Here is a 52,927-nt window from a genome sequence, read left to right on the forward strand (position 1 = left end):
TGTGCTCAGACATAAAAATGGTATATAAAAAGGAGTTTCGAGGCAAGATGCCTTTCAACTCCAAATATCGTAGCGCCCATAAAAGCAAACCAGCCGCTGCCTGCGGCTTTTTTGTTACGACGAATTGTCAACTCAAGTGCAACTTTTTACCCATGAAGACTTCTGATGGCGTCTTCCAGCCTAAGACCTTGCGTGGTCGATTATTCAGTTGTTCAATGTAAGTCTCAATTTCCTGGTCGCTCTGAAGGTCTAGGTCTGTGTTCTTGGGAAAGTATTCTCTAATCAGTCCGTTGGTGTTTTCGTTAGTTCCTCGTTGTTGAGGCGCGTGTGGGTCAGGAAAGAATACCTGTGTAGCCAGGCACTCTGCCAGCTCCCTGTACCGGGCAAACTCAGTCCCACGGTCAGGAGTCACTGTTCTTACTCGGTTAGCTGGTAAGGCACCAAGCAGCTCAATCATGACGTCTCTAACAGTGTCAGCTTTTGCGTTGGCCGTTCGCTTCGAAAGCAGATAGCGTGATTTACGGTCAACTAATGTTACTAATGCAGAGTGTCCTGTTTTACCGCGTACTGTATCGCCTTCCCAGTGACCAAACCAGCTGCGATTTTCTGCCGACCGGGGTCGGTCGTGAATTGATGGCACGTCATTGAAGCGCCCCCGGCGTTCATTTATGGTGCCTTTGATTTTGCGCGTCTTGCCTCGGTGTCGAAGCAGCCTTGGTAGCCCGCGAGCACCATGGCTCTTCAATGGGACACCGAGGTTGTCTAGGCAAATGCCTCTGTAGATAGTCGGATAGCTGATACGAATGCGGCTACCCTCTAGCGCTAGACGACCAGCGATTTGTTCAGGCGACCAGTGAAGCGCCGTGATGTATCGAATGACAGCCTCTCGTGTCTCTGGTCGTGCGAGAATCCGAGGACGTCTACTAGCCAGACGAGCCTGCTGGTAACGCTTCTGGGCGTCGGCTGCCGAATAGTCCTGCCAGCCACCGTTACGGGCAATCTCACGACTGATGGTGCTCTTTGAACGTTTTAACCGCCTGGCAATTGTCTCAAGAGTCTCGCCAGTATTGATTCCTAGCAGTATCGATTCGCGGTCCTTTAGGGTAAGATGTGTGTACGGACTCATAGCCGAGTTCTCCTTGTAGTTGGTCTTATGGTGATTCCATCTTACAAGGACTCAGGCTATGAGTCTTTCTATTTGACTAATTTGTTGCACTTGAATTGTAAATCCGTCACGTTCAGTTTTGGGTGATGATTCTGGAAGGAGTTCTTGGCGATGCTAAAATTTCATGCGGCCCACTCGGCTGCAGACCGCGCGGCGGCGCTGACCGTTTACCAAAGCAACCCGGCTTTTTTTACCCAGCTGAAGCAGCAGCAGCCCACAGCGCTCACCGTCCGCGAGGATGCCGAAGCCTATCCGGACGACGTCAGCGAAACCCAGAAGCACTACGGGCTGCTGCTGGTCAACGGTGACCCAATCGGGGTGCTGGACCGGCTGAATGGCTACCCGGAGCCAAGTACGGTGTACATTGGGCTGCTGATGATTCGCAAGGACCGCCAGCGGCAAGGCCTGGGCCGGCGGACGATCGACGGGCTGGCCAAGCAGTTTCGCCGCCAGGGCTACACCAAGCTGCGCGTTGCCGTGGCGGCAGACAATCCCGCAGGGTTGGCCTTTTGGCAGCAAATTGGGTTCACGCCGGTGGGCGAGGGACACGCCGAGGCCGCCGTACCAGTCGTGATTTTGGATCGCGACTTAGCGGACTAACATATGAATTCGGGCGGTAAACCGGTATAATTAGGCAAAACAAGTAGAGACTGGTGGTTGATCATGGAACTGATCCAGAAGGCCCCAGCCAAGATCAATCTCAGTTTAGACGCCCTATTTCAGCATCGTGACGGGGCCCACGAGTGGGAAATGGTGATGACGTCGGTTGATCTTGCTGATTATGTGCGGATAAAACCAAGCCGCACAATCACAGTCGCAACCGATAGCGGATTTCTCCCTGAAGACCCGCGTAATTTGGCGTACCAGGCGGCCTTGGCCCTGCAGCAAGCAGCTGGCGTGCGCCAAGGCGCCGCCATCGAGCTGGAAAAGCATATTCCAGTCGCGGCTGGGCTGGGTGGCGGCTCGTCTGACGCCGCGGCCGTCCTGCGCGGCTTAAACGAGTTGTGGGGGCTGAACTGGCCGTTAGCCCGGCTGGCCCAAGTGGGACTGGCGGTGGACTCTGACGTGCCGTACTGCGTGTACTCGCAAACCGCTTTGGTGCAGGGCCGCGGTGACCAAGTGACCCCGCTGGACCGGCGCCCCGACTGCTGGGTGATTCTGGCCAAGCCAAGCATTTCGGTGTCGACCGCCAGTATTTTACGCGCGATCGACTATGATCAGCCGATGCCGCGTCCGGACACCGCCAAAGTCGTGCGCGGCGTTCAAACCGGCAACTTTGAGCTGATGACGACCGGCATGGCCAACTCGCTGGAGTCGGTGACGGCCGCGCGGCATCCGGAGATTTTAGCCCTTCAGCAGCGCTTTTTGCGCTACGGCGCGGCAGTCGCCCAGATGTCCGGCAGCGGGCCAACCGTGTTTGGCCTGTGCCGCAAGCGCAGCCGGGCGCACCGCATTTATAACAGTATGAAGGGGTTTTGCCGGGAGGTTTACCTGGTAAGGCCGTTGCAGTAGACGTCAACAGGCGTCTTTTTTTATTCGTAACCAGTCCTGATAAACGCCGGTGTGCCGGGGTTTGGTTGACTTTGCTCAGGGGGTAGCCGACAATGAAGCTGACCGGTTGCACCATTTGGACCGCACGCACGGGAGGCATTAGGATGACACAACCGAAACCAAATCACGCGTTTCGCTGGGGAATTTTTCTCAATTCAATTTATATCATCGCCGAGGTCGGCTTTGGCTTGGCCATCGGGTCCATTGCCCTGGTGGCCGACGCCTTGCACAACCTGAGTGATGTGCTGGGTCTGTGCATCGCCTGGTTTGCCAGCTGGCTGACGCTTCTGAAGCCGACGACGCAGCGCACATACGGGTACAAGGGCTCCTCGATTCTGGCGGCTCTGATCAATGCGGTGTTTCTGCTGGTGGCGATGGGGGCCATTATTGTCGAGGCCGTGCAGCGCCTGGCCACACCGGAGCCGACAAAAGGCGCGGTCGTGATGCTGGTGGCCGGCGTCGGAATTGTCATCAACGGCGCGACGGCCATGCTGTTTCATGCCGGCCAGCAGCGCGACTTGAACATTCGCGGTGCCTTCATGCACATGGCGGCCGACGCCGGCGTGTCTTTGGGCGTCGTGGTCGCGGGTGGCCTATACGTGCTGACCGGCTGGGAGTGGCTTGATCCGGCCATGTCGATCCTGGTAGCAGCGTTTGTCCTGATTGGGACCTGGGGGCTGCTCAAGGACGCCTTGAACCTCGCGATGGCCGCCGTCCCCAAAGCAATCGACCCAGACAAAGTGCGGGCGCTGATCAATGCCTATCCCACGGTGGCGGGCTGTCATGACCTGCACATCTGGGCGCTGAGCACGACAGATGTGGCGCTGACGGTGCACATCACGCGCAAAACGGATGTCAACAACGATCAGTTCCTTGAAGAGCTTGGCCACAAGCTGCGGCACACGTTTGACATTGCCCACGTCACGATTCAGGTCGAGTACGGCGACTACCTGCCGCTTCAAGCCGGGGACAACCCGTACTGAGCCGCCAACTTGACGCAGATCAAGTTATACCTGCGCGGATCCTGGTATGCTGGGTTCAGGTAGCAAAGGGGGAATTCGTCATGCATCAGCATGAAGCAGAGGATTGTGTGCGGCTTGTGCCGATTTTTCAAACGCTCAGCGATGCCGACATCACGGCAATCGCCAGATTGGTTCGCGACCAGACGCTGAAGGCCGGCGACTTTCTGTTCACTGAAGGCACACTGGCCGATCGCCTTTACATTCTGGCGCACGGCCAGGCCAAGGTCACGCAAAGCACCGCTGCCGGCCGCGAGCAGCTGCTGCGGGTGCTGGGTCCCGGCGATTTCGACGGGGAAGGGGTGCTGTTCACCAAAGGCGAGCACACGACTACCGCCACAGCCCTGACCAAGTTATCAGTCTGCACCATCAGCCAGCACGACTTTCAGGCACTGCTCAAAAACACCCCGGCGCTGGCGCTGAACGTGCTTAATGCGCTGGGACGGCGGGTGGTTGCTTTGGAAGCTAAGACCACGGCGCAGGCGGTGGCCAGCGTCTCCGAGCGGCTCGCCAACTACCTGGTGGAAACTGCCGGCGCCATCGGCAGGGAGAGCTTTGACCTGCCCCTGAAGAAAAAGGACCTCGCACAGTACCTGGGCACCACGCCGGAAACCATCAGCCGCAAGCTGGCGAGTTTTGAAGCCGCCGGGCTGATCCGGCAAAGTGGACGCCAGCACATCGAGGTGCTGGACGAAGACGGACTGGCATTACAGGACTGACACATAAAAAACCGGCAGCAACACGTTTTGGCGTGTCGCTGCCGGTTTTGGTGTGGCCTAAAAGTCGCGGTAATAGTAAATGTCTGTGTCGCCTTCCTGGGTGGTGAAGCGGTAGTCGTTGGTGTTGAGCCCGCCGATGTGAAACCCGGCCGCCAGGTAGAAGCGGTTAGCCCCGAGGTTTGAGCCCTGCGCGATTGTGCACAGGCCGCGCTTGTGGTGCGCTTTAGCCAAAGGCTCAGCCGCGTTCAGCAGCTTTGCGGCAATGCGTTGGCGGCGAAAGGGCGGGTCTACCTTGAGATCGGCCAAGTACAGATAGCGATTGAAGTGAAAGTCATATTCAAAGGTCGCAAGTGCCACGCAGCGGCTGCCTTCAAATGCGCCCAAGGCAAAACCTGCCGCGTCGATGGCGCTCAGCTGGTAATTTTCTTCGGGAAAGATTTGCTCAAACGTCTGGTCGCTGAGCTGCTCCTGGTGGTGCCAGCCCGTTTCGGTGCGGGTGACGAGCAGCGTGCCGAACCGTTTGAACGGCTGGTTGGGCAGACGCAGAGCCGCCTCGTTTACTTGCGTGATGCGTTTAATTTCGATCGCCATGAGTTACCTTCTTCCGCTTAAAATGGGTACCTGCCTAGTTTACCGCAGTTGCAGGTCCTCGTTGAAAAATTGCGGGTAGGCGCGGTAGCAGGCGATGACGCTGGCCAGACTGGTGGCGGCCAGCAGCATGAACGTGACCATAATCTGGTACATGATGGCCTTACTGGGATCGATGCCGGCAAAAATCAGGCCGGACATCATGCCTGGCAGGCTGACCAGCCCGACCGTTTTGGCCGAGTCAATCGTCGGGGCCATGCCAGTCTTGATCGCGTTGCGCACGATGTCAAGCGTTGCCAGCTTGGCGTCGGCACCCAGGGCCAGCCGCTCCAGCACTGCCTGACGCTGGTCGTGAAAGGACGCGTTGAGGTTGCGGTAGCACAGGCCGATGGCCACCATGGCGTTAGAGGCGATCATCCCGGAAATTGGGACGATCTGGCTCGGGGTGAACTTTACCGCATGGGCCAGGACCAGCAGGGCAATCGTGGTGATGGTGGCCACGCTGATGGCGAGCAGTGAGATGGCGAACGCGTGGGGAATGCCGTTGGCGCGGCCACGGGCGTTCCAGGCGGCATTCAGGATGATGATGACCACCATCAGCAGGGTGAGCGCCGGCCGGTCAACCTTGATGATGTAGGTTAAAACGTACCCGACCACGGTAAGCTGGATGACGGCGCGAATGACGCCGATGATCATGTCTTTTTCCAGGCCGATGTGTTCTTTGAAGTTGAGCAGCAAGGCGATGATGACCAGGATCACCGCAAAGGCCAGGGCGGTGGGACTAACAATCAGATTATTCATGTTCGGCCTCCATTCTGCCGGCGGTGATTGTGATTAGACGGTGGGCGACAGCAATCTCGCTTTCGTCATGTGTGACGGCCAGTACGCTGACGCCTTGGTGCAGATTTTTATCCTCGATCAGCTGGTGAACAATGTCCTTGGTCGCCGTGTCCAGCCCGGTCGTCACCTCGTCGAGCAAGATCACATCCGGCGTGAACAGCAGGTTGCGGATCAGGGCCACGCGCTGCTTCTCGCCGCCGGACAGTTCCTTGATCGGCTTGTCTAACATGCTGGCAGACAGGTCGACCTGCTTTAGCGCGGCGGTCGCCTTTTCCGGATCAAACGGTTGGTCGCGCAGCGTGAAGGGAAAGGCCAGATTGTCGCGCACCGAATCGCCGAACAGGCTCGGCTGCTGGAAGCAGTACGAGACCTGGCGCCGGTAGTCCACCTTGGCGTAGTCGCTTTGCGGCTTGTCGTGATACAAAATGGTGCCAGTGGTCGGCGTCAGCAAGGTGGCAATCAGGCGCAGCAGCGTGCTTTTACCAGACCCCGAGGGGCCGGAGAAGGTGACGTATTCCCCCTCCGCCACGGTGAAGCTGACATCGCTCAAAATGGGGCGCCCCCCGGTTTCGAAGCCCACATGATCCAAAGAAAATAGCAAGACCTCACGTCCTTTCTATACAATAATCATTCTAATCTAACGGCGGGAAAATTGCATCAAATTACCTGAACTGAACGCAAAAATTTGAATTAGGCGAACGTTCGGAAGTTTTTTCTAATAATGCTAGGAATTTTGGCTGAAATCCCATATAATATTGAGGATTGGTACCAAATTCGGTGCGATAATCCAAATATTCGGAGTTTAAGGAGATTACTCATGACAAAAGTTCGGCGTAGTGACCGGTTGATCGACATGACCCGGTATCTGTTGGAGCGGCCCCACACCCTGGTGCCGCTGACTTACTTTTCCAAGCGTTACGATTCCGCGAAGTCTTCGATTTCCGAGGACCTGGCAATCGTGCGGCGCGTGTTTGCAAACCGCCAAACCGGGATACTCGAAACCGTGCCAGGGGCGGCCGGCGGGGTCCGGTTCATTCCGACTATCGGTGAGGCAGAAGCAGAGGCATTCATCACTGAGATGTCGCACCGGCTTTCCGAAACCGACCGCCTGCTGCCAGGCGGCTACGTTTACCTGTCCGACCTGCTGGGCACGCCGGACGTGCTGCGCCAGATTGGCCGGCTGATTGCGACGCAGTACCTGGACGCGAAGGTCGACGCGGTGATGACGGTGGCCACCAAGGGCATCCCGATCGCGCAAAGCGTCAGCCAGTACCTTGACGTGCCATTTGTGATCGTTCGCCGCGACAGCAAGATCACTGAAGGCTCGACCGTGTCGGTCAACTATGTCTCGGCCAGTTCGGCGCGCATTGAAAAAATGGAGTTGTCTAAACGCAGCCTGCCAGCCGGCTCGCGGGTGCTGATTGTCGACGACTTCATGAAGGGCGGCGGCACGGTTAACGGCATGCGCAGCCTGATCAAGGAATTTGACGCAGAGCTGGTTGGCATCTCCGTGTTCGCCGAGGGCAACTTCTCTGGCGACCGGATGGTGACGGACTACACCAGCCTGATCCGCGTAGATGAAGTCGACACGAAGGCCAACACGCTGCACGCCATCGCGGGCAACTACCTCGCGCAAAATCAAGACCGCCTGCACGCACTGAAAAAATGAGTGCTTACCTGATTCCCATTAAAAGTGCGGTGATTGCTTTTCCCTTCATCGCACTTTTTGTGTCGTTGCCATTCATGGTGGGCCAGTATCGGAAGTACGGCAGTTTCCTGTTCTGGCGGGCAGTGGTGCTGTACAGTTTCGTGTTCTACCTGCTTTCGGCCTACTTCATGATTATGCTGCCGCTCCCCAGCCGCGCTAGCGTGGCGGCGCTGACGACACCGAAATACAACCTTGTGCCACTAACGGCTTTGCGGACTTTTTTCGCGACGACAGTATTTTCACCGCTCCACCCGGGGACCTGGCTGGCGGCGCTCAGGCAGCCGGGCTTCATTCAACCGGCGTTCAACTTGGTTTTGACGCTGCCGTTTGGCGTGTACCTGCGTTACTATTTCAAGCGCAGCCTGAAGCAAGTACTGGTGATGACGTTTGGCCTCAGCCTGTTTTTCGAGCTGACGCAACTGTCCGGGCTGTATGGCATTTACCCGCGGCCCTACCGGCTGTTTGACGTGGACGATTTGATCATCAATACGACCGGCGGGGTGCTGGGCGCCCTGATCGCGCCGGCGCTCATGCGGGCGTTTCCGACGCGTGAGGAAATGGACCGCAAAAGTTATGCGCAAGGCGGCCGGGTCACCTGGCTGCGGCGGTTTGTCGCTTTCATCATCGATAACGTGGTCGGCGTGGGCCTGGTCAGCCTGGTGTTGACGCTGCTGACGCGACTGTTTAGCCTCAACAGCAGCTTGCTGACGGTTTTGATCAACGCGGTGTTTGCGCCGCTGGTCGTGTTTGTCCTCGGGCCTTTGCTGTCAGGCGGGGCAACGTTGGGCAAGCGGCTGGTGCGCATTCGTATTGTGCGAGAAGACGGCCGCCCTGTGGGCTTTTGGCGCCTGCTTTACCGCGAATTTCTGCTTTACGGCTTTGCTAAGTATGTGGCGATCGGCCTGAACACGGTGTTTGTGGACTTGTTTTCCAAGTTTCACCGCACCGACCTTAACTGGACGCTTTTTGTGCTTTTGGGCGCAGCATTCCTCTTCCTGCTTGCCAACTTCTTGTGGGAAGTGATCACCCGGGACAATCATTACTTCTACGATGTTTGGGCCAAGACTAAGCAGGTCAGCACCACCGTCCACCAGTGATGGTTGTCCCCCGGGCGAGTCGACACTGCGTCACACAAACGGGCCAATCGGCGGTGTAAACGCCGGTGTCAAGCGGTCTATTCCGCTGAGAAAATTTGCGGTAAAAGGCCGCCTGGGCTATGCTTGAGGCAACTTGAATTGAGATAGGAGCATGAACATGACGAAGAAATTCACTCTCATTTTGGCGGCCGGCAAGGGCACCCGAATGAAGTCGAAGCTCTACAAAGTGTTGCATGAGGTCTGCGGCAAGCCGATGGTCGACCACGTGCTGACCGAGGTGGAAAAGACGCACCCGGACCAGGTTGTGACCATTGTCGGCCACGGCGCCGATGCCGTCGAGCAGGCGCTGGGCCAGCGCACCAAGTACGTCGTCCAGGAGCAGCAGCTTGGCACGGGTCACGCGGTGCTGCAAGCGGAGCCGCTGATTGGTAAGGAAAGCGGCATGACGCTGATTGTCTCCGGCGACACGCCACTGTTTACGGCTGAGACGTTCGAGCAGCTGTTTGAATATCACCAGGACAAGGGTGCAACGGCGACCATTTTAACCGCGCAGGCTCCGGATCCGTTCGGCTACGGCCGGATCATTCGCAGCGACATCGGCACGGTACAGAAAATCGTCGAGCAAAAAGATGCGACGGCCGAAGAGGCCCGCGTGGATGAGATCAACACCGGCGTTTACGTCTTTGACAACCACGAGCTGTTTGAGGCGCTGCACCAGGTCAAAAACGACAACGCGCAGGGCGAGTATTACCTGCCCGACGTGATCCAGATCATGAAGGCCAAGGGTGACGTGATCGCGGCTTACCGGATGCCTGATTTTTCCGAGTCGATGGGGGTCAACGATCGTGTGGCGCTGGCGGCTGCGACCAAGGTGATGCAGGCCCGCATCAACAAGCAGCACATGCAAAACGGGGTGACGCTGATCGATCCTTCGACGACTTACATCGACGCCGACGTTGAGATCGGGCCGGACACCGTCATCGAACCCGGTGTTTCGCTCAAGGGCCACACCAAGATCGGCGCCGACTGTAAGATCGGTACGCACTCTGAGCTAATCGACGCGACCCTGGAAGACGGGGTCACCGTCACCAGCTCGACGATTGAGGATTCGATCATGCGCAAGGGCTCAAACATCGGGCCAAACTCGCACCTGCGCCCGCAGTCGGACATTGGCGAAGCCGTCCACATCGGCAATTTTGTTGAAGTGAAAAAGGCCACGATCGGGCCGCGGACCAAGGTCGGCCACCTGACTTACGTTGGCGATGCCACCCTGGGGTCAGACATCAATGTCGGCTGCGGGGTCGTGTTCGTGAACTACGACGGCGTGAAAAAGTGGCATACCAATGTTGGCAGTCACGCCTTCATCGGTTCAAACTCGAACATTGTGGCGCCGGTCAAGATCGCGGACCACAGTTTCATCGCCGCGGGGTCGACCATCACCGATGATGTGCCGTATCACGCGATGGGCATCGCGCGGGCCCGCCAGACCAACAAGGCGGACTTTTGGGACCGCTCGGCACTGGCCAAAGATGGCGAGTGGAACGCCGACGATTCGCATACTAAGTGAAAATAATGATGAAAACCAGCGGGCTTGAGCTGAAAGTCGGCTGGTTTTGTTTGGTTAAAATCTGATGACACTGACCCGCGACACCATCCTTAACCAGAATGTTCTGGTATAATCGGCTTGTAAAGTATGTGTCGGTGGCTGTTATGTCGTCATGTCAATCTGATGGAGGAAAACATGTCTTACTCTGATCCAAAGTTGAAGATTTTTGCCCTGAACTCGAACAAACCCCTGGCGGAGAAAATTGCCGCTGAAGTGGGCGTCGAACTCGGGAAGTCGTCGGTGACGCGGTTCTCCGACGGGGAGATCCAGATCAACATTGAGGAAAGTATTCGCGGGGATGATATTTACCTGATCCAGTCCACCTCCGCGCCGGTCAACGACAATCTGATGGAACTGCTCATCATGATCGACGCCCTGCGCCGCGCTTCCGCTCACACGATCAGCGTTGTCATTCCTTACTACGGCTACGCACGGCAGGATCGCAAGGCCCGCTCGCGTGAACCCATCACCGCCAAGCTGGTGGCGAACATGCTCGAACGCGCCGGGGCCACGCGCGTTTTGGCACTGGATATGCACGCCGCCCAAATTCAAGGGTTCTTCGACATTCCAGTCGATCACCTGATGGGGGCGCCGCTTTTGGCGGATTACTTCATCCGCAATGGTTACACCAACGCCGACACGGTTGTTGTGTCACCAGACCACGGCGGTGTGACTCGGGCCCGCAAGCTGGCAGAGTTTCTGAAGGCGCCAATCGCCATCATCGATAAGCGCCGCCCACGGCCAAACGTGGCCGAGGTCATGAACATCGTTGGCCATGTTAAGGGCAAGCGGTGCATCATCATTGACGACATGATCGATACTGCCGGCACCATCACGCTGGCCGCGCAGGCGCTCAAAGACGCCGGTGCCATCGAGGTCCAGGTGGCGGCGACCCACGCCGTCTTCTCCGGCCCGGCCATTGAGCGGCTGCAAAACAGCGCCATTGAGCGCGTGGTTGTCACCGACTCGATCAACCTGCCTGATGCCAAGAAGATCGACAAGTTGACGATTGTTTCCGTCGGCCCGCTCATCGGCCGCGCCATCACGCGCATCCAAGAAAACAAGCCGGTTTCGCCATTGTTTGAAAACCGGTTCACCAAGTAAAGCAAGTTTTAAGGCGCCACGCAAAAGAGGCTGAGACAAAATTGCCTAGTCGCGTTCCATAAAGCGACGCCCAAGCGCACAAACGCCCCTGCACCGCGATTCTAAAAACGAGTCGTGGTGCAGGGGCGTTTGTGCTTTGGGCTAAAACCGCTTTATGTCTCAGCCTCTTTTTTGACGTGCAGTAAGTGGCCCTGGGTTAGTTTTGCTGCTTGGCCAACAGGTCGCGGATCTGCGTCAGCAGTTCCTCTTGGGTTGGTCCAGCCGGTGCTGCCGCTTTTTTTGGCAACAGGCGGTTGGCCGTCCGCACAATCAGGAACACGATGAAGGCGACGATCAGAAAGTTCAGGACATCGTTGATGAACTGCCCGTAAGTGAAGGTCGCACCGGCTACGGTAACGCTGAGCTTGGCCAGGCTCGAGCTCTTTAGGAACAGGCCAATCAGCGGGTTGATCAGGTTCTTGGTCAAACTGGTGACGACCGCGGTGAACGCACCGCCGATAATGACACCGACCGCCATGTCCAGCACGTTGCCGCGCATGATGAAGGCCTTAAATTCTTTGAGCACTGAGATTCCCCCTTATTCTCATTTGATTTCATTGTAGCAAAATGCCCGTGTTTCGGCCGGTCAAATCTGCCGATGATGGAGGTCGGACTACTCAATGATTTGAGAGTTTCTGGTGATGTGGTGCATTTTATTGATCCAGGGGCGAATCGGCCCTTTGAGCAGGAGTCCAAGAAAGAAGAAGACGACCCCAAACGCCAGCAATTTCCATACGTCCGTCCAGAAGTTGGGCCAGTAAATGCCGCCAACAGTTTCGCGCAGCAGATTGACCGCGTAGGTGAACGGCAGCCAGGGGTTGATCATTTGGAAGAATTTGCCGGATAAGACCACTGGAAAATTGCCGCCAGCGCCGGAAATAGATAAGACCAGGATGATGATGCCGATCCCTTTGCCGATGTTTCCAAACAGGCTGATCAAGGCGTACATGATGGACACAAAGACGATGCTGAGAAACATGGCCCCGAGCAGGTACAGTGGTTTGTTGACCACGTAGGTGCCAATCAGGTAAATGTTGCCCAGCCCGGCGATGAGACCTTGAAGCATGGCCAAGCCGGCAAAAGTCAACCACCGGGCGGCGTACTGCTGTCTGATGGTGACGCTGGTCAGCGCTTTGGGCAGTTTGTATTCGGTGATCAAAATTGCGCCGAGTAGCAGGGCGCCGACCCAGATGCAAAGGGCCAGGTAAAAGGGCGCGCTTTGTGAGCCGTAGGTCGGAATCGGATAAATGCTAGTTTGCGCGATCGTGACCGGATCAGCCAAAAAGTTGGCTTCTTTGGCGGCGTCGCGCCGCAGCAGCTTGATCAAGGCGCTCAGGTCGATCGTTTTTTCACTTTGCTTAATGGCACTGCTGCCCCGCTGGATCGCGTCCTTCAAGGTCGGCCAGTCATTCTGCTTGAACGCAGCCGCAGTGGTCAAGCCTTGCTTGAGTGCTGGCATCTTGGCATTGGCCAGGGCCAGAGTCTGAGTCAGCTGGGTTTCGATGCCAGGCAGGTCAGTGGCGATAAATCGACTGGCGGTCTGCAATTTGGTGCGCAGCGCGGGGAAATCGCTCTGATAAAGGGCCGCGACGGTGGTGACCCCGCTTTGGATCAGGGCCATGTGGCTATTAAGCAGGGTGTTGGCATCAGTGAGTTCTTGACGCAAGGCGGGCAGCTGAGCCTGCGTCTGGGTCAGGAACCTGTTCGCCTGGGTCAGCAGTGATTTTGTGGTCGCCAGCAGACTTGGCAAGGCCGGGATAATTTGATTATTAATGGTTGAAAGGGTAGTTTGCGAGGCCCCCAAAATGGTCGCAAACTGACTCAACACCTGGTGGACACTGGCACCCAGGTGCAGCTGCTGAAGGCTCGCCGCAGCTTGAGCAAAGGCTTGGGCCTTAGTGTTGAGCTGAGCGAGCCCAGCTTGCAGCTGCGCAGTGGACATGGTTGGGACTTTTACGGCCATGGCGGTTGCTTCAGCTTGGACCGCTTGCGCAGTCGCCGCGAGTTGATTTAACTGCCGGATGGCTTCGGCAAATGGCGTCGCAGTGCTGTTGTGCAAGTGCTGAAAACTTGTTTGAACCTGGCTCAAAGCCTGTGCCGTTTGGGTGGCCGCACTGGCCGCCTTGCCTTGCTGCGCTGCCAGTGCCGTAAGGTGGTCAGCCATGGCGGCCTTGACCGCGGCGGTGTTGGGGCTGGTGTCAAGGCTTGCCAGCTGCTGCTGCAGCTGGGTGAGGCTTAAGCTTAAACTGGTGTTGGCGGTTTGAATCAAGCTGAGTCCTGAATCGACAGCACTTTGAACAATGGTCAGCGCCTGCTGGATCTTTGGTAGCACCTCATTTTTGGTGGTTGCCACTGCCCCTTGGGCGCTGCGGCCGAACGCGGTCAAGGCCGGCAGGGTCCCATCGACCTCGTCGATAATCGTGAGACTTTGCTGGGTGACCGTGATCCCGTTTGTGACTGCGGTGCTCAACTGATCAAAATTAGTTGCTACGGTGTTCAGTTGCGTGCCTGCCTGCCGGACTTCGGGCAGTTTGGTTTGCACCTGACCCGCCAGCTGGCCAGCTGAATCGATCATCGGCAGAAACTGCTGCGCCGAAACCAGTTTCTGCGCCATTTGATTCACTTCAGGCAGATAAGTGGCCATCTGATTGGCGGTGTGGAGTTTGGCTTCAATCTCTGGGACTTTGGTCTGCAGTGCCGCGACTTCATTCAAATATTTTTCGATTGTCGGCAGCTGGGCGTCGGTGGTCGTGACCAGACTGGCAAAGCGCCGGATCATCGGGAGATTGTCGTCCAGCTTAATGCCAGCCTGATTGAACACGGTGACCAGCGTTTTAGCCACGGTGTCGACGAACTGTTTGGAAATCGTGGTTTGCAGTGTTGAGGCTGCCGAACCAGTCAGCTTGGGCGCGACCGCGTTGATCTTTTCGTTGACGTAGTAATGCAGTTTCGGCTTTTGCAGCTTGCCGTCCACAATCGTCAGCAGATCTTTGGAAAAACGCTTGGGGACGACGATCCCAGCGTAGTACTTGCCGGACCGCACGCCGGACACCACCGCCTGCTTGGAATCGACAAAGCGCCAGCCGAGCTTCTTGTTGTGGTGAAGCTGATCGATCAGTTCGCGGCCGATTGCAATTTGCTTATGCTGAAAAGTGGTTGCGCGATCCGCGGAGTAAACCGCAACTTTGAGATCTTGCGTGTTGGAATAGGGATCCCATAGCGCCCACACGTTGAACCAGCAGTAAAGGCTGGGGATGACGACCAGCGCGGCGATTAATAAGAAAGCAAATGGACTCTTAAAAATGCGTTTCCAGTCCAGCACAAACAGACGGCCGATGTTCTTCATATTCTTCTCCTCATTAACCCCTTGCGCTCCCCCGGCGCTAGCATACCCAATTTTTGTTCTGATTAATAGCCCCTTTGATAATTACCCAAAATGAGCGGGCTGCTTGGCGCACGCAAAAGAAAGCAGGACGGATAGTCTAGTCGCGTTCCATAAAAGCGCGCCCAAGTGGACAAGGGCCTCTGCACCGCGATTCGATAATACGAATCGTGGCACAGAGGCCCTTGTGCTTTGGGCTAAAACCGCTTTATGTCTCAGCCTCCAGGTCGTTAGCCACTGATTCGGCCGATGGCCACGCTTACCGCGATCAAGGCAATCACGATGGCGGCAACGATATGGCGCCGCTTGTGGATCACCACGAAGGCCAGGTATTCGCGGATCACGGCGTTCGGGAGGTAGTAAAACGAGGTGGCGGCCCCGACGCCGTTGGCTTTAAGCCCCGCCGCCCGAGCGAAGACGCCGGCGCGAAACAGATGATAGTTATTGGTGAAAAAAGCGACCTTCGCTGCCTTGCCGTCTTCGCGCTGGTCAATCAGCGCTTTAGAGAATTTCATGTTTTGGTAGGTGGTTTTGGACTGATCCTCAATCAGCGTGTCGGCCTTGGAGACGCCGTGCGTGATGGCCCATTGCTGCATGGCCACACTTTCGGGCAGCGCCTCGTCCGGCCCCTGGCCGCCGGATAAAATGATTTTCGGCGCTGGCCGGCCCATGCGGATCTGTTTTTGATAAAAGTCGACTGCGACTTGAATGCGCGAGGCCAGAAGCGGGCTGACGCGGCTGCCGTTGAGCAGCCCAGCGCCAAGTACAATCAGGTAATCACGATCGTGGCGCGGCCGCTGCAGGTTGTACAGCACCAGGATGGTCAAGAAATTATACAGCGCCACCAGCTCGTAGCCAATCGCCAGTATGAAGAAAGTACTGAGCCCTGCATAGAGCCAGTTGGGGACCCAGCTGCGAGCAAACACCGCGGCCAGCTCCAGCAGAATCAAACCGCCGGCAAGTGCCAGAGTCAGCATGTTGGCCAGACTGTGGCCTTCGCGCCGCCACACCAGCCACGCGTTCCAAAGCAGCCAGACCAAGTGCAGCGCGACGATCAGCGCGATCACCAGCACGAAAATGATGAATAAGGTCAAGGACACCGCAACCAGTAGGCGATTTTTCGATCCTAAAATGGCCAGCGCAAGGGTGGTCAGGGTCGTCAGCGCAAACAGGTTGAACAGCATACCGTTGTAAAGGTGTCGGGGTTCGTGAATGAAGCTGGCAAGAAACAAGGCGCCCATGAGAATGGCCGGCAGGTAGAGCCAAAGGGGCAAGGGGGACATTTGATCACATCCTTAGTGGCGGTTAGACAATGAGTCGAGTATAATGAGGAAAAAATGAGAAAGAGGACGGCAGCGATGATGTCAGAGCCAGTATTTGGCCAGAAGGATCCGAAGCTGGATTACCACAAGCGCGTTGGGGTGTACGGGGTGATCCCGGATCAGGACGGCAAACGCCTATTGATTTTGCAGGCGCCGAACCACGCGCTATTTTTGCCTGGCGGCGAGGTGGAACCCGGCGAAACCGACGAGGAGACCTTGACCCGCGAGCTGCTCGAGGAGTTCGGGGTCAAGGTGAACATCGGCGAAAAGCTCGGGACGGCTTCGGAGTATTTTTACTCCCACCACCGCCAGACCGCCTATTACCATCCAGCAACGTTTTACGCCTGCACCGACATTCAGCAGGTTCAAAGTCCCCTGGAGGACTTCAACACGCTGATGCTGATGCCGATCGCCCTGGCCGCCGCCTCCCTGAAGCGGCCCACGCACCGCTATGGGGTGGCCCAGTGGCTGCGCACTCGCTAGCGCGGATCGATCAGGGAGTCGTTTAAGATATAGGTTTGAAAACGCGCGTAGGTGCCGGCGAATAAATCGTCGGCCTTTTTGCTCAGCATCACTTTCGGGAAGTAGAAGCGCTTGTCACCGATGGCTTTGCCGGAAATGGCGGCCACTAGCGGCGACAGAGTCGACAGTTCCTCTAAGGTGCCGTCGCGCTGAATGATCTCGATTTGGGTCTTCGGGTCGGCGACGCTGGGGTCATACTGGTCATAAGGCAAGTCAAAGCTGTCGTTTTCGGCCGTGTAATAAGCCGGGTCGAAGCCGGCCTCGGCCACTAGGGCCTTGAGCTGCGGCAGCAGGCGCGCCGTTTGCGTGGTGAACGCCACAGACTTTAGCGGCCGCCGGCTCAAGAAGCGGCTGGCCAGGTCCTGGAGCACTAGGTCCGGGTAGTCGAGCCAGTAGGTGAAGTAGGTATTGAGCACGCCGTCGTCCAGGCGCAGGTAGTCCTGCAAGTTGAACTGGTGCTCAAAAAACGGGATCAGCAGCCGCGGGTTGAACCGGGTGTCGAACTTGCCGGCTTCGTACAGCGTCTTCGCCCGCTCCAGCAGGTGGGTGAGGATCATTTCCATGCTCCGAGACACGGGGTGGAAGTAGACCTGCTGGTACATCTGAAAGCGGCCGACGATGTAGTCTTCGACCGCGTGCATGCCGTTGGCGTCAAAACCGATGCCGCCGCGATACGGCCGCATGACCCGCAGAATGCGGGCCAGGTCGAACTCCCCGTACTTGGTGCCGGTGAAGTAAGCGTCTCGCAGCAGGTAGTCCATGCGGTCCGCGTCGATTTGGCTGGAGATCATTTGCACGACCTGCGGGTTGGGGTAGGTGTGCGCGATGACACTGGCCACTTTTTCCGGAAAATCCGGGGCGACTTCGCGCAGCACCGCGTTGACCTTGGTGCTGGGATCAGTCAGGATGCGCCGCGTGATGGCCTCGTGATCGGTGTCAAAAATGTGCTCGAAGGTGTGCGAGTACGGGCCGTGGCCGATGTCGTGGAGCAGCGCGGCACACAGCGCAACCAGCCGTTCGTTGTCGTCCCAGAGGCCATCGCCCGGGGTTTGGGTCGGGTAGTTGACGGCGAAGTTATCGCAGATCTGGCGCGTGATCTCATACACGCCCAGGCTGTGGGTGAAGCGGGTGTGCTCGGCGCCTTGGAACACGTAATCGGCCACGCCGAGTTGCTTAATGCGGCGCAGGCGCTGGAACTCCGGGGTGTTGATCAGATCCAAGATGACCTGGTGCTGGACGTGGATGTAATTGTGGACCGGATCGCGGAAGACTTTTTCGCGGGGAAGCAGTTTGATGTTCATCATATTCTCCTTCATGAAGGCTGGCAGTGTACAGACTCGCACTGCGCAGTGATTTCGTCAGTTCCTATTATAGGCAACTTAAAAGGCGACTGCATCTTTACCCCCAATTGTGCCGGAAGCTTGGCGAGTAAGTTATAATAGGCAAGAAAGGATGATGGCTGCCATGGATTTAGCACACGGCGTTGACGTACAGGTGCACCTTGAAACGTTTGTCACCCAAGAAGGCGAAACCGAGCGGCACGTGTTTGACGAGCCCGGCACGGTGGTGCAGATGGGGGACACGCTTTACGTGCGCTATCGCGAGATCAACGAGGAAGAACACACCAATTACCCGGTGACGCTGAAGCTGCGCGGAGATGGCTCGGTGCAGCTGTCGCGCGGCGGCAGTGATGACGACACGCACCTGCGACTGCACTTTGCAGATAACCGGCGCATCCTGACGCGCTACCGCACCCCGTACGGCGTGATTCCGGTCGAGACCATCACCCCACGGCTGGACGTGCGGCTGACGACGGCGCCGCTGACCGGCGAAATCTACATCGAATACGAGCTGCTGGCGAACGGCCAACACCTGGGAAATTACCGGTTGCGATTGCTTTTTAGCGTTTGAGCGCGTATGATTCAGAATAGACTGTATTAACCAGAAAGGGCGTGTACCGGTTGAAACTTGATGTATTTGCCGATGCGAACAAATCGGAATTGTCCATGATCGAGGTGGCGCGCGCCATTCTCGAGGAAAAAGGCGACACGATGGGTTTTGCTGACATTGTCAACGAAATCCAGACATATCTTGGCAAGAGTGATTCTGAGATCCGCGGTCGCTTGTCGCAGTTCTACACCGACCTCAACGAAGATGGCAGTTTCATCTCGCTGGGCGATAATGTGTGGGGCCTGCGCGCTTGGTACCCGTACGAATCCGTTGACGAAGAGGTCAACCACCCAGAAGACGAGGAAGACACCCCGCGCCGCAAGAAGCGCAAGAAGGTCAATGCCTTCTTGGCCGACGCCGCTGATGACGATGACGTGATCGATTACAACGACGATGATCCGGAAGACGATGATTTCGATGCCGATGACGACACAGAAGACGTTGCGGATGACTTCGACGATACGGACACCGATGACACCGACGACGAGGATGATTCCTTGCCAGACGGGATCGAAGGCCAGCTGGCCGAATTTTCCGATGACGACACTGACACGGATGATGAAGAGGACACCGACACGCCAGACTTTTCCGGCGACGCCGCGGATTCTGACGATTCAGACGATGATGAGTAACCTGATTTGCTAACGCCGGTAACGGCGTTTTTTTTCGCCGCGGGCAAGTCCTTGACACGGACCCCACTTCCCGGTACTATATTGCTTGGGCGCCCTGCAGAAATGCCAGGGCCAGACGCTTGCAAGCTCCCTGTTCATCTTGAATAGGGAGCTTGTTTTTGTTTTTTCTTGCTGCCGCACTCGGCTGCGCTGTTGCAGCCGGCCTCAAAAAATCATAAAGGAGTCTTCTCATGACCAAGTATATTTTTGTTACCGGTGGGGTCGTTTCGTCGCTGGGTAAAGGGATCGTGGCCGCCAGTTTGGGCCGGCTGCTCAAGAATCGCGGCCTCAAGGTGACGATTCAAAAGTTCGATCCGTACATCAACGTCGATCCGGGAACCATGAACCCATACCAGCACGGGGAAGTGTTCGTCACCGATGACGGCACAGAAACCGACCTCGACCTTGGCCACTACGAACGCTTCATCGATATCAACCTGAACAAGTACAGCAACGTCACCACCGGCAAGATCTACTCTGAAGTACTCAACCGCGAGCGCCACGGCGAGTATCTTGGCGCGACGGTGCAAGTGATCCCGCACATCACCAACATGATCAAGGAGAAAATCATGCGCGCGGCAACGCACACCGACTCCGACGTGATCATCACGGAAATCGGCGGCACGGTCGGCGACATCGAGTCCCAGCCGTTTTTGGAAGCCATTCGCCAGATGAAAAAGGACGTCGGCCCGGAGAATGTGTACTACATTCATGCGACCCTGATCCCGTATCTGCGCGCCGCTGGTGAAATGAAGACCAAGCCGACCCAGCACAGTGTCAAGGAACTGCGCAATGTCGGCATTCAGCCGGACATGCTGGTTCTGCGCACCGAAAAGCCGGTCACCGATTCAATGAAGAAGAAGATCGCGCTGTTTACTGACGTGCCGGTCGAGTCCATCATCGAATCCCGCGACGCCAAGATCCTGTACCAAGTGCCGCTGGCCATGCAGGCGCAGGGCATGGATCAGCGCGTCGTGGACCACTTTGGCTTTGACACGCCGCAGGCCGACATGACCGAATGGCAGGGTATGGTCGACCGCATTGGCAGCCTGAAGGACACGGTGCGCATTGCGCTGGTTGGCAAGTATATTGAGCTGAAGGACGCCTATATTTCCGTCACTGAGGCTCTAAAATCCGCCGGCTACTTCTGGAACGCCAACATTGATCTGGTCAAGTTTCAGGCGGACGACATTACCGAAGACAACGTTAAGGAGAAGCTGGAAGGCTTCGACGGCATTCTGGTGCCCGGCGGGTTCGGTGACCGCGGCCTGGAAGGCATGATCACCAGCATCAAGTACGCGCGTGAAAATGACGTGCCGTTCTTCGGCATTTGCCTGGGTATGCAGATGGCCTCCATTGAGTTTGCCCGCGACATGGCCGGCATCACGGACGCCTTCACCACCGAGGTCGACAAGGACGTCAAAGATCCCGTGATCGACATCATGCAGGACAAGAAGGACCTGGAAAACCTTGGCGGTACTCTGCGCCTGGGATTGTACCCGTGCGTGCTGAAGCCGGGTTCGGTCGCTGCGGCCGCCTACGACAACGTGCCGGAGATTCAAAAGCGTCACCGTCATCGCTACGAGTTCAACACCAAGTATCGCGCAGCGCTTGAAGCCAAGGGCTTGGTGTTCTCCGGCACTAGCCCGGACAACCGCCTGATGGAGATCATCGAGTACCCGAAAAATAAGTTCTTCGTGGCACCGCAGTACCATCCGGAATTCCAGTCACGTCCGGACAAGCCGGAAGGTCTGTTCAAGGCGTTTATCAAAGCCGCCGGCAACTACTAAGCCTAAGGCCTTCAGTGCCAGCCCAATCGGCTGGCACTTTTTTGCTTTGACTGCCAGCTTAATTTTCGTGAAAGCCGCGTCAGACTGGTCATTTCGGGTTGTGTTTTGCGCTGCAGTTCATTAGAATATAACGGTGAATGCGATTTTTATCACGCATCATCCTACCAGTATTCGTAACTAATTGAAGCAATTATTCGAGGCCAGCTTCAGCCTACCTGACCGCCTAAGGGCGCTGTGCTCGTATTAGTGAGGAAAAGACTAAATGAAAAATATGCTGATCCACGGAGGCAAAAAGCTTTCCGGCACCGTTGTGATCGGCGGGGCAAAGAATAGTACCGTGGCCTTGATTCCGGCTGCGATCTTGTCCCGCACCCCGGTCACCCTAGAATCGGTGCCGGTGATCCAAGATGTGACCAACCTGATGGCAATTTTAGACGAAATGAACGTGTCCTCGACGTTTGCCGACTGCGTGCTGCGCATCGACCCATCGCACATTCAAAATGTGCCGCTGCCAAGCGGTAAAATCAAAAGCCTGCGGGCCTCGTACTACTTTATGGGTGCGCTGCTCGGCCGCTTCGGCCGCGCAGTTGTCGGCCTGCCCGGCGGCGATGACATCGGGCCGCGGCCCATTGATCAGCACATCAAGGGCTTCGAGGCCCTTGGCGCCACGGTGACCAATGATCACGGCGCCATTTCCATCACGGCGCCCAAGGAAGGCCTGCACGGCGCCCGCATTTTCTTTGATATTTCCTCGGTGGGGGCGACCATCAACGTGATCCTGGCAGCCGTCACGGCCCATGGCCACACGGTGATCGAAAACGCGGCCAAGGAGCCGGAAATCATCGACCTGGCCACGTACTTGAATAACATGGGCGCCGTAATTCGCGGCGCCGGCACCGACACCATCCGGATCGAAGGCGTTGCGCAGCTGGCAGCGCATAATGCCCACACCATCATTCCCGACCGCATCGAGGCCGGCACATACCTGGCCATGGCCGCTGCAGTGGGCGATGGGGTCAACGTCAAAAACATCATCTCGGAGCACCTGGACGCCTTTTTGGCGAAGCTTGAGGAAATGGGCGTGGTGATGGACGTTGGCGAGGATAGCATCTTCGTCTATCCGTCCGGTGATTTGAAAATGGTGCAGGTCAAGACACTGCCGTACCCAGGCTTTGCCACGGATCTGCAGCAGCCGATCACGCCGCTGATGCTCAAGGCGCACGGCGAAGGCATCATCATTGACACCTTGTACCCCAAACGGGTGCGGCACATTCCTGAACTCGTGCGAATGGGCGCGGACATCACCATCGAAAATGATGTGATCATCGTCCACCACGCCGATCACTTAGAGGGCTGCGAAGTGGCGGCCGAGGAGATTCGCGCGGGCGCGTGTCTGATGATCGCCGGTCTGATGGCAGAAGGCGACACCACCATCACCAAGGCGGAGAACATTTTGCGCGGGTACGATCGCGTCATCATGAAGCTGCGCAATCTGGGCGCCGACGTCGAGTTGATCGACGAAGCCGCGCCCGCCGAGGAGGCACTGCGGGCTGAAAACTGATTGCACATTTTTCGCCTGCATGATAAAATGCTAAAGTTGTGTATCACAAGTAATCTCTAGGTCAGGCAATGGCTTAGGGCAAAGGAGAAGATATTATGAAGCAAGGTATCCACCCAGATTATCACCCAGTTGTGTTCCTGGACTCCTCGACCGGCTACAAGTTCCTGTCCGGCTCAACGAAGAAGTCTTCTGAAACCATCGAATGGGAAGACGGTAACACGTACCCATTGGTCCGCGTTGAAATTTCTTCCGATTCTCACCCGTTCTACACGGGTAAGCAGAAGTTCAGCAAGGCTGACGGCCGTGTTGATCGCTTCAACAAGAAGTACGGTTTCAAAACCGAAAAGTAACCTCAGGCAACGACAAACTCATCTGCGGATGAGTTTTTTTTGTAAGGTGCGGCGACTCGGCGCCCTGAGGGGGACAGACAGCCTAGCTAAAGGCATTGCCGCCGTTTTTTGGCGGTGAGGCCTTTGGCGTTGCTCAGACTGTAGTCGCTTACGGCGTACAGTCTGACATGCGGAGCTGCTGGCTGCTCCTCTGTTGCCAAGTTGAAGCCCGATTGTGGCCCGGTGGCGGTAAGCAACCTTTTGGCTGTAAAAAAAACGGTGATTTTGGCTGGCAAATGCCGCGCTGCCGGGCTTTACTTGGGGCAGTTCATTATTACAAGTTTTATTTATGAAAGTTGAACAGATATCCGCAAGTGACGTTATATAATGAAACCATATTAAGGCGGTTGTGATTTTGCCTTAAGCTTACACATTAACTTACACTCCCAAAAAAGTTCCCCCAAACTTTTCCACCAGCGATGGTGGTTTTTTTTTGCCCCAATCGTCGCTTGAAGTGGCCTAAGTCAACGACTTGATTGCGTCAGTGAACAAATGGCAGCTCGCCCTTGCCAAGTGGCGGCGGCCTTCAGTAGACTAAAAGCAAAAGGAGTGCTTATGACGAAACTAGTGAAATGGTTGTACGGATTGAATGTGGTGGGAGCACTGGTATACATCGCCGTTTGCCTGCCGAAACTGTTGATGGGGCAGCCCATATACCCTGGCCAGGCCGGCCTGCTCGGGCAAGTCACAGCCGGTATCGTGCTGGCCCTGCTGCCACCTGTGCTCGAGCGGGGGTTTCATTTTCAGTTTCCGCCCATCCTGAAGCTGATCTTTGAACTTTTCATTCTGGGTTCAGTGCTGCTCGGGACAGGGATGCAGTTCTACAACATTCCGTACTGGGATAAATTCCTGCACCTGTTTTCAGCCGCGATGCTGGCTGGGCTGGGCATGGCGATTTTCTGTGCGCTGACGCCGCAGGAGCGCTTGAAGACGACCTCGCCGCTTTTGATCGCACTGTTTGCGTTCACGTTTGGCGCGACAATCGGTGTCTTTTGGGAGTTCTATGAGTTCACGTTTGACGGTCTGCTGGGGCTGAACATGCAGCGCTACATGGCCCATGGCGTGCTGCTGGCCGGGCGAGCGGCGCTGATGGACACGATGGGCGACCTCTTCGCGGACGTGTTCGGATCCCTGGCGCTGTCGGTTTTTGCCTACTTCCAGGTCAAAAAAGACGTGAAGTGGCTTGCCGCATTCCAGTTTCGCCGTTAGAGCCAGGCGGCCAGGCGCTGTCTGAGCGCTGGAGAAAAAGCGGCCCAGCGAAACTGGCGCGCAAAGTCAAGCTCGGCCTGCGCGGGACCGGCGAGCCCGGGCTGAGTGAGCCAGTAGGCTAACCACTCGCCGTAGTGCTCAGCGGCAAAAGTGGTGCGGGCATAGTCGCAAAGCGCAGGCAGCGCCGCGGCGTCGGTGATCAAAGCGGCATGCGCAAATTCCTGAGCGGTCGGCGCGGCTGTGAGTATGGGTGTGACCCACTTGAGTTGGTTTAAAAATTGCGCAAAACTGTCAGCCACGGTCAGCCACTGGTCGACTTCCCAGTCGATGTAGCGGATCGCCGGGCCCGGCGTGGTCAGATCAAAGCACCAATACCGCGCGCCGTCTGCGGCAAACGGCAGCAAGTGGTCTGGCAGCGGGGAGGCCAGGCGTGGACCAGGCCCCGCGAACGCGTGAATGGCGGCGCCGGTCAGCGATTCGCTGGTCGGTTCTGGAGTCGGGCAGAAGTCACGGCGCGGCCACTGGCCTGTTTGGACCATGGCAAAGTACGCCTCAGGCACGCGCGGGTCTCGCGGGATTGTCGGCAGCGCCGTGAGCGGAGTCACTGCAGGCGGCCATGGGATCATCAGGATCATCCTTTCTAAATGCCCAGATACCGGGCGAGGTCAGCAAGAAAGCTGTATAATTGGGCTGGAGAGTGGAGACTACGATGCGGAATAATATTGTCTATGTTCATTACGAGCCGCTGGCGAACATGTTCAAAACGGCAGGCTTGTCGGCCAGTGACGTGCTCAACGCCACACCGACGCCTTTTCGGCACCTGTTGCTGTTGCCGCCGGTCGACGAGGATGAGTTCATTGACCCGCACACGGGGTTCAACGAGGTCTCAGGTGAGGCGGCGGTCACCGATTTTCTGCGCAGCAAGGCCGCCCGTACTCGCAGCTGGCTCGATTACAAGCATGCCAGCTACCTGCGGGATCTGTTGCCGACAGAAATTGCCGAGCTGCTTTACTTGGGCTTTGCCAAAACGCATATCACCCCGCCATTTTACTACAAGCTACAAAATGAGCTGGTCTTTTTACCGCTGCAGGATGGTCAGGTGACCATGTACTTCCGCACGCTTGACCGTTTCAGCGTGACGCTGGCCGCCGGAATCGTCCGGCACCTGCGCCTGGCCGCCAACGATCAGCCGTTCTGGTTGCGGCTGCGCGCCCAGCACTTCCCGCAGGTGCCGACCAGCGTGCTTGCCGACTTGTACCCGCTGTTTGAAGACGGCGTTTTGATGGACTTTTCGAAGACCAAGTTTTCCCGCACGCAGGTCAAGGTGCCGCTACACCGGGTCCGTCGGCGCTTCGTGCTCGAGCAGCCGCTGGACCAAGACGGGCTGGAAGAAATTGGCGAAGTCGCTTTGACTCGCGCCACTAATCAATGGCGCCTCCGCCTGAAAACAGTGGCGGATCAGTAGCCGTTGCGCTACAATGTTACCGCTGTGTTTATCAACAGGTGGGGGACTTTACAATGAAAATGAAGTTAAGTGAGATCGCACGGGTCGTCGGTGCGCATTATGCAGTGCCGGATCCGGTCGCGCCCACAGTCACGGGCGTCGCGTTTGACACGCGCAAGCTGCACCCGGGAGATTTGTTTGTGCCCATTATGGGCGAGCGCGACGGCCATGACTTTATCGGCGCCGCTGAAAAGGCGGGCGCCGCTGCCACGTTTGTGCAGGCGGGCCACGCGCCGGTCGGCACCGCCTTACCGCAGCTGGTCGTGCAAGATCCGCTTAAGGCCTTGAACGACCTTGCCCGGTATTACCTGCTGATGAAGGTCAACCCCAAGGTGGTGGCCATCACCGGCAGTAACGGCAAGACGACGACCAAGGATATGACCGCGGCTATTTTGGCCACCCAGTACCACGTGATCAAGACGCAGGATAATTACAACAACGAAATCGGCGTGCCGATGACCATCCTGTCGATGGATACCAATACCGAGGTGCTGGTTGTTGAGATGGGCATGGATCGGCCTGGGCAGCTGGACAAATTATCCAAGCTGGTCGAACCGGACGTTGCGGTGATCACCATGATTGGCGAGGCGCACATCGAGTTCTTCAAGACCCGCGACAAGATTGCCGATGCCAAAATGGAGATCACAAACGGGCTGAAAGAAGACGGCTTGTTCATTTACAACGGCGATGAGCCGCTGTTGCGCGAGCGCGCCGAGCACATCGCGCAGGATCAAAAAACGTTCGGCCTGAACCCTGACAACATTTTGTACGCGCGGGACATCAAGGCCGGCGAGACACAAACCGATTTTTCACTTTCGCGCTGGCCGGATCTGCGCTTTTCGATCCCGATGATGGGCGAGTGGAACGTCGCTAACGCGCTGGCCGCCATTTTGGTCGGCCGCCGTTTCCACATTAAACCCGAGGCAATTCAGGCCGCGCTCAAAAATTTCCCGGTAACCAAAAATCGCACCCAGTGGGTGACCGGGGATGCCGGCGAGCCGATTTTGTCCGATGTCTATAACGCCAATCCGACAGCGATGAAGGCAGTTTTGAATGATTTTGCCGAGTTTCCGTGCCGCGGCCGCCGGATTGCGGTGCTGGGCGACATGCTGGAGCTGGGCGATGCCAGCGCAGCGCTGCACGCCAGCGTGGCGTCGGCGCTTGACCCGGCCAAGATCCAGGACGTTTACCTTTACGGCGACGAAATCATTGCCCTAAAAGAGGCACTGGCTGGCAAGTACGCGCCAGAGCACGTGCACTATTTTCCCAAGGCCGAGCAGCGGCGCCTAATCGTGGCGCTGGAAGACCACATCGTCCACGACGATTTAGTGATGCTCAAGGCCAGCCATGGCCTGCACTTAGAAAAAGTGTTGCAGGCGCTGATCGAAGGGGCAGAATAAACTGACAAAAGCGGCGAAGCGCCGCTTTTTGTGTTTCAAAACAACTCAAGCGGTAAGTCAAGCGGCAACTCAAGCACTGGTTGATAGGCAAAAAGCAAATCTGCGATTAGGCTGAAAGCAGCGTTAACCAAACGCAAACGCGGCAAAGCCGCAAGGAGGAATCAATCATGCAAATTTTTGATGCGCGCCATATTGGCCAACAGATCGCAGCCGGCCGCAAGGCGAAGAATATGACGCAAAGTGCGCTCGCGGACCAGCTCAATGTGTCCTATCAAGCCGTTTCCAACTGGGAACGCAGCCAGTCGCTGCCCGATATCGATAAGTACGCCCAGCTGGCAAAGGTGCTGGACTTGAACCTGGACGACCTGATCGGGGCGGAAGGCGCCCGCACCGTCACCATCATGGATGACGAAAGCGCGCCGGTTGACGCGCGGACCTTGGCCGAGGCGGCCCCGGTGATGAAACCCACGCAGGTCGAACAAAAGGCGGCCCGTCTGTCGCCGAATTTGACCACCCTGAAAGAGATTGCGCCGTTTTTGAGCAGCACCACGCTGAAGGAAAAGGTCATGGCGCAAATCGCGCAGCCGGGGTTTGCGCAGATGCTGGTGCAAATTGCCCCATTCATGGCCACGGCCGATCTGGACGCAGTGATTGCGGCCGGCGTGCCAGCTGACGACGATCACCTGGAGGAGCTGTTCAAGCTGGCGCCGTTTCGGCAGACTACGTCAAACGACCAGTTGGGTAGCCAGTTGCTGAAAGCGCGCGGGTCATTAAACGCCGTGAAAAAGCTGCTGCCGTTTATGTCACACAATGTCGTCAATGAGCTGTTTACGACGCGGGCCCAGGCAGATTTGACTGCCGATGACCTGACCGCGCTGGCGCCGTTTGTCTCCGAAACCGTGCTGGCTGACCACGTCCGGCAGCTGAGTCGGCAAGGCAACGGCAAGGCGGCACGCAAATTCATGCCGTTTTTGTCAGAGGCCACACTGGTGAACTTGTTGGCTAACTAACGGTGAATTGATTGTTCCGGCGCTGCCTGGCGCTGGGACTTTTTTTGCCCTTGCCGAAGCTTGCAAACGGGCTGGCAGGGGCGGGGGCGAACACGGCACCCGGCCTTGGCTTTCCCGGGCGCCGCTTGTGTATCAGGCTCATTCATGGTAAGCTAGTCCAGATGCTTTTCTGAAAAGGCATTTCAAATACAATGAATTTTACAAATGCAGGGCCCTCACGCTTCGCTCTGATTTGTAAACGAGCGAAGCAATCGCTTCAAGGAGGAACTGCTTGAAATTTAACGAATTAGGTTTAGATCAGGACATGCTCAAGGCCATCGAACGGTCAGGGTTTGAAGAGGCAACACCGATTCAGGCTCAGACCATTCCGCTGGTGCTGCAGGGCAAGGACGTGATCGGCCAGGCGCAAACCGGGACCGGTAAAACGGCCGCGTTTGGTCTGCCACTGATCCAAATGATCGACAAAGAGGACCGCTCAGTGCAGACGCTGGTGATTTCACCAACGCGTGAGCTGGCCGTTCAGACCCAAGAGGAGATTTACCGCCTGGGCACGGACAAGCACATCAAGGTGCAAGCCGTGTACGGCGGCGCTGACATGCGCCGGCAGATCCGCGGCCTAGCGGATCACCCGCAGGTCGTCGTCGGGACCCCCGGCCGTTTGCTCGATCACATCAATCGCCACACACTGAAGCTGGCTAACCTCAAGCACCTGGTGCTCGACGAAGCCGACGAAATGCTCGACATGGGCTTCATCGATGACATTGAAAAAATCGTTGAGCAGGCGCCAGCCGGTCGTCAGACCTTGCTGTTTTCCGCCACCATGCCGGCGCAGATTATGCGCCTGACCAACAAATTCATGAACGACCCGATCACCGTCAAGATCAAGTCCAAGGAGCTGACTGCGGACACCGTCGATCAGTACTACGTTCGCGCGAAGGACTTTGAAAAGTTCGACGTCATGACGCGGCTGTTCGACGTGCAGTCGCCGGAGATGACCCTGATTTTTGGGCGGACCAAGCGGCGCGTCGATGAACTGACGCGCGGGCTCAAGGCGCGCGGCTATAAGGCAGAAGGCATTCACGGTGACCTCAGCCAGCAAAAACGCATGAGCGTGCTGCGCCAGTTCAAAGCCGGCGAACTCGACTTTCTGGTCGCCACCGACGTTGCGGCGCGCGGCCTGGATATTTCCGGGGTCACTCATGTTTACAACTACGATATTCCGCAGGACCCGGATTCATACGTGCACCGCATTGGCCGGACAGGTCGGGCCGGGCGCAAGGGTGTGTCGGTCACCCTGGTGACCCCCAACGAGGTCGAATACCTGCGCACCATCGAGGCGCTGACCAAGAAGCGGATGACCCCGCTCAAGCCGCCGACCGAAAAAGAAGCCTTCATCGGCCAAGTGTCCACTGGGCTTGAAACCATCAAGGCTCAGCTCGCGGACACCGATGACCTGGAGAAATACCAGCCGATGGCCGAAGCACTGCTTGAGGAATACACCCCGCTTGATCTGGTCTCCGCGTACATCAAGGCGGTCAGCCCAGATGATGCCAGTGCGGTTCCAGTCAAGATCACGCCTGAGCGGCCATTGCCGCATCATGGCCATGCCGGTCACAGTGGTGGCGGTTATCGCGGCAAGGGTGGCCATTCCGGCTACCGCGGCAATAGCAACCACAATGGCGGCCGCAGCAGCTCTCGGGGCAAGCGCGACTTTGATAAGTCGCACCGCTTCTCCGAAAAGCGCTCCGAACGCCAAGGCGCCAAGCGCACCTTCCGCAGCAAATAAGTTTTTCACTGAGTCCAGGCCTCGTGCCTGGGCTTTTTGCTTGGCTTGTTTCACTTCAAAGTGACCAAGTTTCAGCCGGCGACTGACGACAATCGCCACTGGCTAGCCTATAATCAAACCAGAAAGGGTGTGACGGGATGATACATGAGATCGGCGTCGATCTGACGGAGCTTGAGCGGATCAAGGCGGCGCAAGCGCGCAATCCAGACTTTGCCCAAAAGGTGCTGACAGACGCCGAGCTGGCGATTTATCAGCAGTACTCCGGCCAGCGGGCGATCGAGTACCTCGCCGGCCGCTTTTCGGTGAAAGAGGCCTACGCCAAAGCGTACGGCACCGGAATCGGCAAAGTCGCGTTGCACGCCGTGGAAACCCTGGATGATCCGGCCGGCAAGCCGGTGGTGACGAAGCACCCATACGCTGGGCGCGCGCTGGTGTCTATTTCCCACACCGCCAGTTTAGTGATGACAGAAGTGATTCTTGAGGAGGCTGCACAATGAGTATGGTCACGGCAAAATTGCGCCCTAGCCAGGTGCTGATCAATGAGACGGCAATCGCACACAACGTTCAGCATGCAATCGCGGGGCTGCCGCAGGGTACCGAGCTGTTTGCAGTCGTGAAGGCCGACGCGTACGGCCATGGCCTGCTGCGGGTGGCGCGGGTGGCGCAGGCAGCTGGGGCGACCGGCTTTTGCGTGGCCGTTTTGGACGAGGCGTTGGCGCTGCGGCGGGCGGGTTTTACCCTGCCGATTCTGGTACTTGGGATCATCGAGCCGGCCTATGCGCCGATTGCTGCAGCCAATCACATCGCCGTGCCGGTGGGCAGCACGGAGTGGCTCACGCAGGCACTGCCTGGACTGACTGCCGGTAGTGACCTGCCGCCGTTGCATGTGCACCTCGCACTGGACACCGGCATGGGGCGCATCGGTTTTCGCCAGGTGGCGGACTTGAAGGCGGCCGCCGCACTGGCGACTGACCATGGCGACCAGTTCAAAATCACGGGACTGTTCACCCATTTTTCCACGGCTGACGATCCAGATCCGGCGTACTTTAACCTGCAAGTGGCGCGGTTTAAAGAATTTCTCGCGGCCCTGCCCAAGCGGCCGCGTTATGTGCACGTCGCCAATTCCGCGACGAGCCTGTGGCATGCGGCCTGTGATTGCAACTTGGTGCGCTTTGGGGTGGCCATGTACGGCTTGAACCCCTCCGGGCGTGCGATCGAAGCCACACCGTACCCGCTGGAGCCGGCGCTGACGCTGACGTCGACCCTGAGTTTCGTCAAACAGATCGATGCGGGTGAAGCCGTGTCCTATGGGGCAACCTACCACGCCGAAAAGCCAGAGTGGATCGGGACCGTGCCGCTGGGCTACGCGGATGGCTGGCAGCGCCGCCTGCAGGGCTTCCACGTGCTGGTCAACGGAACGTTCTGCGAAATCGTGGGGCGTGTTTGCATGGACCAGTTCATGATTCGGCTGCCCGGTGAGGTGGCAACTGGGACGCCGGTCACGCTAGTCGGGCGCAGCGGTGAACACGAAATCACACTGCAGGATATCGCAGACTATGCGCACACAATCCACTATGAAATCGCCTGTGGGTTGAGTGAGCGCCTGCCGCGCGTGTCAGTGGCACCGTTTCCTGAGCAGGCGTAACGCCGACCAAACAATCATGACTTTTTAGTGAGATTGACATTAGAGAATGGTGTGGTATCCTGAAACACATAAATCAATACTTGAAACGCAATCGTGTGAGTAACGCGCTGAGGCCTGAACAGAAAACCCGAGCAGATGGAAGCGGGCCAGGCCGCCGCGTGTGAATATGGCGCGATATCTGGGCCGCTGGATGAATCCGAAGGCGGCTGGTCGGCACCCATTTTCGTGCTCCCAGTTGATGGACTGGTGAGGATCGCTTTTGGCGATCAAATTAGAATGGTACCGTGGGCCCGCTCACTTCTAACAAGAAGGAGCGGGCTTTTTGCGTTTCATAAGGAGGAAAAAGGATGAAAAAAGGTCAATGGGTTGGTTTGGTGTTGGCATTGGTTGCGGTGTTCAGTCTGACTGCATGCGGCAAAAGCGCGCAGAAGGAAACCACGGTCAAGCTCGGCATTGTCGGGTCGGATAAAGGCGGCGTCTGGAAGACGGTCGCCGGCAACCTCAAAAAACAGGGCATCGACTTGAAAATTGTCCAGTTCTCGGATTACAACCAACCTAACATCGCCTTGCGCGATGGGGACCTGGACCTGAACGCCACCCAGCAGCGCTCTTTTCTTGCGACTTGGGATAAGGATCACAAAAGCTCCCTGACGCCGATCGGGGACACCGTGATTGCGCCACTGGCCGTGTATTCCAAGAAGCTGACCAGTTTGAAGCAGCTGAAGAAGGGCGCCAGCGTGGCGATCCCCAACGACTCGACTGACGAGACGCGTTCTTTGGAGCTGCTGGCAGACGCCAAGCTGATCACGCTGGACAACAAGGCGCTGCCGACGCTTCATGACATCAAAAGCAACAAGCTGGGGCTGAAAATCAAGGAACTGGATCCGAATCTGATTCCGACCTCTTTGCCGGATGTCGACATTGCCATCATCAACTCAGGCATTGCCGCTGACGCCCGGCTGAATCCGGACAAGGCCTTGTACCGGGCTAAAGTCACCAAGGCCAGCAAGCCGTGGATCAATGTGGTGGCGGCGCGCAAGGGCGACATTCACAACAAGACTTACCAGAAAGTGGTCAAGGCTTACCAGCAGCCGCAAATTGGCAAGCTGATCAAGAAGGTCAACCGTAATACAGTCCTGCCAGCATGGAACCTCAAGCTATAGCAAAAAAACACGCCAGCCGCATTTTTGCGGCTGGCGTGTTCGCTGTTTGGTCTAACGGGCGCCGGCAAGCAGTGCTTGGATGTTGTTAAGCGCATCCGTGGCAATCTGCATCGCGTCCGGATCGATCCGGAACGGCGGCAGGGACTCGTCGGTGTAGTGCAAAATTGCGGCGGTGCGGGCGAGAATGTCGTACCAGCTCTGGAACGGCATCTTGTTGATCGCCCCGGCGACGGAACCCGGCGCGATCTGCAGCAGCTGATTGACCACCAGCTTGGCCTGCGCGAAGGTGTCTTCTGGCACGTCGGGCATGTCGGTCGCCTTTTCGGCGAGGTGCGTCATGCGGTCGGCGGCGTTGAGCAGCGGATTCTTGAACGGCTGTGGCGCCTCGTCCTGGACGGGACCGTCGTCAAGCAGGTACTTCTGCAGACCGACCATGGCAAACAACTGCAGCTGATCGCCCAGCTGGGTGCCGATTGCTGGCAACTTGTGAATGCCGGCGTTCTTGATCTGGTCAGGGCCGAAAATCATGGCCGCGTGGGAGACGAAGTCGGAGTACTGCACACCGATGGTTTGCTTTGAATCGGTGGTGCGGAACATAAAGATGACGTCGTTGCCAGTTTGGGCCTTCACGTACGCGTGCAGCATGCGGGCAGCCATCGCCAACTGTTCGTCAGTGATCTCACTGCGCTGATCCATCGCGACGCGCACTTTGGTCGGCAGCGTCGGCAAGGCGCCCAAAATCCGAATCAAGGCGGCAACGTAAGGATACAAAATGCCGAAGCTCAAGGAGAAGTTACCAGTGTCGGAAAGCGGAGAGTACACCGCGTAAGTCGCGGCGCGGTCGGTGTTGGCGTGCTGCAGCATCGCTTCCAGCTGCTCACGCGCCTTGCCGCGGGCCTTGACTTCGTCGCCTGGCTGCCAGCCAAACGGGTACAGGGTCTGCATGAATGGCTTCAAGGCTTCTTCGTCATCGGGATCCACCACCGTGGCCCCAATCGACATGTTGCGCTGATAGTCCGAGCCGCCGCCAAAGGATTCATCCATGTAAATCAAAATGGTGTGATCCTGACGGGTGGGGCGACTATCGGGGTGCGCAGTTTCGCGCGGTGCCTCAGCCTTGGTGGCAGCGACCACCGGCTTGGCGCTTGGCGTGCTTGCACTTGGCGCCGTAAGGGTGTTTGGCGCAGACTCCACGGCCGCGGACTGCGGGGCTGCGGCCTCGCTTTGCGGCCGCGGCTGATCAGCGCGGTTTTTCTGCCGTCTTGAGGCGCGGCCTTGCGCGGTTTTGGCACTGGTGCGGGCCGTTTGCTGCTCCTCGACCGGGGCCTCGGCTTTGCGTGCGCGGCGGCTTGGCCGACTCTTTTGCTCGCCGGCAGACTCCTGCGTTGCCTTGGCCGTCGTTTGCGGCTGTGTCTGAGCTTTAGTGGTCATTGCGCGGCGCTGCTGCGTCGGCTTTTCGCCTTGACCTTGGGCCTGCTTGGTCTGAGTCTGCTTGCCAGGCTGCGCTTGAGCGTTATCCGTCTGCTGACGGCGTCCGCGCCGGCGCGGTTTTTCGCCTTGGGCGTCGTTTTTCGCCGCTTGATTCTTGGCGTTTTGCGACTGCTTGGCCGGCCTTTGCGGCTGCTTTTGGCTGTCTTTCTGCGTGCCTTGTTTTACTGCCTGCTTAGCTTGCGGGTGTGATTGCGCTTCGGTTTTTGATTCTGGCGAAGGGGTCTGCGACTGCTTGGCCGCTGAACGAGTTTTCTTCGGGGCTGCAGATTTTGCTTCTTCTTCGGCAGAGTCAAAGATGGTGAAGCTGTTCTTAGCTTGTTGGACCGGGTGCTCTTCGATGAAGCGGTTGATCTTAAACGTGATCGGCCGGCTCATCGTCGTGTCTTTCAGCACTTTGCGCATGCTGGAAGCCGAGATCCCAATCTGCTTTGCCGCCTGGGTCAGACTCAGATGTTCTTGAGTCATGATTTGTTTCAGCCGGTAAGCTGTTGCTTCTGTCATCGTATGCCTGCTTTCTTTGAGATGTTTGTGGCGCTTTGCACCACTCCCTTTCAGTGTACGGCATAATGCAGTTAATGACCAATCACTTTTCAGAAAAAGCGGTAATTCAGTGGACAGCGCGCCGCATTCATGGGAAACTGGGGAGTCGTGGTTCGCAATCCATCCCACGTAAAAAAACTAGGAGGTATCATTGATGAATAATCAGACTAGGACGCGCACGCTGGTCGTGAACGCGCTCGTCGCTGCGCTTTACATTGTGCTGTCAGTCGTGCCGGGCGTGTTCAACCTGGCTAGCGGCGCGATCCAGTTCCGCATTTCCGAGGCGTTGAACCACTTGGTCGCCTTCAACCGCAAGTACCTGTTTGGGGTCGTGATCGGCGTGGTCATTTACAACGCTCTGTTTTCGCCGATGGGCTGGCTGGACGTGCTGTTCGGCGGCGGGCAAAGCCTGATCGGGCTGGGCCTGGTCGCGGCGCTAGGGCAAAAGCTAACGAAGGTCTGGCAGCGCCAGTTGCTCACCGTCTGCACCATGAGCCTGACGATGTTCCTGATCTGGATCGAGATTGTGCTGACCGGGCACATGGCCTGGTTCGGTGGGGCGTCGATGCTCACGTTGGGCGAGTTGATTTTGTCCGAGCTGGTCATCATGGTCATTTCCTGGCCGGTGATGTACCTGATCGACAAGGCCGTGCACTTCTCCAAGCGCGTGCAATAACTCAACAATTAAAAAGCACGCCGCCAACGCCAGCATCACTGGGGTTGACGGCGTGTTTGCGTCCGCCTGAAATTATAGTTCCTCGTCGACGCGCAGCGGTTGGCCGCTTTGCAAGTCATCGATCTCCGCGACCCGGAACCCCTTGCGCTCGAGTTTAGCCACGCAGGTGTTGAGGGTGGCCTCGTCAATGCCAGCAGGCAGAGTGAACAGGGTGCGGCGCACGATTTCTTCCTGCTTGGCGTCCAGCGTTAAGCAGCCGGAAATTGAGACATACTTGGCAAGGATCTTGCTCATGGCAGCCAAGTCGCCGCGCTGCCCGGAGGACATGACGGTCAGCACATACGAGCCAACGTCGATGTTCCAGGATTCGGACAGCATAGCAAGCAGTCGCGAGTGGGTGAGAATGCCGTAGAAGTTGGCGTTTTCGTCCAACACGGCGATGTACGGCAGGTCCTTAATGTTGAAAAACACCTTGAAAAACGGTGCATCAACCGGAATTGTCTTGGTGGCGTTCTTCAGCAGGTAGGTCACTGGCAGCGACATGTCGCCGCCTTGGGATTTATGGCGGTAAATGTGCATCTTGTATATGTTGCCGCGGAAGATCTGGCCGCTTTCGTCCAGGATCGGCACGCAGCGGAAGCCGGAGTCTTCCAGCGTCGCCAGTGCCTGTGCCAGCGTGTCCGTCTCCTTGACTGTCGTCAGATCGGCTTTCTTTTGAACCAGTGACTTGATCAACATACTCATTCCTCCAAGTTCCCCGTATTGGATCGCATTCTCATTGCTTTATCATACCACAGGACAATGGTCATCGTACCTAGCAAAAAAAGCGCCACCCGCAGGCGACGCTTTCGTTTGAATGCGAATCAGAATTACTGACGAGTCTCGATGTCGTTCTTTGCGAACGCGTCGTCGATGATCTTCTTCAGCTGAGAAGCACTCTTGTTCATGGATTCTTGTTCGTGGTCGGTCAAAGGAATTTCAAGAATGCTTGAAATCCCGTTGGCGTTGATCACGGCAGGAGAACCAATGAAGATATCGTGCTGGCCGTACTGGCCGTCCATGTATACGGACAGTGGCAGAACGGCATTTTCATCGTCCAGAATGGCCTGAGAGATCCGGGCCAGGGCAGTGGCGATCCCGTAGAAGGTCGCGCCCTTCAGTTCGATGATCTTGTAAGCAGCGTCGCGGACATCAGTGAACATGTCAACCAGCTTGCTTTCATCGATTTCTGGGTGTTCCTTGACCCATTCAGAAATCTTGATACCACCGATGTTGGCGTGGCTCCATACAGGGAATTCGGTGTCACCGTGTTCGCCCATGATGTAAGCGTGGACCGAACGGGCGTCAACGCCGACCATCTCAGCGATCGACTGACGGAAACGTGCGGTATCCAAGGAAGTACCTGAACCGATAACGCGGTTCTTCGGGAAGCCGGAAAGCTTCCAGGTCGCATAGGTCAGAATGTCAACAGGGTTAGCAGCCACCAGGAAGATCCCGTTGAAGCCGCTGTCGACGATTGGGTCAACGATGGACTTCAAAATCTTCAGGTTCTTGTTAACCAAGTCAAGGCGAGTCTCGCCTGGCTTTTGCGGTGCGCCGGCGGTGATAACAACAAGGTCAGCGTCTTTAGCGTCGCTGTACTCAGCAGAGTAAATGGTCTTCGGCTGGGTGTATGGCAGCGCGTTGCTTAAGTCAATCGCGTCACCCTTAGTCTTGTTCTTAACAACATCAACGATCCCAATTTCTTGGGCAATGCCCTGCAATACCATTGCATAGGCGTAACTGGAACCAACGGCACCATCACCAACAAGAATTACTTTTTGGTGATCTTTCTTTGTGTTTGCCACGGTGATATCATCCTTTCATGTGTACAGTGTGCAATTCAGTTTAAAGTATACCACACTCGCTCATTGATGCACGGATTTCCAGAAAATTAATCGTCCCTTAATGGAACGCTCAAAATGCACGTCGGCGGCATCATACCGCGCTATCGTGAAACTATTCACCAGCGTCCGGGCTGGGTTGGTCTGCCCAAAATACGTAAAATTCTTTGACTGAAATGAAGCGTTTTCATTCCACTCCCAGTTTCATTTTACGGGCATAGTGCGGTGCGGACTTGGCAGCTCTGGTATAATGAGAAACAGACAGCGGGCCTGGCAAGCGGAGCTCCCGCTTTTTTGCGTGCTTCGGCCAGGCGAGGAGGAAAATTTTGAAAATGATCGTAGGCCTGGGCAATCCAGGCAGTCAGTATGCTAAAACCAAGCACAATATCGGGTTCATGGCCGTGGACGCGCTCGCTAAACGCTATGACACGACGATTGCCAAGCAGGAATTCAACGCGCTCACTGGCACAGCCTGGGTCGACGGTGAAAAGGTCCTGCTGGTCAAGCCGCAGACGTTCATGAACGATTCCGGCCGCGCGGTGGGCCAGCTCAAGGCCTTCTACCAGTTTCAGCAGGATGAGATCTTGATCATTCAAGACGACATGGACATGGCGATGGGCCGCCTGCGCCTGCGGCAAAGAGGCTCAGCCGGCGGGCATAACGGCATCAAGTCGATCATCAATGTGCTGGGGACGCAGGACTTTTACCGCGCCAAGATCGGCATTCAGCACCCGCAGAAGCAAAAGGTCGTGGATTGGGTCCTGACCCCGTTCACGCCGGCTGACCAGGTCGAGATCTTAAACGGGCTGGACAAGCTTCAGCTCGCCGTCGACGACTGGGTCCACGGGACGAGCTTTGACCGGCTGATGAACAAGTATAATTAAGGCTTAAACCGGACGCCGCCGCTGGGGTTTTGCCAGCCAGCGTGGCATACTCACCCCAAAGTACGTTTAGATAGGAGATAACATGGATCTCATCGAGTTGATGATGCAGACCGCCGAACTCGCCCCGCTTTGGCCAGGACTCGACGCTGGGCGTCACCTGGTCACGGGCCTGGATGGGTCGGCGAAGACGCTGTTTTTGGCGGCCGCGTTAAAAAAGACCCAGAAGCAGCTGCTTGTGATTGAAAATAACCGCTACCACGCAGATGAGCTCACGGCAGACCTGACCGGCCTGCTGGGAGCTGATTTGGTGTGGCCGTTTCCGGTTGAGGACGTGCTGGCCGCGGAAATTGCGGTCAGCTCCAAAGACACTGTCAACGATCGCATCAACACCTTGAATTGGCTGCAGCAAGGCAAACCGGGGATTGTGGTGACGAGCCTCGCCGGCCTCAAGCGTCAGCTGGTGCCCCAATCGACCTGGCAGCAGGCCAGCTTGACACTCGACATGGATTCGGCCATCGACCCGGCCAAGCTGGCCGGTCAGCTGGTCGCGATGGGCTACCAGCGCAGCGACTTGGTGGCCGCCCCTGGGGAGTTTGCGATCCGCGGCGGCATCATCGACATTTACCCACTTAATCAGGACGACCCGGTGCGCATCGAGCTGTTTGACACGGCGGTCGATTCGCTGCGCCGCTTTGACATGGCAACTCAGCGCAGCATTGAAAACCTTAAGCAGGTGACCATCGCGCCGGCCACGGACCTGATTGCCTCAGCGGCAACGCTGAAGGCGGCGGGGGCGCGGCTGGCGGCTCAAGGCACCAAGGCCAAGGCCAAAGCCAAAACAAAGGAAGCCAAGCAGGCACTGACCGCTGAACTGCTTGAGGCGGCGGACCAGCTGAGCCGCGGCGAGCGGCCCGATGCGTTGGCACTGTACATGCCTGCACTTTACCCAGAACCATCGCGCCTGAGCAGTTATTTAACCAAAGACGCGCTGGTCGTGTACGACGATTACACCAAGCTGGCGGACGCCGATGTGTCGCTGCTGCAGGAAACCACCGACTGGTACGCCAGCCTGCAGGAAGGCGGCAAGTTGGCAGAGGCGCCAGCGGCCGTGACCCTGCAGGAGTTGGACCGCGGCGAGCACCGGACGCATCTGTACTTGTCCCTGTTCCAAAAAGGGATGGGGAACATTCGCCTGAAGTCGCTGACCAATGTGGCGACCCGCAACGTGCAACAGTTCTTCTCGCAGATGCCGCTGCTGAAAACCGAGGCCGACCGCTGGCGCAAGCAGAAGCAAACGGTCGTTTACCTCGTGGCCGAAAAGGCGCGGCGGGAGAAGCTTAGCGAGACGCTGCACGATTTTGACATCGATGCCGTTATCTCAGAGCCCCAAGCGCTTTTGCCTGGGGTGCAGCAGGTCGTGGCCGGTACGCTGGCCAACGGCTTTGAGCTGCCGACCGCGCACCTGGTGGTGGTGACGGAACACGAGCTGTTTAACGCCAAGGTGAAGCACCGCGCCCGGCACCAGACCCTGGCCAACGCCGAGCGACTGCGCTCCTATACCGACTTACACCCAGGAGATTACGTGGTGCACGTGAACCACGGGATCGGGGAGTATGTCGGCATGCAGACACTGGAAGTCGACGGCGTCCACCAGGATTACATCACGATCTTGTACCAAAAAGGGGACAAGCTGTTTATCCCGGTCAGTCAGCTGCACCTGGTTCAAAAGTACGTGGCGGCGGACGGCAAGCGGCCGCGCATCAACAAGCTGGGCGGCAGCGAGTGGCAGAAAACCAAGAAGAAAGTCGCCGCCAAGATCGAGGACATCGCCGACGATTTGATCAAACTCTACGCCGCGCGTGAGGCCGAACCCGGCTACGCATTCCCGCCGGACGACGACTTGCAGCACCAGTTTGAGGACGAATTTCCTTACCCGGAAACCGAAGACCAGCTGCGCTCGGCCAAGGAAATCAAGCAGGACATGGAAAAACCGCAGCCGATGGATCGTTTGCTGGTCGGGGATGTCGGCTTCGGCAAGACTGAAGTGGCACTGCGGGCCGCCTTTAAGGCCATCGAGGCCGGTAAGCAGGTCGCCTTTTTGGTGCCCACCACAATCTTGGCTCAGCAGCACTACGACACCATGCTCGACCGCTTCGCCGATTTTCCGGTTGAAGTGGGGATGCTGTCGCGCTTTCGCACCCCTGCACAGGCAAAAAAAACGCTGGCGGATCTGGCGTCAGGCAAGCTGGACATCGTCGTCGGCACCCACCGGCTGTTGTCCAAGGACGTGCACTACCATGATTTGGGCCTGCTCATCATCGACGAAGAGCAGCGCTTTGGCGTCAAGCACAAGGAAAAGCTCAAGGCGATGAAGGCGAACGTGGATGTGCTGACGCTGACTGCCACCCCGATCCCCCGGACGCTGAACATGTCGATGCTTGGCGTGCGGGATCTGTCGGTGATCGAAACGCCGCCGACTAACCGTTACCCGATTCAAACCTTTGTCATGGAGCAAAATGCTGGGGCCATCAAGTCGGCGATTGAACGCGAGCTCGAGCGCGGCGGGCAAGTGTTTTACCTGCACAACAAGGTGGCGGATATCGAGCGCACGGTGGCCGAAGTCGAAGCCCTGGTGCCAGGTGCAACGGTGACGTACGCGCACGGGCAGATGACGGAAAGCCAGCTCGAAAATGTCATCTACGACTTTGTGCACGGCGATTTTGACGTGCTGGTCACGACCACCATCATCGAAACCGGCGTGGATATGCCAAACGTCAACACACTAATTATTGAGGACGCCGACCATTACGGCTTAGCACAGCTGTATCAGTTGCGCGGGCGGATCGGGCGTTCTAGCCGCGTTGCCTACGCCTATTTCATGTACCGGCAAAATCGTGTCTTATCGGAAGAGGCGGAAAAGCGCCTGAGTGCCATCAAGGACTTCACCGCCCTGGGCTCCGGCTTTAAGATTGCCATGCGCGACCTGTCGATCCGCGGTGCCGGCAATCTGCTGGGCAGCCAGCAGCACGGCTTCATCGACGCGGTCGGCTACGACCTGTACACGCAAATGTTGCAGGATGCCGTCGCGGCCAAGCAGGGCAAAAGCAAACAGGCCAAGCTGGATTCAGAGCTCAGTTTGGACATTGAGGCTTACCTGCCGGATACTTATGTAAATGACCCGGCACAGAAAATCGAGCTGTACAAGCGGGTTCGTGAGTCTGCCAGTGACGCGCAAGAGCGCGAGCTGCAAGATGATCTGATCGACCGGTTTGGCGACTACCCGGCGCCAGTCGCCAACTTGCTCGCAGTGGCCCACCTGAAGCGGTTTGCGGATGCGGCGCAGGTTGAAAAAATCACTCGCGACGCGGAGCGACTCAGCGTGCAGCTGAGCGCCAAGGCGTCTAGCGTGGTGCAGGGCGAAAAACTCTTTGCGGCGCTGGCCAAGACGACTTTGAAGGCGCGCGTCAATGCCGATGGGCCGCTGGTCGTGACCTTGTTAGTGCCGAAGGGCATGGCAACGCTCGACTGGCTGGGCGAGGTGACTGCATTTGTGCAGGCGCTGGCCAAGCAGTTCGGGGAGGTCAAAGATGGCAACTAAGAAGATGTCCAAGGTGATGCGCGGCGCCTGGATCCTGAGCCTTGGCGGGCTTGTGGCCAAAATCCTGAGCGCTGTTTACCGGGTGCCGTTTCAGAACATGGTCGGCGATACCGGCTTTTACGCCTATCAGCAGATCTACCCACTGTACGGGATCGGCATGACGTTTGCGCTGTCCGGCTTTCCCGTGTATGTGTCCAAGCAGGTGGCCCAGGCGCGCGACCCGCTTGCGCAAACCGAAGTCGCGCACCGCGCCTTGGTACTCATGGCGTGGATTGGGCTCGGGATGTTTGCGGTGCTGGAGCTGGGGGCGGACCTGATTGCCCGCGCAATGGCCGACGCCGGGCTGGCCCCCATCATCCGGTCAGTCGGATTAATGTTTTTGACGATGCCGGTGCTGTCAACTGCCCGTGGCTATTTTCAAGGGACATTTGATATGTCGAAAACGGCGATCAGCCAGGTCGTTGAGCAGCTGATCCGCGTCGGCGTGATTCTGCTGGCCGCCTGGTATGCGGTGCAGCACGCCTGGGGTCCGTACAAAATGGCCACCTGGGCGATGACCGGCGCGTTCTTCGGCGGTCTGGGGGCGACGTTGATCGTCTTGCCGGCGTATTTGAAGGCGACGGCCGGCAGACGGGCTAAACCGACACCCTGGCGCGAGTACGGGCACCTGCTCGACCGCTTTGTCAAGGAGGGCGGCTCGATCGCACTGTTTTCGGCGCTTTTGATCCTGCTGCAGCTGGTGGATTCGTTCACCGTCACGCGGGGGCTGATCGCGCAGGGGATGGTGCCTGAGGCCGCGCGGGCGCTGAAGGGCGTCTACGACCGCGGCCAGCCGCTGGTTCAGCTGGGGCTGGTCGTGGCGACGTCGTTGTCGACCACGCTGCTGCCCAGTCTCAGCCGGTCGGTCGCCCGCGGCCATTGGGCGGCGTTCAAGCAAACCGCACGCCAACTGATTCGCTTCAACTTCGGGCTGTCGCTGGCGGCTGCCGCGGGCCTGATTGCCTTGATGCCCAGTGTGAACCGACTGTTGTTCGGCGACACTGTGCTGACCAAGACCCTGCGTGTTTACACGCTGTGCATCGTGCTGGTGGCGTTGATCAACGCCTTCAACGCGGTGTTGCAGAGCCTGAACCGGTTCCGCTACACCAGCTACGGCCTGGTGGCTGGGCTGGTGGTCAAGGTGCTGGCCAACCCGTTTCTCACCGTCCGTTACGGGGCATTTGGGGCGGCGGTGGCGACGGTGCTCAGCCTGACGGTGATCACAGTCCTGCTTTACATTCAGCTGCCGCACAGCCTGCAAGGCGTTGACCCGCGTTGGTTCAATCTGCGGCTGATGCTGGTGGTGGGCCCGATGAGCGAAGCGGTCCACCTGGTGGCGGTGCACATGCAGCCGCAAAACCGGGTGGAAACCCTGTGGGTGTTCATCGTTGCCGTGCCGCTGGGCGTCGTGTTGTTCGTGATCTTAGGGGCAATTTTTCACTTGTATACGGTGCGCGAGGTTCTGGCGATTCCGTACGGACGCAAGTTTATGAAGTGGTGGCAGCACCGCTTCGGGAAGGATACACATGCGATTAGATAAATTTTTGAAGGTGTCACGCATCATCAAGCGGCGGACCGTCGCCAAGGAGATCGCCGACAAGGGGCGGATCTCGATCAACGGCCGAGTGGCCAAGTCCAGCAGTGACGTGGCGATTGGCGACACCCTGGTGATTGGGTTTGGCAATAAGACCCTGACCGTCAAGGTGGCGGCGTTAAACGAGCTGACCAAAAAAGAGCAGGCCGGGGAGATGTACACGGTCGTTGATGAAAGTTACAAAGAAAGTTATTAAACTGTAACGCACTGACGCCGACGGCTTTGCTATACTGTAGCTATTAGTAGGATAAGGTGGGTTTTTGATGGCTTCAAACATTCGGCCGCTGCGGCCAACGCAAACAGTCAAACGTCCGGCTCAACCGAGCCGCTCTTTGCGTGTCCATAAACGCAGACTGATTACCTTCGGCGCCGCCTTGGTCATCATCTCAGGCGTTGGCGGCTACCAGTTGCTATCGACCAACAACGCCATCAAGACCCAGTCGACAGCGGTGGCTTCCGCGAAAAGTGATTTGGCTAGGGCCAAGGCCGAGAAGCAATCGCTGAAGGTCAAAATCGACCAGTTGAACAACGAGCAGTACCTAGGCAAACTGGTCCGAGAACGTTATCTCATGTCTAAACCGGGAGAAGTCGTTTTCTCACTCCCGTCCGTTCAAACCGACACGCAGAACTCCAAGTAACCGCGAGTTCGTTTGTTGCGTGGCGGTTTTTGCGTGGTATACTTAGAGTCACAAATCATTCAGGAGGACATCTTTTTATATGGCGATTGAAGTTGGCGAAAAGTTAACAGGTAAGGTCACAGGAATCACGAATTTTGGCGCGTTTGTCGACCTCGGGTCCGGTGCGACCGGGCTGGTGCACATCAGCGAAATTTCAGACGCCTATGTTAAGGATATCCACGACGTGCTCAGCGTCGGTGATGAAGTCACGGTGAAAGTGACAGCCATCAAGGACGGCAAAATTGGGCTGTCCATTCGCAAAGCCAGCGATCAGCCGGCAGAGGCTCATGCGGCCAGTGCCCATGGCGGTCACTTCAGCCACGCGCCGCACACCGAAAGTCATGGCGAACGCAGCTTTAACGGCCCACGTCCCCACAACGGCGGCGCGCGCAGCTTTGGCCATAGCAGCAAAGAAGCGCCGAAAGACGACTTTGATGCCATGATGTCCGGATTTCTCAAGGAAAGTGAGTCACGGCTAAGCGACCTGCGGCATAACACCGAGGGCAAGCGCGGCGGCCGTGGCGGCCGGCGCAGTTAAGCCCAAGCCGAGGCAATGGCCTCGGCCCTTTTTTTGCCGGTGATGTGACACGTTGTCAGAAATCAGCCTTTAGTATGACGAAGCACGCGGGTTCGTATGCTAGGCTGGATTGCATGCGGAAAGGAGCCCATTATGCGGTCAGCAGCGCAATTGCTCGCCCCATTTCATTTGCCGATCGGCCAGCGCGTGGTCCTGGCCGTGTCAGGCGGCGTTGATTCGACGGTGCTGATGCACCTGCTAAGCACCTTGCCGAAGGGTCAGCTGAACGTGACCGTGGCGACGTTTGACCATCAGCTCAGGCCCACGAGTGCGGCGGAGCAAGCCCAGGTGGTCCAAGCGGCGGCGGCGCTCCAGCTGCCAGTGATCACCGGCAGCTGGCCGCGCCAAGCGCATCCTCAGCACAGCCTGGAAGCCGCCGCCCGCAAAGCGCGGTACGCGTTCTTGCAGGCCGCGGCCGAGCAGGCTCACGCCAGCGTCCTGATGACCGCGCACCACGCCGACGACCAGCTGGAAACGCTCCTGTTTCGGTTGGCCAGGAGCGGCCGGGTGGCTTCAATGACCGGAATCGCGGCCGATCAAAAGTGGGGGTCTCTGCGCCTGATTCGCCCGCTGCTTGGCGTGCCTAAAGCGGATCTCATGGCGTATGCGAGTCATGCGCACCTGGCCTACAGCGAAGACGAAAGCAATCAGGACGTCCAGTACGCCCGCAACCGGCTAAGACGCGACGCGGTGCCGGCGCTCAAGGCGGTCAACGCTGGGGCGCTGGCGCACGCCGGGACGTTCGCCCAGGCCCTTGAGGCGACTTTAATGCTGGCCAACCGTCAAGTGGCGTTGATGCTGCCGAAGCCGTTGACCTTGCCGCTTGATTGGCGGCCGTACCTGAGCGAGTCCGCGGCGGTGCAGCAGCTGCTGTTGAACGCCGTCTTGGCGCGGCTGCATCTGGTCGTTAAGCCAGCGGTGGCGGCTCAGGTGCTGATGGCGTTGGCGGCTGGCCAAGGCGCCAAGCAATTTGCTGTGAGCTCAGGCCGCACGCTGGTCGCCGCTTATGGCCAGCTCAGCGTGGTGACGTCGGCGCCAGCGCCAGCGCCGGTTTTACTCACCGAATTAAACCGGTGGGTGCCAGTTGGGCCGCGGCAATTTGGCCGGTTCACCAAGCTCCCTTCCGGCGCTACGTTCTTGGCGGCGGCACCCGCTCCGGTAGTTATTCGCACCCGCCAGCCGCATGATGAAGTTCAGCTGGCCAATGGGCAGCATCAGCTGCTGCGCCGATTTTTTATCAATCAAAAAATTCCGCAGCCGGAGCGCGGTCGCCGGCTGGTGGCAGTGGCCGCGGACCAAGTGATTTGGGTCGAAGGAATTGCGCCGCGTCAATTGTTTGCTGGTTCTCAAACTGATATACTGCAAACAGTATTGGCAATGAAATCAGACACAAAGGATGAGGCAGCGCATGAATGACGACATACTGAAGGTGCTTTACTCAAAACAGGATATCGATGCGATCATCAAGCGGCTGGCCGGTGAGATCTCTCGCGATTACGCCGGCAAGAACCCGCTGGTCGTCTGCATCTTAAAAGGGGCGATCATGTTCATGACCGACCTGGTCCGCGAGCTGGACGAATACGTCGAGCTGGATTTCATGGACGTTTCCAGTTACGGCAACGCGACTGAAAGCTCCGGTGAAGTCAAGGTCATCAAGGATCTTGACACCAGCGTGGCTGGTCGCGACGTGCTGATCGTCGAGGACATTGTCGACACTGGCCGGACCCTGTCTTACTTGATCAAGATCTTCAAGACCCGCGATGCTAAATCCATCAAGGTTTGCACCCTAATGGATAAGCCTGACCGGCGCATCAAGACGGTCGAGGCGGACTACGTGGGCACTCAGGTGCCTAACGAATTCGTGGTCGGCTACGGCCTGGACTACGCAGAGCGTTATCGCAATTTGCCTTACATCGGCGTGCTCAAGCCGGAGATCTACCAAAACTGAGGCTGAGCACAGCCATGGTGTATCATGTTACTATAAGTTTATTATCCACTACGTTGCTGGAGGTTATGCATGAAGAAAAAACAAAATGGGCTATTTGGCAGCACGCTGACCTATGTGGTTCTTTTTGTCGTTCTGGTCACCGTGTTCGCATGGTACCTGCGCGGCAATAGCGGCAGCACGACCCAGGAGTTGAGCTCAAGTCAGTTCATCTCAGAGCTGCAGAAGGACAAGATCAAGTCCTTCTCGATCCAGCCAAGTGGCGGTGTCTATAAAGTCACAGGGGAATACAAAAACGCGAAGAAGGTCGCGAACGATCAGACCGGGCTTGGCCTGATGGGCGCCACCTCAAGCACGACTTCCCACTTCTCGTCTTACGTGCCGACGAACAACACCTACATGCAGACGATCACCAAGGCGGCTGACAAAAACGATGTCGCCATCACCACACAGGAGGAAAGTTCTTCCAGCGTTTGGGTGACCCTGCTGATTACGGTGCTGCCACTGGTCATTTTCATGGTGTTCTTCTACATGATGATGAACCAGTCTGGTCAAGGCGGCGGCAACGGCCGAGTGATGAATTTCGGCAAGTCCAAAGCAAAGCCGGCGGATAAGAAGGCCAACAAGGTCCGCTTCTCCGATGTTGCCGGTGAGGAAGAAGAAAAGCAGGAACTGGTCGAAGTCGTTGAGTTCCTGAAAGATCCGCACAAGTTCTCCAAGTTGGGTGCTCGCATCCCAGCCGGGGTGCTGCTGGAGGGCCCTCCGGGTACTGGTAAAACGCTGCTGGCCAAGGCGGTTGCCGGTGAAGCCGGGGTGCCGTTCTTCTCAATTTCCGGCTCTGACTTCGTTGAAATGTTCGTCGGGGTCGGGGCTTCGCGTGTGCGTGACCTGTTTGATCAGGCCAAAAAGAGCGCACCGTCGATCATCTTTATCGATGAAATTGATGCGGTCGGCCGCCAGCGTGGTGCCGGCATGGGCGGTGGCCACGACGAACGTGAGCAGACCTTAAACCAGTTGTTGGTTGAAATGGACGGGTTTACAGGCAACGAAGGCGTCATTGTCATCGCGGCGACTAACCGGTCCGATGTGCTTGATCCAGCGCTGCTGCGGCCAGGCCGGTTTGACCGGAAGATTCTGGTTGGGCAGCCTGACGTTAAGGGCCGTGAAGCAATTCTCAAAGTTCACGCAAAGAATAAGCCTTTGGCCGACGATGTTGACCTGGCTGAGTTGGCACGGCAGACCCCTGGGTTTGTTGGGGCCGATCTTGAAAACGTGCTGAACGAAGCGGCCTTGGTTGCCGCTCGCCGGAGCAAAGACAAGATTGATGCCAGCGATATTGATGAAGCGGAAGATCGCGTCATCGCCGGCCCCGCCAAGAAGAACAAGGTCATCGCCCCGAAAGATCGGGAGATCACGGCCTACCACGAAGCCGGGCACGCCCTGATTGGGCTGGTGCTTTCTGACTCGCGGGTCGTGCGCAAAGTCACGATCATTCCTCGCGGTCGGGCTGGCGGTTACGCCATTACCCTGCCGAAGGAAGACCAGTACATGCTGACCAAGAAGGATCTCAACGAGCAGATCATTGGTTTGATGGGTGGTCGTGCGGCTGAAGAAATTATCTTCGGTATCGAAGCGACCGGCGCCTCAAACGACTTCGAGCAAGCCACTCAGCTGGCCCGGAGCATGGTCACGACTTATGGGATGTCCGATCGCCTGGGGCCAGTGACCCTGGAGCGTGAAGGCGGCCAGCCGTTCGTCGGCGCTCAATACGGGCAGTCCGCGCCATATTCGCAGCAGACCGCAACCGCGATCGACGACGAAGTGCGCCGGATCCTTGAAGAAGACCATCAGCGTGCTCACGACATCATCGAGAGCCACCGCGACCAGCACAAGCTGATTGCCGACGCTTTGCTGAAGTACGAAACGTTGGACGAAAAGCAGATTCTGTCCTTGTTCAAGGATGGCAAGATGCCTGAAGACCAAAGCGAGTTCCCAAGCGAAAAGGCGGAAGCGGCAACCTTTGAGGAAGCCAAGAAGGCCTTGGAGCAAAAGGATAAGGCAAAGCAGCAAGCGGATAGTTCTGCCAGTGCCGAGTCCGATGCCGCCGTGGCTAGTGCCTCGACGGCTGCTGACAGCAGTGCCGCTGAAGTGCCTGCCAGTGCGGAAAGCAGCGCCGCGACGCCTGAGGCTTCAGCGAGTGCTGAAAACATCACCAACGGCAGTGACGCTAGTGAGGCTCCAGTCTCATCTGCATCTGCTGCGCCAAGTAGTGCGGCGGATGCTGACAAGCCAAGCGACGCGTCCGATGCTAATCACGACGATTCAGAAAATTAATGCAGAACGGTCACCGCTGGTGGCCGTTTTTGTTTTCACGGCCTTGCCGCTGTTTTCTGCAAAAGTGGCGGGGCTGTTGGTTTTCTGGTATGATACTTGCGTTTAGTCACAAGGAGATGCCAAAATGTCTGATCAATTGATCACCGCCGTATCCAAAGATGGGGCCTTCCGCGTGTTTGCGGTCGATGCCTCAGACACAATTGCTGAAGCCCAGCGCCGCCATGACACTTGGAGTGCCGCCAGCGCCGCGTTGGGGCGCACCATGGTGGCCACGCTGCTGCTTTCAGCCGCGGGGCTCAAAGGGGATAATGACCTTCTGACCGTGCGGCTGAAAGGGGATGGCCCGGTCGGCGCAATTGTCGTCAATGGAACCAGTCACGGGAGCGTGCGCGGCTACATCGAGCAGCCTCACGTGACGCTGCCGCTGAACGTGGTCGGCAAGATCGACGTCGCCCGTGCGGTGGGCAGCCGCGGTCTGCTGGCGGTCACCAAGGACCTGGGGTTCGGCCAGCCATTTACCGGCCAAGTGCCGCTGGTGTCCGGTGAGCTGGGTGAGGATTTTGCCTATTATCTGACTCAATCTGAGCAGATTCCATCGGCAGTTGGGCTGTCGGTGTTCGTCAACGCGGACAACACCATCCAGGTGGCCGGCGGGTTCATGATCCAGGCGCTGCCGGGTGCCACCCAGGCGGAAATCGCGTCAGTCGAGACCACGGTCAAGACGCTGCCACTGACTTCAGAAATGCTGCGCCAGGGGCTGACCCCGACTGAGATCGCGACGCGGGCGATAGGCAATGTTGCCATCGACGTGCTTTCAACCAAGCCCGTCAGTTTTGAATGCACGTGCAGCAAGGCTCATTTTGGCCGGATCATTAAGACCTTGAGCCGCCATGAGTTGACCACGATGATCGAGGAAGACCACGGCGCCGAGGCCGTCTGCAAGTTTTGCGGGCGCAAGTACCAGTATTCCGAAGCAGAATTAAGGGCATTTTTAAAGGAAAAGGATGAAGATAATGGCAACTGATTCACTGAGCTGGAAAATCGGCGACATCACGATTCCTAATCGCGTGGTTGTCGCGCCAATGGCGGGCATCACCAACGCGGCGTTTCGCGTGACGGCCAAGGAATTTGGCGCGGGGCTGGTCGTGTGCGAAATGATCTCCGACCGCGGCATTATGTACCACAACAAGAAGACGCTGAGCATGCTGTTTGTGGACCCGCGCGAACATCCGATCTCGATTCAGATTTTTGGTGGCAATAAAGAAAATCTGGTGAACGCGGCTAAGTTTATCGACCAAAATACCGAGGCCGACATTATTGACATCAACATGGGCTGCCCGGTGCCCAAGGTCACCAAAACAGATTCTGGTGCCCACTGGCTGCTGGACCCGAACAAGATCTATGAAATGGTTGCGGCCGTGGTCGACGCGGTGCATAAGCCGGTGACGGTCAAGATGAGGACCGGTTGGGATGATGATCATATTTACGCGGTGGAAAATGCCTTGGCCGCTGAACGTGCTGGCGCATCGGCGCTAGCCATGCATGGGCGGACACGTGAACAGTTATACCGCGGCCATGCGGATTGGGACATCCTCAAGGAAGTCAAGCACCAGTTGCATATTCCGTTCATGGGCAATGGTGACGTGCGCTCGCCGCAGGACGCCAAGCGAATGCTGGACGAAGTGGGCGCGGATGCGGTTATGATCGGCCGGGCCGCGCTGGGTAATCCTTGGATGCTGCGCGGCGTGGAGACTTATCTGCGCACTGGTGAGCTGATTCCTGAACCGACGCCGCGTGAGAAGATTGAAACCGCAAAGTTGCAGCTTCACCGCCTGGTGGAGCTCAAAGGTGAGCATCTGGCCGTGCGGGAGTTCCGCAGTCAGGCCGCCTACTACTTGAAGGGCATTCCGCGGGCCGCACGCACCAAGGCCGCGGCCATGAGTGTGGACACTGAGCAAGAGGTAGACGATATATTTGACCGCTTTGTCGAAGAGACCGAAGCCCGCGATAAGGCGCAAGCAGCCGGCTAGCCGGTTGCTTTTTTACTGCGACATTGGCAAAATGGCTAAGGACAACGACAGGAGGAAAACATGGCTAAAGACACAGAAATGAACGATCAGATGCGCGCTCGTCGGCAGAAGATGGACGCGCTGCGCGAAAACGGGATCGATCCGTTCGGACACCGCTTCGACCGGACCCATCTGGCCAAGCAGCTTCACGATCAGTTTGATGACACCGATAAGGATAATCTGGCAAAAACGCCGGTTGAGGTCACCATCGCCGGGCGCATGATGGCCAAGCGCGGCAAGGGTAAGGTGGGATTTGCTGACCTGCGTGACCGCTCGGGCCGCATTCAGATTTACGTGCGCAAAGACGTGGTCGGGGAAGAAAACTATCAGATATTTAAAAAGGCTGACCTCGGCGACTTTTTGGGGATCGCCGGTGACATGATGAAAACCGATGCTGGTGAGCTGACCGTCCGGGCGACCCACCTGACTTTTCTGAGCAAGGCGCTGCGGCCCTTGCCCGACAAGTACCACGGCCTGACCAATGTTGAGCAGATCTACCGGCAGCGGTACCTTGATCTGATTGCCAACCCGGACAGCTACGATCGCTTCGTCAAGCGCTCGCACATTGTCACGGCAGTGCGTCAGTATTTGGATCGTAACGATTTTCTGGAAGTGGAAACACCAGTACTGCACACTTCTGCCGGTGGGGCGTCGGCGCGCCCGTTCATCACGCATCACAATGCGCTGGACATCGACCTGTACCTGCGAATCGCCCTGGAGCTGCACCTGAAGCGCCTGATTGTTGGGGGGATGGAGCGCGTTTACGAAATCGGCCGCGTGTTCCGGAACGAAGGCCTGGACACCAAGCACAACCCGGAGTTTACCGAGCTGGAAACCTACGCTGCATACTGGGACCTGTCCGATGTCATGGAAGAAACTGAAGGTCTGTTTCGCTTTGTTGCCAACCAAGTCCTGGGTACGGGCAAGTTTACCTACCAGGGCCAGGCCGTTGACTTGGATGCGGCGTTTGCGCGCAAGCATATGGTCGATGCAATCAAGGAAACCACTGGGGTGGATTTCTGGCAGCCGATGAGTACCGAGGACGCGCGTAAGCTGGCCGACGAAAAAGGGGTTCACTACGAGCCGTTTTGGCAGACTGGGCATATCATCAATGCGTTTTTTGAGGAGTTCGTTGAGCCGACTTTGACCCAGCCGACATTTATTTACGGCCACCCGATCGAGATCTCGCCACTGGCCAAGAAGAGTCAAAAGGACCCGCGGTTCGTGGATCGCTTTGAGCTGTTTATCCACGGCAACGAGTACGGCAACGCCTTTACTGAGTTGAATGATCCAATCGATCAACGTGCGCGGTTTGAAGCGCAGGCGGCCGAGAAGGCTTCCGGCAATGACGAGGCCCAGCCGATTGACGAGGACTACATTGAAGCTTTGGAGTATGGCATGCCGCCAACTGGTGGTCTAGGGATCGGTATCGATCGCCTAGTCATGTTGTTGACAGACGCCGCCTCCATTCGCGATGTGTTACTATTTCCAACGATGCGTCCATAGTGAGAAATTAAAGCCGCCTTTCAGCGGCTTTTTGTTTTGCGCGGGGTCTAAATAACTCCGGATAAAGCACAGCTGAGGAGTGAGGATTCGTTCTAAAACTCTAACGATTGGAAGAAGGCTGTCGGCGGTTGTTCGTGATTGTGAAAAAGATACGAAATTTGTTGACGCTCTGTGGTGTGGCTGATATGATAAATAGCGTCGTTGAGGCAATCAGCACGATTGCAGCCGGCCTTCAGCCAAAGCATTTGGTTGACAGCCTATGAGCAATCTGATATGATTTCGGAGTTGCCTTTTGGACAAGGTAGTCCTTTGAAAACTGAACAAAGTTTCGTAAATGTGATAGGGCTTTTCAATGAAAGTTGAAAAGAATTAAT

General features: G+C 57.2%; 47 protein-coding genes and 1 riboswitch. Of the genes, 35 read left to right on the top strand and 12 right to left on the bottom strand.

Annotated features, from left to right (window positions below; all coding sequences use genetic code 11):
• Positions 1-127 precede the first annotated feature (127 nt).
• The gene (locus JUF21_RS08060) at positions 128-1,126 is read right to left on the bottom strand and encodes an IS30 family transposase (protein WP_203663909.1); all 999 of its coding nucleotides are present in this window, start codon (positions 1,124-1,126) and stop codon (positions 128-130) included.
• A 150-nt stretch (positions 1,127-1,276) separates the two neighbouring features.
• On the opposite strand from JUF21_RS08060, the gene JUF21_RS08065 reads away from it, so the two are divergent.
• The 4 genes from JUF21_RS08065 to JUF21_RS08080 all read left to right on the top strand — a co-directional run bounded on the left by JUF21_RS08065 (position 1,277) and on the right by JUF21_RS08080 (position 4,454).
• A complete protein-coding gene (locus JUF21_RS08065; RefSeq protein ID WP_203623990.1) occupies positions 1,277-1,765 on the top strand; it encodes a GNAT family N-acetyltransferase in 489 nt (162 codons plus the stop codon).
• 63 nt (positions 1,766-1,828) lie between these two features.
• Complete coding sequence (ispE, locus tag JUF21_RS08070; RefSeq protein WP_203623991.1) at positions 1,829-2,677, top strand: 4-(cytidine 5'-diphospho)-2-C-methyl-D-erythritol kinase; 849 nt, start codon at positions 1,829-1,831, stop codon at positions 2,675-2,677.
• Between the two features lie 143 nt (positions 2,678-2,820).
• Positions 2,821-3,699: a cation diffusion facilitator family transporter gene (locus JUF21_RS08075; protein ID WP_203623992.1), complete on the top strand. Its 879-nt coding sequence runs from the start codon at positions 2,821-2,823 to the stop codon at positions 3,697-3,699.
• Between the two features lie 80 nt (positions 3,700-3,779).
• Positions 3,780-4,454 (top strand): Crp/Fnr family transcriptional regulator, encoded by a 675-nt coding sequence (locus tag JUF21_RS08080; RefSeq protein ID WP_203623993.1) that lies wholly within the window; start codon positions 3,780-3,782, stop codon positions 4,452-4,454.
• Between the two features lie 57 nt (positions 4,455-4,511).
• Here the strand turns inward: JUF21_RS08080 and JUF21_RS08085 are convergent, their stop codons facing one another.
• Genes JUF21_RS08085 through JUF21_RS08095 form a run of 3 tightly spaced genes read right to left on the bottom strand, consistent with a single transcriptional unit; the run spans position 4,512 to position 6,483 of the window.
• The gene (locus JUF21_RS08085; protein WP_203623994.1) at positions 4,512-5,045 is read right to left on the bottom strand and encodes an N-acetyltransferase; all 534 of its coding nucleotides are present in this window, start codon (positions 5,043-5,045) and stop codon (positions 4,512-4,514) included.
• Positions 5,046-5,084: 39 nt separating this feature from the next.
• Positions 5,085-5,843 (bottom strand): iron export ABC transporter permease subunit FetB, encoded by a 759-nt coding sequence (fetB, locus tag JUF21_RS08090; protein WP_125755920.1) that lies wholly within the window; start codon positions 5,841-5,843, stop codon positions 5,085-5,087.
• Positions 5,836-6,483 (bottom strand): ATP-binding cassette domain-containing protein, encoded by a 648-nt coding sequence (locus JUF21_RS08095; protein WP_203623995.1) that lies wholly within the window; start codon positions 6,481-6,483, stop codon positions 5,836-5,838. Before JUF21_RS08095 ends, fetB begins: the two co-directional genes overlap by 8 nt.
• A 216-nt stretch (positions 6,484-6,699) precedes the next feature.
• Here JUF21_RS08095 and purR point away from each other — a divergent pair, with 216 nt between their 5' ends.
• From purR to JUF21_RS08115, 4 genes are all read left to right on the top strand, one after another.
• Positions 6,700-7,551: a pur operon repressor gene (purR, locus tag JUF21_RS08100; protein ID WP_125755916.1), complete on the top strand. Its 852-nt coding sequence runs from the start codon at positions 6,700-6,702 to the stop codon at positions 7,549-7,551.
• Entirely contained in the window at positions 7,548-8,687 is a 1,140-nt protein-coding gene (locus JUF21_RS08105) for a VanZ family protein (RefSeq protein WP_203623996.1), read from the top strand. The genes purR and JUF21_RS08105 overlap by 4 nt, the downstream gene beginning before the upstream one ends.
• A 157-nt stretch (positions 8,688-8,844) precedes the next feature.
• On the top strand, positions 8,845-10,254 hold the full coding sequence (glmU, locus tag JUF21_RS08110) for a bifunctional UDP-N-acetylglucosamine diphosphorylase/glucosamine-1-phosphate N-acetyltransferase GlmU (protein ID WP_203623997.1): 1,410 nt from the start codon (positions 8,845-8,847) through the stop codon (positions 10,252-10,254).
• Between the two features lie 174 nt (positions 10,255-10,428).
• Positions 10,429-11,397 (top strand): ribose-phosphate diphosphokinase, encoded by a 969-nt coding sequence (locus JUF21_RS08115; protein ID WP_239061437.1) that lies wholly within the window; start codon positions 10,429-10,431, stop codon positions 11,395-11,397.
• Between the two features lie 196 nt (positions 11,398-11,593).
• Here JUF21_RS08115 and mscL read toward each other — a convergent pair whose 3' ends face one another.
• From mscL to JUF21_RS08130, 3 genes are all read right to left on the bottom strand, one after another.
• Positions 11,594-11,962 carry a large-conductance mechanosensitive channel protein MscL gene (gene mscL, locus JUF21_RS08120; protein WP_203623998.1) on the bottom strand — a complete coding sequence of 123 codons (369 nt, stop codon included), beginning with the start codon at positions 11,960-11,962 and terminating at the stop codon, positions 11,594-11,596.
• An 87-nt stretch (positions 11,963-12,049) separates the two neighbouring features.
• Entirely contained in the window at positions 12,050-14,782 is a 2,733-nt protein-coding gene (locus tag JUF21_RS08125) for a YhgE/Pip domain-containing protein (protein ID WP_203623999.1), read from the bottom strand.
• A gap of 266 nt (positions 14,783-15,048) precedes the next feature.
• Complete coding sequence (locus JUF21_RS08130; RefSeq protein ID WP_203624000.1) at positions 15,049-16,101, bottom strand: YdcF family protein; 1,053 nt, start codon at positions 16,099-16,101, stop codon at positions 15,049-15,051.
• Between the two features lie 78 nt (positions 16,102-16,179).
• Here JUF21_RS08130 and JUF21_RS08135 point away from each other — a divergent pair, with 78 nt between their 5' ends.
• Positions 16,180-16,623 (top strand): NUDIX hydrolase, encoded by a 444-nt coding sequence (locus tag JUF21_RS08135; RefSeq protein WP_125756006.1) that lies wholly within the window; start codon positions 16,180-16,182, stop codon positions 16,621-16,623.
• On the opposite strand, the gene JUF21_RS08140 is transcribed toward JUF21_RS08135, so the two are convergent.
• The gene (locus JUF21_RS08140) at positions 16,620-17,963 is read right to left on the bottom strand and encodes an HD domain-containing protein (RefSeq protein WP_203624008.1); all 1,344 of its coding nucleotides are present in this window, start codon (positions 17,961-17,963) and stop codon (positions 16,620-16,622) included. The genes JUF21_RS08135 and JUF21_RS08140 overlap by 4 nt on opposite strands.
• Before the next feature lie 163 nt (positions 17,964-18,126).
• Between JUF21_RS08140 and JUF21_RS08145 the strand changes: the two genes are divergently transcribed.
• The 6 genes from JUF21_RS08145 (at position 18,127) to JUF21_RS08170 (ending at position 24,232) form a co-directional block, all read left to right on the top strand.
• Positions 18,127-18,573, top strand: coding sequence for a DUF1934 domain-containing protein (locus tag JUF21_RS08145; protein ID WP_203624001.1), 447 nt, complete (start codon positions 18,127-18,129; stop codon positions 18,571-18,573).
• A 50-nt stretch (positions 18,574-18,623) separates the two neighbouring features.
• Positions 18,624-19,244, top strand: a complete 621-nt coding sequence (gene rpoE / locus JUF21_RS08150) for a DNA-directed RNA polymerase subunit delta (protein WP_304599158.1) — start codon at positions 18,624-18,626, stop codon at positions 19,242-19,244.
• Positions 19,245-19,474: 230 nt separating this feature from the next.
• Positions 19,475-21,073 carry a CTP synthase gene (locus JUF21_RS08155; protein WP_203624003.1) on the top strand — a complete coding sequence of 533 codons (1,599 nt, stop codon included), beginning with the start codon at positions 19,475-19,477 and terminating at the stop codon, positions 21,071-21,073.
• A 262-nt stretch (positions 21,074-21,335) separates the two neighbouring features.
• Entirely contained in the window at positions 21,336-22,634 is a 1,299-nt protein-coding gene (locus JUF21_RS08160; RefSeq protein ID WP_203624004.1) for a UDP-N-acetylglucosamine 1-carboxyvinyltransferase, read from the top strand.
• A 95-nt stretch (positions 22,635-22,729) separates the two neighbouring features.
• Positions 22,730-22,984: a type B 50S ribosomal protein L31 gene (locus JUF21_RS08165; RefSeq protein ID WP_125758314.1), complete on the top strand. Its 255-nt coding sequence runs from the start codon at positions 22,730-22,732 to the stop codon at positions 22,982-22,984.
• Between the two features lie 594 nt (positions 22,985-23,578).
• Positions 23,579-24,232 (top strand): hypothetical protein, encoded by a 654-nt coding sequence (locus JUF21_RS08170; RefSeq protein ID WP_203624511.1) that lies wholly within the window; start codon positions 23,579-23,581, stop codon positions 24,230-24,232.
• Here the strand turns inward: JUF21_RS08170 and JUF21_RS08175 are convergent.
• Positions 24,229-24,858: an SMI1/KNR4 family protein gene (locus JUF21_RS08175; RefSeq protein ID WP_203624510.1), complete on the bottom strand. Its 630-nt coding sequence runs from the start codon at positions 24,856-24,858 to the stop codon at positions 24,229-24,231. The genes JUF21_RS08170 and JUF21_RS08175 overlap by 4 nt on opposite strands.
• A gap of 83 nt (positions 24,859-24,941) precedes the next feature.
• Here JUF21_RS08175 and JUF21_RS08180 point away from each other — a divergent pair, with 83 nt between their 5' ends.
• The 7 genes from JUF21_RS08180 to JUF21_RS08210 all read left to right on the top strand — a co-directional run bounded on the left by JUF21_RS08180 (position 24,942) and on the right by JUF21_RS08210 (position 32,740).
• Positions 24,942-25,697, top strand: coding sequence for a hypothetical protein (locus tag JUF21_RS08180; RefSeq protein WP_125758319.1), 756 nt, complete (start codon positions 24,942-24,944; stop codon positions 25,695-25,697).
• Between the two features lie 53 nt (positions 25,698-25,750).
• Complete coding sequence (gene murF, locus JUF21_RS08185) at positions 25,751-27,136, top strand: UDP-N-acetylmuramoyl-tripeptide--D-alanyl-D-alanine ligase (RefSeq protein ID WP_203624509.1); 1,386 nt, start codon at positions 25,751-25,753, stop codon at positions 27,134-27,136.
• A gap of 167 nt (positions 27,137-27,303) precedes the next feature.
• Positions 27,304-28,146, top strand: a complete 843-nt coding sequence (locus JUF21_RS08190; protein ID WP_203624508.1) for a helix-turn-helix domain-containing protein — start codon at positions 27,304-27,306, stop codon at positions 28,144-28,146.
• 271 nt (positions 28,147-28,417) lie between these two features.
• A complete protein-coding gene (locus JUF21_RS08195) occupies positions 28,418-29,932 on the top strand; it encodes a DEAD/DEAH box helicase (RefSeq protein WP_203624507.1) in 1,515 nt (504 codons plus the stop codon).
• A 137-nt stretch (positions 29,933-30,069) separates the two neighbouring features.
• Positions 30,070-30,429 (top strand): holo-ACP synthase, encoded by a 360-nt coding sequence (gene acpS / locus JUF21_RS08200; protein ID WP_203663919.1) that lies wholly within the window; start codon positions 30,070-30,072, stop codon positions 30,427-30,429.
• A 2-nt stretch (positions 30,430-30,431) separates the two neighbouring features.
• Entirely contained in the window at positions 30,432-31,577 is a 1,146-nt protein-coding gene (alr, locus tag JUF21_RS08205) for an alanine racemase (protein ID WP_203663945.1), read from the top strand.
• A gap of 347 nt (positions 31,578-31,924) precedes the next feature.
• Positions 31,925-32,740 (top strand): MetQ/NlpA family ABC transporter substrate-binding protein, encoded by an 816-nt coding sequence (locus JUF21_RS08210; protein WP_203663921.1) that lies wholly within the window; start codon positions 31,925-31,927, stop codon positions 32,738-32,740.
• Positions 32,741-32,791: 51 nt separating this feature from the next.
• Here the strand turns inward: JUF21_RS08210 and JUF21_RS08215 are convergent, their stop codons facing one another.
• Positions 32,792-34,732, bottom strand: coding sequence for a hypothetical protein (locus tag JUF21_RS08215; protein WP_203663929.1), 1,941 nt, complete (start codon positions 34,730-34,732; stop codon positions 32,792-32,794).
• Positions 34,733-34,873: 141 nt separating this feature from the next.
• Positions 34,874-34,919, top strand: a riboswitch (PreQ1 riboswitch).
• 6 nt (positions 34,920-34,925) lie between these two features.
• Between JUF21_RS08215 and JUF21_RS08220 the strand changes: the two genes are divergently transcribed.
• Complete coding sequence (locus tag JUF21_RS08220; protein ID WP_203663938.1) at positions 34,926-35,447, top strand: QueT transporter family protein; 522 nt, start codon at positions 34,926-34,928, stop codon at positions 35,445-35,447.
• A gap of 72 nt (positions 35,448-35,519) precedes the next feature.
• On the opposite strand, the gene cbpA is transcribed toward JUF21_RS08220, so the two are convergent.
• Both cbpA and JUF21_RS08230 read right to left on the bottom strand, forming a co-directional pair.
• Positions 35,520-36,185 (bottom strand): cyclic di-AMP binding protein CbpA, encoded by a 666-nt coding sequence (gene cbpA / locus JUF21_RS08225; RefSeq protein WP_125757838.1) that lies wholly within the window; start codon positions 36,183-36,185, stop codon positions 35,520-35,522.
• Between the two features lie 131 nt (positions 36,186-36,316).
• Positions 36,317-37,300 carry an L-lactate dehydrogenase gene (locus JUF21_RS08230; protein ID WP_164506250.1) on the bottom strand — a complete coding sequence of 328 codons (984 nt, stop codon included), beginning with the start codon at positions 37,298-37,300 and terminating at the stop codon, positions 36,317-36,319.
• Between the two features lie 356 nt (positions 37,301-37,656).
• Between JUF21_RS08230 and pth the strand changes: the two genes are divergently transcribed.
• The 12 genes from pth (at position 37,657) to lysS (ending at position 52,553) form a co-directional block, all read left to right on the top strand.
• Positions 37,657-38,214, top strand: coding sequence for an aminoacyl-tRNA hydrolase (gene pth, locus JUF21_RS08235; RefSeq protein WP_203624787.1), 558 nt, complete (start codon positions 37,657-37,659; stop codon positions 38,212-38,214).
• An 82-nt stretch (positions 38,215-38,296) separates the two neighbouring features.
• Entirely contained in the window at positions 38,297-41,812 is a 3,516-nt protein-coding gene (gene mfd / locus JUF21_RS08240) for a transcription-repair coupling factor (protein WP_203624786.1), read from the top strand.
• Positions 41,802-43,391 (top strand): polysaccharide biosynthesis protein, encoded by a 1,590-nt coding sequence (locus JUF21_RS08245; protein ID WP_203663939.1) that lies wholly within the window; start codon positions 41,802-41,804, stop codon positions 43,389-43,391. The genes mfd and JUF21_RS08245 overlap by 11 nt, the downstream gene beginning before the upstream one ends.
• Positions 43,378-43,641 (top strand): RNA-binding S4 domain-containing protein, encoded by a 264-nt coding sequence (locus JUF21_RS08250; protein ID WP_125757828.1) that lies wholly within the window; start codon positions 43,378-43,380, stop codon positions 43,639-43,641. Before JUF21_RS08245 ends, JUF21_RS08250 begins: the two co-directional genes overlap by 14 nt.
• Before the next feature lie 67 nt (positions 43,642-43,708).
• Positions 43,709-44,083 (top strand): septum formation initiator family protein, encoded by a 375-nt coding sequence (locus tag JUF21_RS08255; RefSeq protein WP_203624783.1) that lies wholly within the window; start codon positions 43,709-43,711, stop codon positions 44,081-44,083.
• A 79-nt stretch (positions 44,084-44,162) separates the two neighbouring features.
• Positions 44,163-44,660, top strand: a complete 498-nt coding sequence (locus tag JUF21_RS08260; protein WP_125757824.1) for a S1 domain-containing RNA-binding protein — start codon at positions 44,163-44,165, stop codon at positions 44,658-44,660.
• Positions 44,661-44,792: 132 nt separating this feature from the next.
• Positions 44,793-46,115 carry a tRNA lysidine(34) synthetase TilS gene (gene tilS, locus JUF21_RS08265; protein WP_203624782.1) on the top strand — a complete coding sequence of 441 codons (1,323 nt, stop codon included), beginning with the start codon at positions 44,793-44,795 and terminating at the stop codon, positions 46,113-46,115.
• Positions 46,108-46,647, top strand: coding sequence for a hypoxanthine phosphoribosyltransferase (hpt, locus tag JUF21_RS08270; RefSeq protein ID WP_125757820.1), 540 nt, complete (start codon positions 46,108-46,110; stop codon positions 46,645-46,647). The genes tilS and hpt overlap by 8 nt, the downstream gene beginning before the upstream one ends.
• A 69-nt stretch (positions 46,648-46,716) precedes the next feature.
• Entirely contained in the window at positions 46,717-48,978 is a 2,262-nt protein-coding gene (gene ftsH, locus JUF21_RS08275; protein ID WP_203624781.1) for an ATP-dependent zinc metalloprotease FtsH, read from the top strand.
• Positions 48,979-49,102: 124 nt separating this feature from the next.
• A complete protein-coding gene (gene hslO / locus JUF21_RS08280) occupies positions 49,103-50,002 on the top strand; it encodes an Hsp33 family molecular chaperone HslO (RefSeq protein WP_203663941.1) in 900 nt (299 codons plus the stop codon).
• On the top strand, positions 49,992-51,008 hold the full coding sequence (gene dusB, locus JUF21_RS08285; RefSeq protein WP_125757814.1) for a tRNA dihydrouridine synthase DusB: 1,017 nt from the start codon (positions 49,992-49,994) through the stop codon (positions 51,006-51,008). Before hslO ends, dusB begins: the two co-directional genes overlap by 11 nt.
• 60 nt (positions 51,009-51,068) lie before the next feature.
• The gene (gene lysS, locus JUF21_RS08290) at positions 51,069-52,553 is read left to right on the top strand and encodes a lysine--tRNA ligase (protein ID WP_203663943.1); all 1,485 of its coding nucleotides are present in this window, start codon (positions 51,069-51,071) and stop codon (positions 52,551-52,553) included.
• Positions 52,554-52,927 lie beyond the last annotated feature (374 nt).

Origin of the sequence: Lacticaseibacillus sp. 53-4 (assembly GCF_016861805.1) — a bacterium.
In the GTDB taxonomy this organism is placed as follows: Bacteria; Bacillota; Bacilli; order Lactobacillales; family Lactobacillaceae; genus Lacticaseibacillus.

Excerpts from the sequence above, each read along its gene's own strand:
- JUF21_RS08190 (WP_203624508.1), top strand. The coding sequence starts at position 27,304 with ATGCAAATTTTTGATGCGCGCCATATTGGCCAACAGATCGCAGCCGGC.
- murF (WP_203624509.1), top strand. The coding sequence starts at position 25,751 with ATGAAAATGAAGTTAAGTGAGATCGCACGGGTCGTCGGTGCGCATTAT.
- cbpA (WP_125757838.1), bottom strand. The coding sequence starts at position 36,185 with ATGTTGATCAAGTCACTGGTTCAAAAGAAAGCCGATCTGACGACAGTC.
- JUF21_RS08180 (WP_125758319.1), top strand. The coding sequence starts at position 24,942 with ATGCGGAATAATATTGTCTATGTTCATTACGAGCCGCTGGCGAACATG.
- hpt (WP_125757820.1), top strand. The coding sequence starts at position 46,108 with ATGAATGACGACATACTGAAGGTGCTTTACTCAAAACAGGATATCGAT.
- JUF21_RS08145 (WP_203624001.1), top strand. The coding sequence starts at position 18,127 with ATGGATTTAGCACACGGCGTTGACGTACAGGTGCACCTTGAAACGTTT.
- dusB (WP_125757814.1), top strand. The coding sequence starts at position 49,992 with ATGGCAACTGATTCACTGAGCTGGAAAATCGGCGACATCACGATTCCT.
- ispE (WP_203623991.1), top strand. The coding sequence starts at position 1,829 with ATGGAACTGATCCAGAAGGCCCCAGCCAAGATCAATCTCAGTTTAGAC.
- acpS (WP_203663919.1), top strand. The coding sequence starts at position 30,070 with ATGATACATGAGATCGGCGTCGATCTGACGGAGCTTGAGCGGATCAAG.
- JUF21_RS08250 (WP_125757828.1), top strand. The coding sequence starts at position 43,378 with ATGCGATTAGATAAATTTTTGAAGGTGTCACGCATCATCAAGCGGCGG.
- JUF21_RS08255 (WP_203624783.1), top strand. The coding sequence starts at position 43,709 with ATGGCTTCAAACATTCGGCCGCTGCGGCCAACGCAAACAGTCAAACGT.
- JUF21_RS08215 (WP_203663929.1), bottom strand. The coding sequence starts at position 34,732 with ATGACAGAAGCAACAGCTTACCGGCTGAAACAAATCATGACTCAAGAA.
- JUF21_RS08245 (WP_203663939.1), top strand. The coding sequence starts at position 41,802 with ATGGCAACTAAGAAGATGTCCAAGGTGATGCGCGGCGCCTGGATCCTG.
- JUF21_RS08080 (WP_203623993.1), top strand. The coding sequence starts at position 3,780 with ATGCATCAGCATGAAGCAGAGGATTGTGTGCGGCTTGTGCCGATTTTT.
- ftsH (WP_203624781.1), top strand. The coding sequence starts at position 46,717 with ATGAAGAAAAAACAAAATGGGCTATTTGGCAGCACGCTGACCTATGTG.
- alr (WP_203663945.1), top strand. The coding sequence starts at position 30,432 with ATGGTCACGGCAAAATTGCGCCCTAGCCAGGTGCTGATCAATGAGACG.
- lysS (WP_203663943.1), top strand. The coding sequence starts at position 51,069 with ATGGCTAAAGACACAGAAATGAACGATCAGATGCGCGCTCGTCGGCAG.
- JUF21_RS08220 (WP_203663938.1), top strand. The coding sequence starts at position 34,926 with ATGAATAATCAGACTAGGACGCGCACGCTGGTCGTGAACGCGCTCGTC.
- JUF21_RS08065 (WP_203623990.1), top strand. The coding sequence starts at position 1,277 with ATGCTAAAATTTCATGCGGCCCACTCGGCTGCAGACCGCGCGGCGGCG.
- JUF21_RS08155 (WP_203624003.1), top strand. The coding sequence starts at position 19,475 with ATGACCAAGTATATTTTTGTTACCGGTGGGGTCGTTTCGTCGCTGGGT.
- JUF21_RS08160 (WP_203624004.1), top strand. The coding sequence starts at position 21,336 with ATGAAAAATATGCTGATCCACGGAGGCAAAAAGCTTTCCGGCACCGTT.
- JUF21_RS08140 (WP_203624008.1), bottom strand. The coding sequence starts at position 17,963 with ATGAACATCAAACTGCTTCCCCGCGAAAAAGTCTTCCGCGATCCGGTC.
- mfd (WP_203624786.1), top strand. The coding sequence starts at position 38,297 with ATGGATCTCATCGAGTTGATGATGCAGACCGCCGAACTCGCCCCGCTT.
- JUF21_RS08175 (WP_203624510.1), bottom strand. The coding sequence starts at position 24,858 with ATGATCCCATGGCCGCCTGCAGTGACTCCGCTCACGGCGCTGCCGACA.
- tilS (WP_203624782.1), top strand. The coding sequence starts at position 44,793 with ATGCGGTCAGCAGCGCAATTGCTCGCCCCATTTCATTTGCCGATCGGC.
- JUF21_RS08060 (WP_203663909.1), bottom strand. The coding sequence starts at position 1,126 with ATGAGTCCGTACACACATCTTACCCTAAAGGACCGCGAATCGATACTG.
- JUF21_RS08210 (WP_203663921.1), top strand. The coding sequence starts at position 31,925 with ATGAAAAAAGGTCAATGGGTTGGTTTGGTGTTGGCATTGGTTGCGGTG.
- glmU (WP_203623997.1), top strand. The coding sequence starts at position 8,845 with ATGACGAAGAAATTCACTCTCATTTTGGCGGCCGGCAAGGGCACCCGA.
- JUF21_RS08085 (WP_203623994.1), bottom strand. The coding sequence starts at position 5,045 with ATGGCGATCGAAATTAAACGCATCACGCAAGTAAACGAGGCGGCTCTG.
- purR (WP_125755916.1), top strand. The coding sequence starts at position 6,700 with ATGACAAAAGTTCGGCGTAGTGACCGGTTGATCGACATGACCCGGTAT.
- JUF21_RS08105 (WP_203623996.1), top strand. The coding sequence starts at position 7,548 with ATGAGTGCTTACCTGATTCCCATTAAAAGTGCGGTGATTGCTTTTCCC.
- hslO (WP_203663941.1), top strand. The coding sequence starts at position 49,103 with ATGTCTGATCAATTGATCACCGCCGTATCCAAAGATGGGGCCTTCCGC.
- JUF21_RS08075 (WP_203623992.1), top strand. The coding sequence starts at position 2,821 with ATGACACAACCGAAACCAAATCACGCGTTTCGCTGGGGAATTTTTCTC.
- JUF21_RS08115 (WP_239061437.1), top strand. The coding sequence starts at position 10,429 with ATGTCTTACTCTGATCCAAAGTTGAAGATTTTTGCCCTGAACTCGAAC.
- fetB (WP_125755920.1), bottom strand. The coding sequence starts at position 5,843 with ATGAATAATCTGATTGTTAGTCCCACCGCCCTGGCCTTTGCGGTGATC.
- JUF21_RS08135 (WP_125756006.1), top strand. The coding sequence starts at position 16,180 with ATGTCAGAGCCAGTATTTGGCCAGAAGGATCCGAAGCTGGATTACCAC.
- JUF21_RS08260 (WP_125757824.1), top strand. The coding sequence starts at position 44,163 with ATGGCGATTGAAGTTGGCGAAAAGTTAACAGGTAAGGTCACAGGAATC.
- JUF21_RS08165 (WP_125758314.1), top strand. The coding sequence starts at position 22,730 with ATGAAGCAAGGTATCCACCCAGATTATCACCCAGTTGTGTTCCTGGAC.
- JUF21_RS08125 (WP_203623999.1), bottom strand. The coding sequence starts at position 14,782 with ATGAAGAACATCGGCCGTCTGTTTGTGCTGGACTGGAAACGCATTTTT.
- JUF21_RS08130 (WP_203624000.1), bottom strand. The coding sequence starts at position 16,101 with ATGTCCCCCTTGCCCCTTTGGCTCTACCTGCCGGCCATTCTCATGGGC.
- JUF21_RS08170 (WP_203624511.1), top strand. The coding sequence starts at position 23,579 with ATGACGAAACTAGTGAAATGGTTGTACGGATTGAATGTGGTGGGAGCA.